Consider the following 49,859-nt stretch of genomic DNA (forward strand, 5'->3'; position numbering starts at 1 on the left):
AAGTATCGGACCTCACCCTTAATATATCTCGAATCCAAGTCTTCAAGATAATGGTGCTTATACGGAAGAACATAAAACTATTTTATTATCATATCAACAACAAACTTTAACAAAGCCAATAAATATAAAAGTGATTTCCAGATCCAGAGTAAGCTTTTCCGTAAATACGATATTTACAAACACTACACACTCACCTAACAGGAAAATGCGCTACACTAGCGAACTACCTATAAAGTGCATCATATCAGTTAATTTTTCATCCTAAGCTCAACCTGTTTACCCATAGGGGTATATGTGTTATAGTAATAAATGTAGTTAACAAAGCAACTCATTACACTTTCGTAATGGGTGCTAAGACATTATAGATTTGAACTATTTATCTAAAAAACGTAAAAGTGAGGGATACACATGTTACTAAAATACTTTTTTGATGAAAAACTAGCACAGGCATCCTACATGGTTGGTTGCCAGGCTACTGGTGAAGCTCTTGTTGTTGATCCATCTCGCGATATTCAAGCTTATCTTGATACAGCCAAGAAAGAAGGACTTTCTATTGCCTATGTAGCTGAAACGCATATCCATGCTGACTTCGTGTCAGGGGCAAAGGAACTGGCTACCCAAACAGGGGCAACAGCCATGCTTTCAGGTGAAGGCGGAGAAGATTGGACGTATCAATTCCTAGATCAAATCAACCATCAGCTTGTTAAAGATGGCGACCAATTTAAAGTTGGGAACATTACAATTGAAGTCATGCACACTCCAGGTCATACACCAGAATCTATTTCTTTCGTGCTATATGACAACGGACAGAGCACCCCTATGGGCATCTTCACAGGCGACTTTGTCTTTGTCGGTGACGTTGGTCGCCCTGACCTACTAGAAAAAGCAGCTGGAATGGAAAATACTTCAGAAGTGGGAGCTCGTCAGATGTTCGCTTCCCTAAAACGTTTCAAAGACCTACCTGATCATATGCAAGTATGGCCAGGACACGGTGCTGGAAGCGCATGTGGTAAAGCACTAGGAGCTATCCCATCTAGTTCCGTTGGCTATGAAAAACTTACAAACTGGGCTCTAAATCATGATGATGAAGAACAATTTGTGGCGGACTTAATCTCAGAACAGCCTGAACCACCAAAATATTTCGCAGTTATGAAGAAAGTAAACAAAGAAGGTCCGGCACTAATTAGTGAACTACCAAATCCAACTAAAATCGAGCCTAGCGTAGAAGAATTGAAAGCTAGTCTAAACGAAGGCATGCAAATGATTGATACTCGTCCTGCATCACAATTCGCTGAAGGCCATGTACCAGGAACAATTAATATTCCTAACAATAAATCTTTCGCAAACTGGGCTGGTTGGTTAGTAGATTATAACAAGCCAGTTTATTTGATCACCGAAGAAACTAGTGTGGATGACCTAACAAAAACACTACGTTCTATCGGAGCAGATCATGTAGAAGGCTACATGGAAACTACTCAACTAGCTGAACTAAAAGCGAATGGTATGGAAATGGAATCCTATGAAGTAAGTACTCCTGATAAACTTGCAGAACAAATTGCCAACAATGAAGTGAATCTGATTGATGTGCGTAACGAAGGCGAGTGGAATGATGGTCATATCCCACAAGCTAAGCACATTATGCTAGGTTATCTTCCAGAGCGCATTGAAGAAGTCCCAACTGATAAACCTGTTGTCCTTCAATGTCTATCTGGCGGCCGTTCCGCTATGGCAACAAGTATCCTACAAGCTAACGGCATTAAAAACGTAATCAATATGCAAGGTGGTTTCGGCTCTTGGTCTAAACAAGACCTGCCAACTACGAAGTAAGAGTATGAGAACATGGAATGGCATTGCCTTTCCATGTTCTTTTTTTGTTTATCTATTTAGATTGGGGGACTATTCGCATTCTACTTATGCTCGTTTCGAGATTAGATTTGCTCCCTTCCACTCCTTTTATGCTCTCAAAAATTCCCCCACTACCAACGTTCTCATTAAAATAGCTACAATTCTTCCAACTTTCCAATTTTTTATGAATCGACCCTTATACAAAACGTTGTACAACGCTTGTACAACAAGGTGTGTAAAAATCTCCTTTATTACTACTTATTTCCACAAACGCCTCAAACACTGGTATAACAGTACTTTACCTCCTTTATAAAATTCTTCAGCACATTTATACATAATAGTAGTTTGGATTCTAAATAATAATGGTATATAACTAACATGTACAAACTTTGTATATGTTTTGTACAAAATATATTAAAGGAGTGTTACGGAATGAAAAAAGTTTTCTCGATGCTTATGACAGCAATTCTTGTTTTTGGTGCACTAGGAAGTACCGTTTTTGCAGATAACCATAGTTCAAATGAAGCGATGGTTCGTGTCCTTCACGCTTCCCCAGATGCTCCGGCAGTTGATGTATATGTAGATGGAAATGCTGTAGTGGAAGGTGCGGAATTCAAAGCCTCTACCGATTACTTAAAACTACCTGCAGGAGATCATAACGTTGAAATTTATGCAGCAGGAACTAAAGGTGAACAAGATCCTGTTATCTCTAAATCTCTTACAGTTGAAGCTGGTATGGCATACACAGTTGCAGCTATCAACATGCTTGAAAACATTGAGCTTAAAGTTATTCAAGACTCTATGAGCGTTACAGAAGGAAAGACGAAGGTTCGCGTTGGTCACCTTTCCCCAAATGCTCCAACGGTTGATGTAGGTATGATTGATGGAGATGCAGTATTTAGTGGTGCTTCATTCCCAATGGTAACCGATTATAAAGAACTTGACCCAATGACATATGACCTTGAAATCCGCACTTCAGATGGCACACAAGTAAAAGATCTATCTGGTACAATGCTTGAAAAGAACACTGTATATAGTGTATTTGCTGTTGGTACTGCAGAAAACCTAGAAGTGCTTATGCTTAAAGATTACACATTAATGCCAGACTCCATGCCTCAAACTGGAATGGGTGGAACAGCTCAAGACTCTTCTTCTCTTCTACCAATTGCACTTAGTGTTGTGTTATTCGGTGCAGGAGCAATGATTTTCTATCGCCGTCGTACGCAAGAACAATAAGAACATGAAACAACTACTATTGGCATGCAGTCTGTTATTCCTAGCAGCTTGTCAGGAACAACCATTAGTATCAACACAAGCACAGGGGAGCTCAGAAAAGGTACTGTCTCAAAAAGAGCCTTCAGCTATCAAGGAAGAAACCACACCAACTTCCGGTGAAGAATCCTTTTCCATTCAGCAACAGGGCATAGTACCAAAACGCATCGAAATCCCTGCAATAAACGTTGATGCTAAGATTACTTCAGAACGTCTAACAGAGAAGAACGAAATGGAAGTCCCTTCAAACGCGGAACAAGTTGGCTGGTTTGAACCTGGTACCAAACCAGGTAATAGCGGAAATGCCATTCTGGCTGGACACGTAGATGATAAAAACGGCCCTGCTGTATTCTTTGATTTAAAAGATCTATCAGCGGGAGATCAAATTTACGTTACAGATGAAGATGGAAAGAAACTAACTTTTGAAGTAAATAAAGTTGTAGCATATCCAAAAGACGATGCACCTTTACGAGAAATATTTGGTCCTAGCAATAACCAAAACTTAAACTTACTCACTTGCACAGGAACATTCGACCATTCCATCCAAGATCATGAAGAACGTTTAGTTGTTTACACTTCACTCGTGAATAGTTAATGCAAAAAAGGTTGTATGGAGGTGAAATCCCTTCATGCAGCCTTTTTATGTACTTCGTAAAAATTTAATAAAAAATCAACAAAAAAACTATTCCCTTTTTATATGGAATCGAGTACTATAAGGATAGATGATATGATGCGAAATCATAAGGTTTTACAATACAATTTCCCAGGGAAGGCAAATGGTGCGTCACCAGCAGTACGCTGGTTCTAGTGGGTTCGATTCCCACCCCGGATTTTTGTGAGCAATTGATAAAAATTCGAGGGTGGAGTTAACCACTGGGAACTCCCTGGCATAATTCTGCCCTCTTGCAAACCAGGAGGGATTTTTAATGTTAAAAAAACGCGATCTACACGAGTCACCTGCACTATTCGAGCTTATGTCACACCCTGATGTTTTTCCTTATGTCCGTCACAAAGCACATTGCAGCGACGAATTTTACTTCCTAACAAAGCAAACGATGGAAGCTGAAGAAAATGGTGAACTGATTTCCCGTACTATTTTAGATGAGTGGCATCAACCAATTGGCACCATCAACCTGTTCGACATCAACCAAAATACGGGCTTCTTAGCTACATGGATCGGAAAAGAGTATCATGGGAAAGGTTATAATCGCATCGCAAAAGATGCATTCTTTGAGGAATTATTCTTCGAACTTGATATCAACGCTATTTTTATGAAAATCCGCAAAACCAACATCCGCTCCCAAAAAGCTGCTGAGAAATTACCTTACTGCAGCATTAGTGATGAAATCTACCCTGAAGTGTACAACTGGATTAACAAAGATGAGGATGTATTCCATCTATACGCAATCACGAAGGACCAATACATGTTCCACTACTACCGCACTCAAGAAAACGAAGAAGCACAAGAAGCTTGAAATAATCAAAGGGGATTGTTCCTGACTGCGTTCCACATGGCGCAATGAGGAACAATCCCCTTTTTCATGGAATGAAAGTCTTCCACACAAAGTCAAACGTTGTATATCTCTCCTTCATCAAGTCCATACTGGTATATAGGACAAAGATAAGGAGGCGTTATATATGAAGTCAAAAGCTAAAGTCGCTAAAGAAAGACGAAGCAAGTTAACTAAAGCACAAGAGGTCAATTATCTACAGGATTTTAAACGTGCCAATAAAATTGTTGCAAATACGAGACAAAAATAAGATTACTTTTAATGATTTCGGGTATTAAAGTAGTATGGATAGATAATATCCTATCTCCCCCTGTTGTTAACAAAGTTATCCACAACATTGTGCACAATGTTAGTAAGTCGGTACTTCCCCTGCCACTTACATACTTCCATCTGTGCATACAATTTTGTGGATAACTTTTTTGTTTGTTGTGGATATTGTGAATAAATGCCTCATATACTTATGTATAAAACCCTTCCAATGTGGATATCACTGTGAACAAGAGATTGTTTTTCTTCCCACATCATTTCGGTGTGCACTGATTCCTCCCCTTTTCGTGTAGAGAAGAAAACAATCCAGTCGTGCGGCTGCTGTTATAGCAGTCGTTTTTTTTATGTTTAGCTGTTGAAACAAATACTGTTGATAAAACTTTTCGTTCCTATATATCAACATCATCCTTTAACATATACTTATACAAAAAAACTCATATGCCCTGTTCTATTGTCCCTTTCCCTTTTTCTTTTTTTACATATATTACTACTAAGATCGATCTTGTTTTTCTAAAAATCTTCCTAAATAAAAAAATCTACCCCAAAGATAAAAGTGATCACTTTTTATAAACCTTCCTTTCTATAGGAGTAAAATAGACCTCCCCTTCTATTTTGCTCTCTTTTTGTTGTGTGCACCAGGTAATTAAAAATCATTTCTTATCTATATACATAAGTAACTTGTCCACATCTAGCTACAGCGACTAGAAAATTGTTACATTTGATATCAAAGAAACGAAAGGAACAAAAGCGCAAGCTAAAAACTGGAGCAGACATTATGCTATACTCCAGCTTTTAATTAAACAGTATTTTTCTTCCACTTTTTTACCCTCCTGAAAAAGAGTTGCTACTTCAAATTCATAACAATGGAAGGCTATTTAATAATTTATATTCATAATCTTTCCGAGTCTTTTCAAAACGGCTAACAATATCTTTACGGTTTTCATGGATATATTGTTCTAATCTTAAGATGTCTTGTTTAAGCATCTTAGACTCGGTATCTACTACTAAGTTTGGTAACCCGATAGAATGAGCAAAGTCATAAATTTTAAATCGATATCCAATAGCAATAAATGGTGTATTTGCAGCGTAAGATATAATATTTGCATGTAGTTTGAAATTAATGGTAAAGCTGAAGTTTTTGAGCACATCCATTAACTGATTTTGATTTAATATTCTAGTAGATAATGTGACATGTTGCTTATCATTTAGTTTGTTATACAGGCGTTTACATGGTTCTATATCTTCTGACCACATGGAGTAAATATAGATGCGATATCCTTTTTGAATAAAATCCCTTGCTACTTTCACCATTTCATCTTCAACATGAGCTTCATTGCTTCCATAAATGTTATTAAAAGTTGTTCCCCAATTAATTCCAATAGTTTTTTTAACATTCTTCTTATCTTTCTTCTGCTCACCTAAATTACGACTTAATAAGAAGCCTGGGTCGCCACTTATCTTCACTTTTGGTGTTAGTAGATCCATCTTCTTTAACAGGTTATAAGTTAATGGTCCTCTAACTCCTACATAACTAGCATGTTGAATAATCCTCTTTAACCTTCTCCTATCTTTCTCTGGAATATAATCGCTCTTCTTGTCATTCTTATCTAACAACGTTTTCAAACTATACTTTGGTAACCGATCTGTTCCCGTTCCCCAAATGATTACCTTCTTCTTCAACTGGACAGCTTGATATAAAATATTGATATAATAGGACTGAAGCAGTAAGGACCCCCCGCCTAATACAACCACATCATAATCTTTTACATTATACGTTTTTTTCATAGGGATATATGGGATGGTCACACTACCAGGATTAAAATATTGATCACAAACCTCCTTAAAAACATCATACATTAGTTCATCACCTAGATTATCAAATCCGAGCCAGCCTACATATAATATTTTTTTCATGCCCTCCCCCCTTCCAACAAAATTATTAGATACTACTCATTAGCCTAACCAATGTACGGGCACGATGCTCGTAGGTATGATGCTGTAAAAGATATTTCCTTCCTTCAGATGCAATTTTTTGCGCTTCATCCATATGAGTAAGATAATAGCCTACTTTATCTATTAATTCTTTTGATGAACGATAAATAATATAGTGTTTGCCATCTACCAGATTCAGCAAACGTTGATTCTCAACTTCATCTGTAATGAGCAGTGCCCCACATCCCATTCCTTCGAAAATTCGCATATTTATAGGGTGAACGTTGTGATGAGATTCATTAAATACAATCTTGGAGTTGGAATATAGACTAGAAAGTTGGCTCACATATACATTTGAATACAAAGATGTATTATAGTTAGAAAAATGGTTGTGCAATAATGTTAGTGTTTTATTTCTCTCGTTATAAAATTTTTCATGACGATTACCTACGAAAGATAAATCATAGCTTCGTTTTTGGAGAGGCTTATTGTTGTTAAAGATTCTGGTATCCATACCGAAAGGGAAGAATTTCACTTTAGCGGAAAAATGCTTGGAAAGGTGTAAGGAATGGGACATTAATATAAGATCTGGTTTATATCGTTTTTCCAAGTTAAGATTTCTCTCTAATCTATTCTCACCATGGTGTACCCAAAAGACTTTGGGCATCTTAGCCATATGAATATTCTTAACTTCAACCGTTTTGTTGGTTTCTACAAAAATAACTCCTGAATACTTCTTAGAATCAATTTTTGAAAAATCGATTACACTTGTGTGGGTTTCAACATGAGTTCCAATAGCCCGCAAAGCATCTTCTAAATATCTCCCAGGAGAATAATGAGTTTTCCCATAACACATAAGCAAACGCTTCTTTATATTATATTTCCTTATCATATTGTACACTCCTGTTTTCTTACAATATATCAGTCTTGCTTATATTATAGTTTCAGGGATAAAGGTTGTTGCGCCCTTATTTAAGGATAAAGTAAATTGTACTTTTTCATTATTATATGATATGAGAGAAATACTATTTTTGATTTCTATTTTTTATAGTCCACTACGATTAGGTGTACATCTCCCCTCTCGGAAGGGAGAGATTTTCATATAATAAACGTTATTCACACGCGTTACCGTATTGTATTGGATAAAGTAACATCATGTTTTTTCCTTATGTACGACATTAAAAAATCCTCATAAGCCCTCTACTCTTGTCCATATCAAACTCTTTAATCGTCACATAACTTATTAATGTACTAATCTTTTCAATTCTTCTCTCCCCTCCCTTCCTTTCATTTCCTACATTCGTTTAATCACCCCAGAGTTACAAATTCAACCTAAAAGTCATATTATACAATACCTCTAATTAGAACTATTTTTTACCTTTATACCATCCTTTTCTGTAAGAAAGAGGTGAAGATAGTGAAACAAAAGAAAATTATTGAGATTCTTAAGGATGTTACCCATAAAAGCAGCCTTCAAGATCATCTTACTACTCAAGAGGTAATTGATGAACTTGTAGAGCGACTCAAGCCACTGATGCAGAGGGAAAAAGATAATCAAAAGTAAATAGATGGATAAGAATCACACTCCTTACTTCCACTCATAAAATATGGAAGAAGTTGTTTATTTATATAACAGGAGTGAGATCTTATGGCGAACCTTGCTAATCCTACATTTTCAATTATTTTTCCTGTGAAAAATGAAGGAAAAAATGTTGTTTCTACTTTAGATTCTTTATACACTTCCAAAACCAAAGAAAAATTCGAAGTGATTATAATAGATGATGCTTCAAATGATGGGTGTTGTAATTTTTTAAAAAATCACAGACCTATGCAATCTATAAAACTAGTAAAGACTAAGGGACTTGGAGCTGCTAGTGCAAGAAACCTAGGTGCTCAGCATGCACAAGGGGATTATCTTATCTTTTGTGATGCTCACCTTAATTTTCAAGATTGGTGGATTGATCAGTTAGCTTCTCCTCTCCTTTCTAATAGAACGGATGTCATATGCCCAGCTATCTCTGCTATGAACCATGAGGAGTCTATTGGGTATGGACAAACGCTTAATAGACGACTAAAGGTTAAATGGAACCCTAATCCTAAGCGATTAAGTGAAACTGCAATTATTCCAGGTGGTTGTTTTATGATATCTAAGAAGGTATTTAATGATGTGGGTGGCTTCGATCATGGTTTTGTTAGATGGGGTCATGAGGATGTAGAGCTGTCCATTAAATTATGGTTATTTGGCTATCGTTGTCACGTTCTTCCTACAGTAACGATTTCTCACCTTTTCCGAAAGAAGCAACCATATGAGGTAGAACCAGAGCACGTTCATTATAACTTCTTGCGTATGGCTTATTCTCACTTTTCTGTTCCAAGGATTGTATCCTGCAAAAAACTAATTAAAAATGTAGATATAAAAAAGCTTGAGCGCAACGTGTTAAAAGAAGGTGCTCAACAGCAAAGAAAATTATACTTACAGAAGAGAAAATATAATGATGATTGGTTTTTTCATAAATTTAGTATCCCTTTTTAGATTGAACACTTTATTTAATGGAGGAGCTTATGAGCAAAACATCTATTCTCATCCCGTTCCAGTCTTCTGATCCAAATCGAAAAAAAGCATTTAAATGGTTACTTACGTATTATAAAAAGATGTTACCTGAAGCAGAAATTTGTATAGGGACTCTCCATCAATCAACCCCTTGCAAAGCGAAAGCAGTCAATCAAGCAGCCAAAAAAGCCTCTGGTGATATTTTTGTTATTATAGATGCAGATATACTATGTAGCCCTACTCATATTCAGCAATCTATACAGTTGCTTAAACATTACCCATGGGTTATCCCCTATAAAAAGGTATTAGATATTAACAAGCAAAGCACCTCCTCTCTTCTAGAGACCAAACCTACCTGGCCTCTTTCTCTTTCAGTCAAAACTTCTCCACGATTCTCTTCTTCTATCCTTCCAGCTGGCGGTATAAATATATTATCCAAAAAGTGTTTTTATAAGGTGGGAGGATTTGATGAAAGATTCATAGGATGGGGTGGCGAGGACGATGCTTTTGCATGCGCTATGGATACGCTTTGCGGGAAGCATAAACGATTAAATAATAGTATCTATCATTTATGGCATCCTACTCAACGAGCAACAGGGAATTCTCATTACAACGAAAACGTCCTTCTTGCCCGCAAATATTGTAAAGCTTCAGGAGATATCCAAGAAATGAAAAAAATCATTAAACATTCAACCAACTCTTACTAAGGAACAAAAGCGCAAGCGCCCTGGTAGCGACGTATATGCTGGACTGAGCCGTAGGAGATAAAGGCAACACGAAGAACGTAGTGATTCGATGTTAACTTATCGTACGGAGGCGAGGGAAGCATACTAGTCGCTGGGCGCTGGAGCTGGACGTGGCCGCACCACTTTTTCAGTTATACACAAGCATTGAATTTTATAATTTCCTAGACGAGAACAAAAGCGCAAGCGCCCTGCTAGCGACGTATATGCTGCGGCCCACACGACGTGGGTTGGTTCGATGTTGCTACATGACGTGGGCCTACAGGATGTAGGTCAGTTCGATGTTGCTGCACGATGCAGCGATCTTAATCGAACCTCATTTAATCGAACTTCCTCAAAATCCTTTTAAGATAAGGCTGTGTTAAAGTTTGTTGTTGATATTATAATGAAATAGTATTATGTTCTTCCATATAAACACCATTATGTTGAATAACTGGTGAAGCTGGGTCCGTTACTTTTATGAGGAAGGGGCTGTGGTGAAATGGTTCGCTTTCCGCGGAGGAACATGCGAGCCTCCTCGTTCGGCATACGCCTCTCTGTGGGGTCTCGCATTGTCCCTTCTTCCGCAGGAGTCTCACCATTTCCCTCCGCCCATTGGTATATGGGATAACGGGTCCATCGTAGTTAGTGCTTGGTTGAGTATTATGATATTAACAGATTAGTCAATCTGTTTAATCTTTGATCCCTTGATATCAAAGGGATTTAATCATGTTTTACCACCTTGAATATGAATCAATATCGTTAAAACGTTCCCCCCTTAATCCAAATAAAAAAGAAATACCTTCCTTGATAAGGACTCCAAAACATGGCGTTGATTCGATGGGAATTTACGAGACTCCTGCGGAAAAACGATCGAGTGAAGACCCCGCAGAGAGGCGAAGCCGAACGAGGAGGCTTCACCGATTGTCCGCGGAAAGTGAGTAAATTCCCACCGAATCAACTACTCAGCACCATAACCCCTTTTTCCAGATGATACTTCTTATCTTGAATGAGGCTATTTTGATTAGTTGATTCCAAAATCAACAACAAACTTTAACACAGCCTAAGATAAAGGAAACACGAAGAGCGTTAGCGATTCGATGTTCACTTATCGCAAGGAGGTGCAGGAAGTTTGCTAGTCGCTGGCCGCTGGAGCTGGACGTGGCCATTTCACATCACCCAATTGATCCACTATCCCCCCCCTTTTTTATAATACGTTAGATAATAAAAAATCCTGCCCGAAACGAGCAGGATTTTCTTCATATAGATTTTTAATAATAATAGAAAGATAATTCATTCTGAAGAAGTCGTTTAATGAATAGATGATTTATAAACTGTTTGTATAAGTTCCACATGTAAAGCTCTGTCTACACTTATTCCCGTTAGTAATCTTACTATACAGTTATGATCTTTAGAGGATAAACTTTATACTCTTTAATTTGAAAACATCTAACTAAGGGAGTTCGCCTTCTTAATGAAACAATAAAATATACGACTTCAGGATAAATATGGTGAGTGATATCTTCCTTAGAAGGAAAAGGGGCTGCTGTTGGATGGGAATGATATATTCCTGTGAAGGCTTCCTTTTGCAATGTAATGCTTTTAAATGCTTGCTGTAAATCTTTATTTGATATAGCAAAAGAATTAGGGCTTCTTTCTATATTCTCCATCGGCCACGCCGTATCACAACGTCCATTTTTTCCTGAAAGTATTCCACAAGCTTCTAAAGGGAGTTCCTTTTTTGAGTGATCAATTATATCATTATAGACTGATTTCTTAATATACGTGTAGCGATTATGACGTTGCGCGATGTTGGCCGCAACAGCCTTTTCTCTTTGCTTTGGAATTGGGTGTTTTTAACTTCTTTCGTTCCTTTTTCTTCTTTGGTTGAGTGTTTTTCTTTATTTTCTTTTGTTGAAATAGTTTATTTAATTCTTCTGAATTCATTTTTTATTCTCTCCTCTACTCATTAACTGAGAATATTTATATGGGTTGAATACTGTAGAATTGGAATCTTCTTGCATTGGTTGGTAGTGAAACTGTTTAAGGTCATCGTAATTAATTTCTCTAACACTAGAATTGCCAGTGACAGAGTCGGTTGTTAGAATTTCAGAATTAGTACTATTTGATCCATGTGCCTTAAATTCTTTTAGTTTCCTAGTTAATGAGTTGATTTTTTTGTGGTAATCATTTTTCTGTTTTTCTAAATTTTTGATTTGCTGCTTATAATGGTTTACATTCTTATCATATTGAGACTGTTGATCTTTAAATGACTTTAATTCCTCTTCGAGTCTAGTTGTTTCTTGCTGTTTCTGTTCTTCAACACTTTTGAATTCCTCTATTTGTTTCGTTAATTGCTCTATTTCCAATTGATAGTGCTCTTGTTTTTGTTGGTATATGCTAATTGTATCTTGTAATTCTTGAACGAAGTCTTGCAATGAGGTATTCTTTTCTTCATTCGATTGTATCGTTTCATTTAATTGTTTAAATAACTCTTTATACTCTTCTAAATTCTTCTCAACCTCTTCAATGACTTCAGTGATGTGGGCAAGCTTCTGCTGGTTCTCTTCTTCGGTGTCGTTTTTCCATAAATTCCACATATTATTTATTCCCCTCCAATAAACTTCAATATTGAATTGTTCAAGATCTTTCTTTGCACATTTTAAGTGACTGTAATCCTGTTCCATTCTATTAAGATGTAAGGATATAGTTTCTTCAAGACTTGAATCTTGATAGTGATTTGTCTTATTACCTAATTGAGCAAGCAACGTATTCACTTTAAGTTGCAATGTAGCAAGTAATTCATTTTTTTCTTTTCTACTTTTAAAAGCTACTTTTTCATTTAGCTTGAACCTCTTAATAAGCTCTTCCTTTTGTTGAACTTGATTGGCAATTCTATTATAGTCATTATTTAATCCTGTTAATTTTTTGTTATGATAGGAAATCATTTCTTGTGAACTATTATAGATTGATTGGAGTAAAGTAATTTTTTGATTTCGTTTCTCTATGTCAAAAAGAAGTGAGTTTATTTTTTCCCCGTATAAATGGTTCACATATCTGTGGTGATTTAAATAGTTGGTCAAGTCATTGTTCTTTGAGGTAGAAAAGTATAGTTCTTTATCTTTTTCAATCAATGTATCCTGCATTTCTTTTTCCATTTGAAGGCTTTGATGGATACTCTCATCTAATTCCCTTACAACTTGATCGACGGATTTAGGATTAGTATTCTTCTCTGACGAGTTATGTTCTTTTATTTCATCCAACCTAGTAGATTGCTCATTAAGTATCGTTATTAGATGGGAATGCTGCGGATGTAACCTTGAACGTATTTCCTTTTGTTTATTTAATTTCTTACGGAATTTGTTAAGCTTCCGTTCAAATGTACTTACATGTTGGAGGAGAAAATAGGATTGTTCGTGATTGTTAATCTTGAGATTGTTGTTTGTCTTCACTTTTTTTCCTCCCTTCCAGACATAAAGTTTTCTTATATTTATATGTTATTTCAGCTTTGTTGTGATTTTGTTCTATGTAAGAAAGAGGAGTAGAACCTCCTCTTTTTTACTTAGTCATTATTATTTAATAAATCTGCGAATGTTTCACATTCTTCGTAACGTACTAGCGCATCAACAACTCCACTATCGAAGATTACTTCTCCAGCAGTGTTTCTTAGGATTAATTGGAATCCAGCTGGGTCGTTAAAGATACGAAGTTCATAGTTAGCAAATTGAGTTGACGTGTCAAATGTTTGAGTACCTTCACCAAAAGCAGCAAGTGATTCATCATCTGTATCACACACTACTCGGTCGATTGTAGATGGATCATAAGTGAAGCTTAAGTCAAATGGTGATGCTGTTGGTGTTGGTGTAGTATCCCCATCTTCATCTGAAGTAAATGAGAATGTAAACTGACTATCACCTAACGAGCATTCTTGACAGATTTCACCATCAAGTGTTGAAGTACCAGGAACTAAGGTTCCATTTTCACCAAAGGTTGCAAGAGTTTCTTCATTTCTAGCCAACACTGTAGCCTGGCATTCGCAGTTGTCAACTGGGAAGATATCTGGGCACTGTCTTGGGAATTCTAATAGGTTAAGGTCACATTTAATTACATCATTAGGAACTGGGATGTTGTTAGCACGTGGGAAACAGAATTTAGCAAGAACTTCAAGCTTAACTGGGAATTCAACCTGAACATCTTTACATAATACAACTCTTACAGGAATCATTGGTCCAAACATATCTGGGCCCATAAGAACACCATCAGTACGACAAATTACCTGAGTAGCACGGCAATTAATATTGTCATTTGTGATACCTTCTGGAACACAAAGCATGATCGTATCATCAAACTGAGTTCTTACTGGGAACGTACATGCTAGATTACCATTAATAAAGACACTTACATTAACAGTAACTGTCCAAATGATTTGGACACGACCCGGATTTCCATTTTCTAGGATTGTCGCATTGCAAATGACATCCTCTGGATTTGTAGAATTACATTCTGTTGTAACTCTATCCCCATTTGCTAATGCATTGCTAACTGCCTCACGACAAGCCTCATCAGGAATGAAGTTTTTATTTTGATAATCGTTGGCAAAGAATACCCAGTCATAAACTTTGTCAACACGGATACATTCTGGTGCTAAGTTGTTTGGATCGATTGGAGTTGGTGTCGGAGTTGGTGTTTGGGATCCCCTTATTGAACTACGCTTTTTCACGTATATCCTTCCTCTCTTTTACATGGGTGTATTTGAAATTACACTATATCCTATGGATGGTTTGCCTTTTTGGTATAATCGAACAGCCCAAATTCTGTAAATTTTTTATCTTTCTTCTTCCTACATTTTTTTATTGCGTTACACATATGAATGAATCATATACAGACACCTTATAGGAGGAGTAAATGTGACCATCTTGGTGAAGTATCAAAATAAACCTATCAGTGACCTTCCATATGACTATTTTGTTCTTTTTCGCCGTTATTGTTTAGCAAAGGGATATCAATTTATATGGGATGCGAAGGAGCAAACAATACATGTTCATCCTCCTTTACATCAAAAAGTGGTGAATTTTATATATGAGGATGCAGATAATAGTGACGGCTTTTTATCTAAAGTAATAGAACAAGTAAAAACGTTCCTTCAAGAAACCAATCTAACATTCTCCCACACTACACCAGACTCCACAGGAATCGATTTTCATTTCTCCTTTAATCCCATAAGCCCTAATCATTATATGAGTACCCCCAACCTATTTGTGATGCATAATGGATCTGATCAAACGTTAGAGATGGTAAATTTATTAAGGAAACAATTCAACCTGTTCCACTTATCACATAGTTTTGTTAAGCAAGGGCCATCCACCTCCTCAACCCCATTGCTTACGTTGCAATGTGAAATACCGAAAGATAAATCCAATCAGCATCTGGCATCCTATATTGAGGAATTATCAATCAGTCTTTCTGATGCAATTATTAGCTATTTCTCGAATCAACTAAATGTAGACGTTTCCTCCTGTACAAAACAAACACTCACTAGTTTTTTTGAACAGTTCAAGTCACCAGCAAAAAAAGAAAAAAAGAAGCCACAACAAAAAACAGCCGAAAAACAGAGTTCACAAACTAACTCAATCCAAGAAGAAATAGTACAGTCAGAGGTGTTTTTTGATTATATTTTTTATCCTTCTAAAGAGGATAAAAAATTAATAATCACAGGAGATTTTCATATCAAGAATACTGGCAATACAACATTAATCCAGCCAATTATTTGCTTGAAAATAGATCCTATTGATCAAGTAAGTTTAGGTGGGCAGATTCTTCCACCAGGTATGGCAGACACATTCGGGGTTCATTCTGGGGAGAGTTTAAAAGGTTGGAAATATATGTCGGATGATTGGTTTGATCAAGCTCAAGAAAGAGGAGAATACTGGATTGAACCTATTCAATCTTTAAGTCTTGCTCCCGGTGAAGCTACATCACTATCAAGTTTTCAAGTTACGATTACCGAAAATGAAGAACAACATAATCAAGTAACCATTCAAGGTATTGTTTACTTTCGCGAACAGGATCTTTCATTTCCTTCAAATAACAGCATAGTCGTTTCATGATCATAGTATTTAAGGAGGGCTTACCATGGTTCGTAGAAGAACATTTTCGTCTGAAGTTTTTCATGCTAATGAAAATCAAATTCAACAAAAAGTCATCCACCTTAAATCTGAGCTAGATAAATATAAAGAACTGGTCATGTCATATGAGCAAGAGGGGTATTATGACCAGATTAATCAATTAACTAAAGAGAATGAAGAGCTACAAGCTAAACTGCAAGAAGCTCTTGAAAAAGAGCAACATCTTTTGAGTAGTGTGCAAGAGAAATATAATGAAATGCATGCAATACAAGAAGAACAACAGACTAAAATAGAGAAACAAAATAACCTTATCGATAAACTAGAAGACCAAAACACTACGCTCAAAGAAGAAAGAGAAGAGTTCTATAACCAAATCCAACAAACAAGAGAACAAGAAGATTTCTACACTAAACTAGAAGAAAACATTAAACATATAGAAAAAGAGAAAAAAGAGCTCGAAGGTTTCCTTATTCAAAAAGACACAGAAACAAATCACTTAACTAACCAATTGAAAAAAAATGAGGAATTATACGATTCATTATTATTGGACTTTGCATACCAAGAAAACCAATTTAGAACATTAAAGAAAAGGTATCATCAAGAACAAGAGGAATGGCAACGTCAATATGGAGATCTCGAGAAAGAAAACAACCATTTAAAGAAAGATATTGCTCACTTTGAAGCAAACCAAATCGAATTATATAGAAAGCTGAGTGTATTAAACCAGCAATTACGTGGGGAACATTCAGATGAGGAAATTCCCAAAGAAGTAGAATTGGATACTGACTTTCAAACTAAAGGAATACAGCAACTTGAAGATCAAATTTATGAAACGATACAACAAGTGAATGAATTTGGGGATAACCTTTCGAAAAGCGAATCGATTATTCACTATTTAGAAGAACAAATTGATACCTTTACGAAGGAAGTAGAAACATTAAAAGGGTTAATTGAGGATACTCACGAGAGCTAGAGATCCTACTAATACATTATTAGGATAGAAAAAGCTGCCTTGTTTAAGGCAGCTTTTTTTGACCTATAATCATTACTTCACTAATTTCAACTCAACTGGAATAAACTCTTTGACGCTTTCTCCGTTATGCACTTTAACTGCTGTTTGTACAGCTTTTTCGCCGATTAGAGTTGGCTGTTGAGCGATGGTTGCATCCATGCGACCTTCGTCAATTGCCTTTCGAGCGTCATCTGTTGCATCGAAACCAACTACAATCGTGTCTTCAGCCATGTTGGCAGATTCTAACGCTTGTACAGCGCCTAGAGCCATTTCATCGTTATGAGCAAATACAGCGTCAAAATCATCTGTACTCTGAATGATATTCTCCATTACTGTTAAACCTTTGGAACGATCGAAGTCTGCTGCTTGCTTTGCTGCTACTTCGATTTTGTCGTTTTCATCTACAACGTTGTGGAAGCCTTTCCCGCGTTCACGAGCTGCAGAAGAACCTGGAATACCTTCTAGCTCTACTACTTTTCCACCATCGCTCAGTTGCTCGACAATGTAATTAGCAGCCATCTCGCCACCTTTTACGTTGTCAGATGCGATGTGAGAAACCACTTCTCCTCCGTCAGCACTACGGTCAACGGTAATCACCGGAATATCCGCTTCATTCGCTGACTCAATTGCTGTTGCAATTGCTGCAGAGTCTGTTGGGTTTACGAGTAATACATCAACATCTTGCGTTATTAAATCTTCAATACCACTAACTTGCTTACCTGGATCGTTTTGCGCATCTACTGTAGTAATTTCTACCCCTTCTTCTTCCGCTGCTTTTTCAGCACCTTCTTTAAGTGTTACGAAGAATGGGTTGTTTTGTGTGGAAATGGAAAGACCAATCTTCAACGTTCCATCTTCTTTCTCGGAGTCTCCTCCACTTCCATTCCCTTCATCTGAAGAAGAATTTGGGGCTTCCGTCGAACACCCAGCAATAAATACAAGAGCGATAAGAGCTACACCTAAGCTTTTCCAAATGTGTTTCATTATGAAACCCTCCCAAGGTTAGTAAAAATATTTATCTCAACAGTGCTTTTACACTGTTCAGAACGACTTAAGCTGTTTTCTTTCGATCCATAAGCACGGCTAACAGAATGACAGTACCTTTTACAACTTGTTGGAAGAAGGAAGATACGTCTAACAAGTTCAATCCATTATTTAAAACACCTATAATAAGTGCACCTACTAATGTTCCGAATATCCAACCGCGTCCCCCGGATAAGCTTGTACCACCGAGAACAACAGCAGCGATTGCATCCAGTTCAAATGCCACTCCTACGTTTGGTTGAGCTGAGTTTAAACGGCTAGTTAAAATAATTCCTGCAAGAGCAGATAATAGACCTGTTAAGGAATAAACCCAAATCTTCACACGATCTGCTCGAATACCTGAAAGAATAGAAGCTTCCTCGTTCCCTCCAATGGAGTACACTTGGCGACCAAAAACGGTTTTCTTCAATATGAAAAATAGAATAGCGAATGCAACAGTCATTAGTACTGCTGGTACTGGAATACCGAATAAATACCCTTGTCCAATCATCTTGAATGACATACTATCGGATAACCCTGTGATTGGACGACCATCGGTGTAAACAAGCGTCAATCCTCTAAATATAGTCATGGTTGCCAGTGTGGCAATAAAAGGAGCAACTTTTCCTTTCGTAATAACAATTCCATTGAATGCGCCCATTGCAGCACCGGCTAGCATTCCCAAAATCACGGCTAACATCGGATCCATGCCACTCGATAACATTCCAGCGGTCAACGCTCCAGAAAGGGCTAGCGTGGACCCAACCGATAAATCAATTCCACCAGTTAAAATAACAAAGGTCATTCCAAATGCTATCAGTGCATTAATCGACACTTGGCGTAACACAACTAAGATATTGTCTAGCGTAAGAAAGTTGTCACTCATAAACGTTAGAATGATAACGATTACAAAAAAACCTAGCAATGGACCTAACTTTTGTAACATTCCCGTCATCGACTTGTTCATCCTCTATTCCCTCCCATTGCCGCTTGTCCAGTAGCAGCTTGCATAATTTTCTCTTGGTCTGCCTCTTCTCGTGATAATGTCGTTGCCACTTTACCTTCGTGGATGACTAATATTCGGTCACTCATCCCGAGTACCTCAGGTAACTCAGAGGATACCATGATGATGGAGACTCCTCGTTCTGTTAGTTCATTCATAATATGATAGATTTCCTTCTTCGCCCCAATATCAACACCACGAGTTGGTTCATCTAATATGAGCACCTTTGGTTCAATCCCTAGCCATTTACCAATGACGACTTTTTGCTGATTACCACCACTCAAGGATTTCACTTCTTGGTCGGGGCCTGTTGCTTTCACCTGAAGTCGTGACATTAGGGATTCTACAAGCTCTTGTTCACTTTTGTTTGATAAGACTCCATAGTTCGATAGATTGGAAAGCATTGGCAAGGCCATGTTTTCTCGAATAGATAAATTGAGTACGAGCCCTTCTGATTTCCGGTCCTCTGTAATAAACCCAATACCTGCTTCAATGGAATCCTTCGGGTGCTTAATCTTAAGATGTTGACCATCTAAGAACACTTGACCATTAGATGTTTTTCTAGAACCAAACAAAGCTTCCATTATTTCCGTTCTTCCTGCTCCCATCAGACCTGCTACACCAAGAATTTCTCCTTTTCGGACTGAAAAGGATACGTCTTCAAACCAGCCATCTCTTGATAGAGACTTCACTTCAAGCTTTGTATCTCCTATTTCAGATGTACGGTCAGGGAATCGTTGACCAAGCTCACGACCCACCATCATTTTTACGATTTCTTCAAAGGATGTTTCGTTGCTGTATTTTGTTCCAATATATTCTCCATCTCGAAGAACGGAGATACGATTACATAAGGAAAAAATCTCTTCCATTCTGTGCGAAATATATACAATGCCTACACCCTGGTCTCTTAACTGGCGAATCACCTTAAACAATGCTTCAATCTCACGGTCTGTTAGAGCAGCTGTAGGTTCATCCATAACCAATACTTCCGCATTCGTTGAAATGGCTCTGGCTATTTCAACCATCTGCTGCTTCCCCACTGACAACTGTCCGGCTTCTTCATCTGGATCCATATCAATGCCTAGTCGCTGGAGTCTTTCCCTCGTCTTTTGCTGCATTTCCTTTGTTTTTAATACGCCTGTTTTTCCGTATTTCAGTTCTTTCCCTAAGAACATATTCTGGGCAACAGTCAAATAAGGAATAATATTTAATTCTTGATGAATGACGGCTATGCCAGCCTTCTCCGCTTCTTTCGGATTTGAAAATGCCACTTCTTTTCCATTAACACTTACCGTTCCTTGATCTCGTTTGTGTATCCCAGTGAGAATTTTCATCATCGTTGATTTTCCAGCACCGTTTTCTCCCATAAGAGCGTGGATTTCCCCTGGCTTCACATCAAAGTGGACATCTTTTAACACCTTATTACCAACGAATGATTTATGAATATGGTTCATTTCTACAATCGGCTGTACTGTCATGGTCTCCCCCCTTTAGAACAATGCTGAATACTAAAAGATCACTCCAGAAGTTAGGATTACATTGGCAAATGGACTGGCTTCCCCAGTTCGAATCACAACTTTGGCATCGTTCGTTGCTTCTTTTAATACATCATGTGATAGAAAATCCATCGTGTATTGATTACAACGCTTGAGAAGATTCTGGTGCAGGGAAGGGTTATGCATTTCCATCTCATAGGCTAACGTCATCTTCTCCACCTCCATATCATCCAGAACAGCTTCGAGCACTTCTATAAAGCTCGGAGTCCCTTTCGTAATCGATAGATCAATACGAGGCACATGTTCTGGGATTGGTAAACCACAATCTGCAATAACGATGGTATCGGTATGTCCCAACCTTGCTAGAACGCTAGCAATATCACTGTTAATCATCCCATTCTTCTTCATGTTTGTTCCCCCTGATGTTCCAAAAATACTTGAACCTCTGCTTGGGTAGGTAGTCCTGTTTGCGCCCCAGACTTGAGAACGGAGAGCGCAGCTACTGCATTCGCATAGCTAATCGCCTCTTGTTTCGTACAGCCTTCAGACAATTTGAAAGCCAAAGCTCCATTGAACGCATCCCCTGCCCCCGTTGTATCAACTGGTTCAACGTGATATGCAGGGATGTGTCTTTCCTTACCATTTTCATAGAAAAGAACACCTTCGCTACCCTTAGTAATCATAAGCTTGTCTTCTAAGATTGGTTGAGGAGAATGGTTAAGTAGCGTCTTAGCTTCTGACTCATTGGGTGTTACGATATCAACCCATTGAAGCAAGGATTTAGGGAGTGCTTGTATAGGAGCTGGGTTCAAGATGACTGTCGCTCCACCTTCTTTTGCTAGTTTTGCGGCTTTCTCTACTGTCTCGAGCGGAATTTCCAACTGCATTAACACGACATTACTAGAGCGCAGAACCTCTGCACACGATTCAATATAGTCAGGAGTGACGCTATGATTCGCTCCTGGATTTACAATAATTCGATTATCCCCATCTGATAGAATGATCGTAGCTGTGCCTGACGGAATATCTGTAACCGGTTTCACATTTTCTGTGACAACTCCATTTTCACGAAGTGTTTCAGTTAATTCTTGGCCAAAAGCATCACTTCCAACAGCGCCAATCATGTTCGTTTTTGCCCCTAAGCGGGAGGCAGATACAGCTTGGTTAGCTCCTTTACCACCTGGGTACGTTGCAAAATCATAACCTAACACGGTTTCCCCTTGATTGGGAACTCGTTCTGTACTCGTTACTAAATCCATATTAATACTTCCTACCACTGTAAGGCTTGGTGTCATCTATACCCCTCCTTTTTTAACTGTTTCTCGTTCTATGATTTGAACTCCAAAGGAATGATTCGAATGTACCGAAGGGATTCCTTCTATATAATTAATTAATAACTCTGCTGCTTTCGAACCTACATCATAAATAGGTTGTCCCATTGTAGTTAAAGCAGGTGTGGTCGTCTCCCCTAGAGCAATGCCATCAAACCCAATAATTGATAAGTCTTCAGGCACTTTAATTCCGAGAGCCTCCGCTGCTTTCAAAACACCAACTGCCATTAGATCGTTTCCTACAAATATTCCATCCACATCTGGATGTTGCTCCAATAATTGAGTGGCAGCTTTTTTCGCAGGGTCCAACTCATATTTACCATCCACCACTAAACCATCCTCGTACCAATCCTTATCTCTTACCATATCTAAGTAACCTTGCTTTCTAGCATGTGCGTTATCTACATAATCTGGTCCTGATATATGAGCGATTTTTTGGCACCCATTTTCTATTAAGTACTGAACAGCCTCTTGAGCCCCTTCATAGTTCTGAACAGAAACCGAAGGCATATGAGGAGAAATGATTCGGTCTAGTGCCACGACCGGTACATTCAGTTCGTGAACCTGTTCCGTCGTGAGCGTACTACTAACGACGATAAATCCATCTATATATTTTTGTTTCAATGCAGTTAAATATTGCTGTTCTTTCTCCATTTGATTGTCTGAATTACATAATACAAACGTGTACTCTGTTTCATTCGCCACATCTTCCACCGCTCTAGCTAATTCCGGGAAGAAGGGGTTGGTAATGTCAGGTAAGATGAGCCCTATCATTTTAGATCGTCGCTTAAATAAACTTCTCGCCACATCATTTGGCAAATAGTTGAGTTCTTTGATTGCTTCTGTTACTTTCACCCGAGTATCCTCATTCACATACCCATTGCTATTGAGTACTCTTGAAACAGTAGCAACAGAAACACCAGCTTGCTTTGCAACATCACGAATCGTAGCCATCATCATACCTGCTTTCTCTTACTGTTTATTGTGTGTAACGGGTTACATATTGTATTAAAAAGAAAAGATTAAGGATTTGCTAGACATGTAAGTGCTAGAAACCTATTTTCTTTTTACTTTAAAATGAAGAGTTACTATGTAACCCGTTACAGCCATGGTAAAGCGCTTTCATATACTATGTCAACCTATGCTTACTAATTTATAGAAAATTCTTTAAATAAAACTGAAAACATACGAGAAAAAGGATGTAGAAATTCTCTTTTCATTCCCAAACATAAGAAAACTTACACGCCAAAAAGTACGTGTAAGTTTATGTCTAATGCGGATATAGTAATACTTTAGAGAAAAAGTCTTGATTTTCAATAATAGCCTCAAATGTTGAAGGACCTTCTTCTAATGATAAACGATGGGAGATGATTGATTTCGCATCTAATTCCCCAGTGCTCAATTTCGTTAATGTTGCAGTCCATTCTTTCCCTGGAAATGGAGCTGATATAGCATTCCAAGCTCCGTAAACTCCTAATTCATTACGTACAATCTTCTCAAAGTAAAACCTTTCAATCTCTATATCTGCATAAGGAATCCCCATAAAAACAACTTCTCCACCCTTTTTAGCGAGAGAAAAAATATGAGCTGATGTCAGAGGAGTTCCCGCTGCCTCTATGGCAATATCGACACCTTTGTTATCTGTTACCTCCATAAGTTGCTCATAAATAGAGGACTGAGCAGGGTTCACAAGCACATCCGCACCTACTGCTTTTGCCAATTCCAGCTTTTGCTCATCGATATCAATGGCATATACAGTATCTGCACCAAATAATTTAGCCCATTGAATCGTTAACAAACCTATATTTCCACAGCCTAACACAGCCACAGCGTCACCAGGCTTCATACTTGTTTTATATACACCATGGAGAGCAACAGCTGATGGTTCAACTAGCGCAGCTGAATCAAAATCAACGTTATCAGGGATTGGAATTACATTCTCTTCCGGGAGTTTTGTGTAGGACGCAAATGCACCAGGTTGTTTCGCACCCATAACTTCTAATGTTTTACACCTAGCCGGCTCACCGCTTTGACAACTTTCACAAACCCCACAATAAAGGGCTGGACACCCTACTACGTTATCTCCTATGGATACATGTGTGACATCTGAACCTATTTCAGCTACAACACCTGAGAATTCATGTCCCCAAATCATCCCAGGTACATATGGACCAAGCTTTTTATACCTGGAGATGTCTGAACCACATATACCTGCAGCTTTCACTTCAATGATGACATCATTCGGTTTTATAATGCTCGGAGGAGGAGCCTTTTCAAATCGAAGGTCTCTCTTATCGTATAACTTTAAGGATTTCACACAGATCCTCCTTTCGAAAGCAATCATTTAAGATTGTTCATTTAGTACTGTTTTCGATTCTGAATTAGTTTGATTATCGCGCTTTATATACAACTGAATGAGTGTTGCTCCTACCACAAGAGAATTGATAACCGTTTGATGATCTAAATAGAAAGCACTTATTTTATTACCAATCGGACCTAACATGTAATCAACCATCATCTCAATCATGTACATGTACCCCTTTCTCGAATGTGTTCCATTTCAACTCATTTATGAAATAGGTGATAATACGACCTTTATTGCTTCTCCATTCTTCAGCATATTGTAGGCTTCATCCCATTCTGAAATATCGTATTGATGAGTAATTAAATCATTTATGTTGACTTGATTGGAGTTGATCATCTGTAAAGAAGGATCCCAATCAGATGGTTTTTGACTTCTACTACCGGATAGTTGAATCTCTTTTTGAATGATTTTCTTAAAGTCAATTTCGACACTTGGATTAGGGAAAATTCCAACCTGTACATACTGACCTTTTTTCATGACTAGATCTAACCCTAGATTAGCAGCAGCTACTGCTCCTGAACACTCAAATATAATGTCCGCCCCATATCCATTTGTCATATCATTCACGACTTGCTTCACGTCGCTCTCTTCAATATTCACTATGGCATCGATACCAAGTTCATTGGCTTTATCCAGTCGTTTCTTATCTTGGGTTAGACCCGTTATAATAACCTTAGCTCCGTATGACATAGCTACTTGCGCAGTAAGCAAGCCAATTGGTCCTGGGCCTAATACTACCACTACATCCCCTTTTTGAATGGATGCTTTTTGCACTGCATGATACGAACATGCAAGTGGTTCCGTTAATGATGCAGACCTACTCTTCACTTGATCTGGTAAAGTATGAACACTTTCTGCTCTGGCAATGACATATTTAGCAAAGCCACCATCTTTTTGTGTACCAATCCCTTTACGATAATTACAAAGGTTGTAGTCCCCTTGTTTACAATACTTACATTCACCACATATATAAAACGTTGTTTCTGTCGTTACCCGATCCCCTACATTTAGTTGATCAACGTTTTTTCCAACTTCTACAATTTCGCCTGCAACTTCATGCCCTAAAATTACTGGAACATTTACTTGATAATGTCCTTCAAATGTGTGAAGATCTGACCCACATATCCCTGCATATTTTATTTCGATTTTAACTTGATCCTCATGTACAACTGGTTCTTCAACATCTCTCAAATTCAAATGACCATATCCAAGCTTTTCTTTCACCAATGCCTTCAAATTCATCTCTCCTTATCTATGAAATTAGTAAGTTAAACCAATGAAAGACTTTATAAATCACGTAGTTAATCATATTGCCGCCCTGGTCAATACTAGAGATTAAGCTGGTGTCTTCAGGCATATTGAATTCTGCGTCTTTAGCCATTTCGGTGTGTAGTACTGCAAGATCCGTAGCTATATATAAAGATATAGCGATGAGCACCGTTCCTACTATTACCGAATGAATAATATTTCCACGTGCCGCTCCAACGATAAATGCAACAATAAATGGTATCGTCGCTAAGTCCCCAAATGGCAGTAAGCTATTTCCTGGTAAGATGATAGCTAACACAACTGTAATAGGAACTAAAATTAATGCAGTTGCAATAACAGCTGGATGACCAATCGCTACTGCGGCATCTAATCCAATATAAATATCCTTATTACCAAATCGTTTTTGTAGAAATTCTCTTGCTGATTCCGATACAGGCATTAACCCTTCCATTAGGATTTTTACCATACGAGGCATTAGAACCATAACTGCTGCCATCGAGATACCAATATCGATCACATCACCTACGGAATAGCCTGCCAAAATCCCTAATGCTAGTCCTAATACTAGTCCAATGAAGATAGATTCCCCGAATACTCCGAAACGCTTTTGAATCGTTTCTGGATCCGCATGAAGTTTATTGATGCCAGGTATCTTTTGGACTAACTTCACAAGCGGAATTCCTAAAGGCGCATAAGATACTGTACTTCCTGTTGCAACGGACACTCCTGGTAGGTCAAAGTAATTTTCGAGCATTGGGGCAGTCCAATCTGCGATTTTCAAGCACACGATTTGGAATAAAACAGCCGCAATCAACCCTTGAATGATACTGTCTGATAGCGCATACACAGTGGCTCCCATAAAGGAATAGTGCCAAAAATTCCATATGTCAACGTTCATTGTCTTCGTCGTCTTCGTGACAAGCATTAAGACGTTGACGACAAGACCTAACGGGATAACAAACGCTGCAACCGGAGTCGCCCACGATATTGTAGCGGCTGCTGGCCACCCTACATCAATGACATTCAGCTCTACTCCTAAACGATCCACCATTGCCTTAGCTGCTGGACCTAAGTTATTAACTAGAACGTCGACAACTAAGAAGATACCTACGAAAGCTACTCCAATCGTAAGACCAGATCGTAACGCTTTCCCTACTTTCTGTCTAAAGAATAAACCTAAAAGAAAAATAGCTACTGGCAAAATAACCGTCGGGCCTAAATCTAGAAATGCTTGTAGCCCATCTATGAATCCTTGCATTGTAATTCCCCTTCCCAAAGTTTATTGTCTGTTCTGCTTGAATGGTTGTGGTAGGAGGTCTCCCCCCCTACCTATTCAGCTCTCTATCTATTTTTTTGCAGTTCATCTAGTATTTCTTGCTTTGTATCTTCTAACCCAATACCTGTTAAAAATGCTCTGGCATTGACAATTGGAAATGGATAGTCCTCTTTTACAATAGTTGTGGTTACCAACAAGTCTGTCGTATCTTTATAAGAGGGAATGTCCGAGATTTTACACTGAATGACTTCTGCATTGATATTGTTTTCCTTACACATACTTTCAATGGCATCATTTACCACGGTTGACGTTGCAATACCTGTTCCACAAGCTACTAGAATACGTTTTTTCATATTACTCATCTCCTTTTAATAATTCTTTCATTCTATTCATCAATTTCGTATTGTCTTTTTCATTTAAAAAATAATAGAGTTCCTGTTCATTCTGGAAAATCCCCATTAGCTTTTGAAGAATCGATAGCTGTGAATGTTCTGAGTCCATCGCTAGCATAAAAACAATCTCAACGGATGTAGTTAATTCAGCATCCCCCATAACACCAAACTCGACAGGTTGATTTAGAATGGCTAAGCTTAGTGCTTTTTGGTTCACATGCTCTTTATCTGTGTGAGGGATCGCCACGGATGGACCATTGGTAGGTAGGCCAGTAGCGTACTGCTCCTCCCTTTCCGCCACAGCGTCTATGAAACTAGATTTCACATAACCTTTTTCATGCAGATTTTGAGCCATGGAACGAAGCACTTCTTCTTTATTCCCTGGTGTGAGGTTATGGAGGATTAATGATTCATCTATATAGATTGAGCTCACTGCACACACCTCTTTTTTTATTATTCTGACTTTTCGGTTTCTATTGAATACTTTTGAATAACCGACTGTACATCTTGTACTTTATTTGATGTCATAATCGATTCGATATCTTCATTGTTGTTCGACAACTTCATTAACTGACGGAGTGCTTTTAGATGTTGATATTTATCTAATGCAGCAATGACAACAATGACATGGATTGTATTGTTTGCATAAGATACACCTTTTGGCAGCTGCAATAAGCTCATTGAAACATCATTTACTCCCTCTTCAGGACTTGCATGGGGAATGGCAATCCCCGGACCAATAACGATATAAGGGTCTTCGGTATGCTGCTGTAACAATGCCTCTACATAACTCCATTCAATACTTCCATTCTCCAACAAGGGCTTTGCACTCTCTTTGACAGCTTCCTCCCATGTTTCCGCATGAGAGTGGAGTTGAATCGTACGCTTATGAAGGAATTCATGTAAATGAGGAGTTGCTTCACTCGACATTTCTTTATCTGGAAACTCGGGATTCATATAGGCTTGTAAATCCTTCTTTAATGCTTGCTTTGAGCCAATTTTCGCGTGTTTTTCAATAATTTCCATCATTTGCTCCATATCCAGACCTTGGATGTGGTATCCGTGAACTTCAGCTAGTACATGCTTTCGAAGTCGATTTTTCTCTTCTTTTGATAATACATCCGCAACAATAAATAAATTTTTCTCAGTCTCTAGATATACTGGTGAGAACACAATATCAAAATCTAACGAATAATCTTGAAAATCTCTCACTGATAGAGAATCTAAAAAAATGAACTCTGGGAATAAGTCTTTTAGCTCTGTTAATAAGAGTCGTGAGAACGAGACTCCCTTAGGACAAACAATGAGAGCTTTAACCTTTTGTTGGATGCTATCTCCTTGCTTCGTTAACCATCCACCAATCAACATGGTTAAATAGGTGATCTCACTTTCAGGTATTAATTCCCCTACCAATTTCTCTAATGGATTAGTAGATTGTTTTACGATATGATGAAGCTCTTTAAATTCTTCGCTCACCGTTTGTTGAATGTCATAGAAACCCGTTAATTTATATTTAATTCGATAATAAGCAGGTTTCATGTGAAGCAATAACTTATTTAGTAGCTGTTCTTTATCCTTTAAGTAAATACAAGATCTTTTCTCGAATTGGAGTAGCATATCCCTTAATGACTGTTGTAAGTCAGGGATTGTTTTCTCCGTTAAATCTTCTGACCAATACACATTTGATGTTAGAAGATGAAGGGTAATAAATAATCTTTCCTGCATTGGAATATCATGATAATCAAATAAGATTTCTTCAGTGGCCTTACATTCTTTGGTATCCTGAAGTTCTTCAAGCTGAATATAAAACGGATCAATATGATTTCCCTGCTGAATTCTTCTAAGAGTAAAATAGAGAATATAAGGCATCGAAGTGATCTTTTCGTCTGTAAATTGTAAGTTCAGATTATATTCGATCCTCTTGATACGTTCGTTTATGGCCTCCATCTCTTGGATATCTACTTCCGAAAACTGTTCAATCTTTTGCTTCCCAAGATGTAGGTCCAACATTTTATAAATCGTATTTAGTAGTAATTTCCGTATGAAAAACTCCTTACCTTCTACTCGATAACCAGATTGACGAGTATAATTTATTTCCAGTTCATACTCCGCTACAATCGATTGAGCTTTTTTTAAGTCATTTAAGACCGTGTTTTTACTGACATCTAATTCATCTGTGAAATGAAAGAGAGACAATTCGCCCTCCTTCGTGAGCAGCATGAGGATAATAATATTGGTCCTCTCTTTCTCAGAAGGAATCGTCATGTCTTGAGGTTGATGCTCTTTTTTGTAAAGAGTAGATACGAGTACAGGATCAATCACGAACATCCCCTGGGTGGTTCTCTCGATTTTTGGTAAATTTCGAAATTCCAACCAATCATTTATTTGATTAAAACTATATTTTAGTTGACGTCTATTAAGGTTATATTTGTTCTCCAAGTCTTCACTTTTCAGATGAGGATTCATTGTGATTTCCCATAACAAGTGATTACTTCTTTCGTTAAGCTGCATGTCTTATCCCTCCTTCCACAATTACATTCTAACACCCTCAAAAGGCCTGTTGAATGCGCTTTCATCCCATTCTTTTGGAGTCCGTATTGTCTCGCGTTGTGATTGAATATTCTGAAATTATGTAATGATAAAGTCTATCATACAGAAAACTTATTTAGTGGAAAACCATGTGGAATAACCATATACAACGGAATTTAATACTTATTTGTCAAAAGCGATAGATAGATGATGTAATAGCGAGTTTTGACAAATATATGAGCGACCGCTCATGAATCCATAAACTTACTCTAAAAAAAAAGACTTACACGCACTCACGTGTAAGCCTCTGTAATCAGGAGCTCAATGCCTTCATTCCCTCTAATTCACTTGTGTTGTGTTCAATTAATTTAACAATGTTCTGATTCCCGTCTAATAATTGATCAGAACTCATCGTCATTTCTTGGATACTTGCTTGAGATTGTTCCATGACCGTTGCCAGACGGTTAATGGCTTCATTAATGTTAGCCATGGAATCTTTTAAAGTGTGGACCGTTTGTTTGTAGTGCATCGTTTTTCCGCTCACATTATCTAGTGCGTGTTTCATGCCGTCAAAGACTTCACTTGCCTCTGTCGTCGTTTGAACGCTTTCTTTCATCTGTGCCATATTGTGGTTCATTTTTTCTTTCGTTGATTGAGATTTATCGGCTACTGTTTTCAGGTTTTGAGAGATCTTCTCAGCTGATTCATTAGAGGTTTCTGCTAATTTACGAATCTCATCGGCAACAACTGCAAAACCTTTTCCATATTCACCAGCACGAGCTGCTTCAATAGAGGCGTTTAGTGCTAGTAAGTTCGTTTGCTCTGCAATATCTTGTATATTTTTCGTGAACGTTCCTGCTTCTTGAATTTGTTCTGTTAATTCTTCAATCTCTTTGGCCATTACCTCAATATCACGATTGAATTGGTTCATAACCTTTCCTAGTGCTTCAATGGTTGTTTTTCCTTTGGCAGATACTTCGTTCGTACCTTCAATTTCTTCATGTAAAGAATCCAATTGCGAAAGCATGGCTTCATAGGATGCTCCTGATTCTTGAACCTCTTCGGTAATATCATTAATATCTTGGACTTGCTGATCAAAGGCTTGGGATAATTGAACGTTTGAACTCGCTATTTCATGGAAAGTTTGATGGTGGACATTACTTTTTTCTTGGATGCTTTCCATATTACTGAAGGACTGATGGATGGACTGTTGAAGTTGGCTTTGTAGCTGTTCTCGATCCTTCAACAGTTGCTCTACTTCTTCATGACGACTGTGCACTTCCTTCATATACATTTGAGAAAATCGCACCGCACCAAACACAATAATAGACATGACTATGTAATAGTATAAAATCGTGATGGTATTGGATGAGGTCGCCTCAACTCCTGTACCATTATAAAATAGTGCGTATAAAGTAAGCCCTAAACCGACGATAAAGGATGTGGTGAAAACCTTATACGTTTGATAAATAGCTGATATTCCTAAAATTAAATACGTTAAGAAATAATTCGCAAAAGTGGGTGTGGAGAAGTAAAGTAATAGTGTAATAACTGCAAGCGCACTTATTAATATATAAGGGATTGCTCCGGTAGCTTTTTTAGTGAAATGAAGAGCTAACAGTAATCCTAGTGCAACAGCATCGACCCCTAATATAAGATTACCAAAAAAAACGGACATACCGCTTGTGTAAACAGACAAAACACTCATTGCAATAGCAACTGCAAAAATCGACAACATTAACCTGTTCTTACGACGCATGACATCGTTCACATTATTCCCCCTAAAAAAATAATATCCTTGATCCATTTCTAATTTTTCTATATTCAAATAGGACCTTTGGATTACTTTAACACTCTACTAACTTATCAATAGAGGGAATATAATGCAATGATTGAAAATTTACATAAATAATGTTTATTCCTTAAATTCTTATCTGATATAGGATTGTTATTACGTGTCAATTTAGCCACATATCAACAAAAGCTCAGGGCGCACTGCTAGCGACGTATATGCTGCGGCCCACACGACGTGGGTTAGTTCGATGTTGACTTATCGTAAGGAGGAGCAGAAAGTTTGCTAGTCGCTGGGCGCTGGAGCTGGACGTGGCAACATCACTTTATCAAAGTTGTCTATAAACTTACCCCATTTATACGCTAGACAAAAAAATAGCACCTCTACAAAAAGTAGAGATGCTATTTCTCCTCAAACAAATCCATAAACTCCCCATAACCCTTTTCTTCCATTTCCTCTTTCGGAATAAAATTCATGGCTGCGGAGTTCATGCAATAACGTAATCCAGTTGGTTCAGGTCCATCTTTAAATACATGCCCTAAATGAGAGTCAGCTTGTTTGCTTCGCACCTCTGTTCTAGAGCCAAATAAGCCTTTATCTTTTTTCGTTACGATATTCTCTGGTACTAGTGGCTTCGTAAAACTAGGCCAGCCTGTGCCAGATTTGTATTTATCCGTTGAGCTAAACAGTGGTTCGCCTGAAACGATGTCTACATAAATTCCTTCTTTTTCATTGTCCCAGTACTTATTATCAAATGCAGGTTCTGTTCCATCTTCTTGCGTCACCTTATATTGCATAGGAGTTAGCTTCTCTTTCAATTCTTCCTTTGTGTACGATGACGTATTTTCTACCTTCACTTCCCGATCATCGCCCCATACTTCGTTCAAAAATTGGTCACGCCCAGAGTTTTTACGATAAATTTTGTATCGTACTGGATTTTTCTCGTAATAATCTTGATGATAGTCTTCTGCCTTATAAAATGTAGAAGCCTCTACTATAGGAGTGACAATCTCCTCTTCAAAACGTCCAGATTGTTTCAGCTCCTCCAACGAGTTCATTGCAGCTTGTTTCTGTTCCTCATTATGATAGAAGATACCAGTTGTATATTGGTGGCCACGATCTACGAATTGTCCTTTTGCATCAGTTGGATCAATCTGACGCCAGAAAATCTGGAGTAGGGTCTCATAACTTACTTGTTCAGGATCATAATGCACTTGTACTGCTTCAACGTGTTCAGTCCTACCAGATGACACATCTTTGTAGGACGGGTTTTCCATATTTCCACCTGTATATCCTGAAATCACGTCACTCACGCCATCTAGCTTTTCAAATGGAGGTTCCATGCACCAAAAACAACCTCCCGCAAATGTCGCAACTCCTTTGTAATTTTCTGCATTAACAGGGGTGCTTCCCGTTGATCGCTCGAAGAAATATCGATACGTCATCGGTCCAAATATCACAGCAATAATCAGTACACCAATAATCAATAGAATGGGTTTCATTTTCACGCCTGTTCTCCCTCCTTATTTGGAAATGGAATCGTAAACCAAATTGTTGTTCCTTTGCCTGGCTCACTCTCCACTCCAATGTGACCTTGATGGTGTTCAACGATTTCCTTACAAATCGCTAACCCTAGTCCAGAGCCACCGTAATATTTATTTCTCGACTTTTCTACTCGGTAAAAACGTTCGAAAATGTCTTGATGATGTTCTTCTTCGATTCCAGGTCCTGTATCTTTTATATTAAAAGTTGTCTGGACATCGTTTTGCTCTATATTTATATCCATATTTCCACCTTGCTCGGAATATCGTATCGCATTATCAATTAAATTGCTTAGTACACGCTTTAATTGATTAGGACTCCCCGTAATAGGACGAATTTCCTCAGCTATAGAAACGTTCGGTTCGATATCTCTTTCCTGCATCAATAGTTCAAATTCCTGTAACGTCTCCAGCACCAACTGATCGATGTGGACGGTCTCCGACTCGTATGGAATATCTTTTTTCTCATACTGCGATAGGTCTAATAATTCTTGAATAAGGAGCGATAGCCGGTTCGTTTCTGATTTAATGGTCTTCAGATATGCTTCTTTTGTTTCTTCATCTTGTATAATATCGTCCTGGAGCGCCTCCACATAAGAGTGAATGGAGGCAATTGGTGTTTTTAAGTCGTGGGAGATATTTGCAATCATCTCTTGTTTAAATGCTTCCGACTCTCTCACCTTACGAAACATCTCATCCAGGTTTGTAGACATATCATTAAATCTTGAAGCTAACTCTTTCAGCTCTTTTGGTCCCTCTTCTTTTAACTTCACATCAAACTGTCCTTCTGCCACTTGCTTCGATTTATCAGAGAGCTGCCGTACCCCTTTTAGCAACGGATGCGTGACAATCATATGAGAAAAAACAGAAACAACTCCAGCTAATAATGTAATACAAGTAAGCAAAATGACAACTTCTGTCGGTAAATACATACGAAGATAACTAATGATAAGAAAAACCATAATAATGGAAATGGATAATAGATTGGAGGCGATTAAAATTGTCCTAAGCTTCATGGTGTCGCTTTTCCTTCAAATTTGTACCCTATCCCCCATACTGTTTTTATCAATGTTGGATGAGCAGGGTCCTGTTCTAGCTTTTCTCTTAACTTTCGTATGTGAACATTGATGGTATTCGTATCGCCTTCAAACTCATACCCCCAAAGCTTTTCCAACAGTTGTGATCGAGAGAATACCTGGGACTCATGCTGCACTAAGAACCATAGCAAGTCAAATTCCTTCACAGTCATCTCAATTGGAACGCCATTTTTTGTAAGACTTCGCATATTATAATCAATGCGATATTGACCGAATGAAAATGCTGTATCACGATGCTTGCCTGATTTCTCATATCTCCTTAGTACATTTTTCACCCGCAGGACCATTTCTCTTGGACTAAATGGTTTGGTAATATAATCATCCACACCAATTGATAATCCGAATAGGCGGTCTTTTTCCTGCCCTAATGCCGTTAACAGCATAACGGGGATATCATCATCAAAGCGTATTTCCTCCGCAATATCTAAACCATTTTTTAGAGGCATCATGATGTCCAATATTACCAGGTCTGGCTTGTCGTTCTTCCAGCGATTGATGGCTTCATGCCCATCCCTAGCAATGAGTACCTCGTAGCCTTCTTTTTCAAGATACCTTCTACAAACGTCTACAATATTTTCATCATCTTCTGCCACTAAAATTGTTTGCTTCATTCCTATCACCCTGTTTCGTTAGCTTTTCTGAAGCATCGCTGATCCAAACTTCACGCTAAATGCTTTACACCAGATAACAATCTGATCCCCTTCTTCAACCGTAATGTCGTCTGGAATCATGTAATTTTGATTCCCTTTATTACCTTTTAACTTTCCTAATGACATTCCATCAGCAGGGTCCTGCCCTTTTTTTACCATATACACATATAAATCGGGACCATTGGTTGCACTAAAATCCGTCATTCGTACAATACCTTCTTCTTCAAAGTATTCAGCTTTCCCTTCAGCATTATGCTGTTGGTCCGCTCCTTTAAACTGACCAGAGAGCATAGCCATTGGTTGGGAATCCTCTTCTTGCATATCGTCTTCTTCGTCTTGACCCTTCATCTCATCGGATTCATGGCCCATGTCTGCATCCATATTATCTGTGGTATTTTCGTTTTTCATGTTGTCCTCCATGGATTCCTCTTCATTAGATTCAGCTGAAGTAGTTGACTCTGATTCGGTTGGAAAAGCTTCATTAACCGTCTTGTCAATAAACAGAGGCGACAATAACCACCAACCGACAAATAACAACAGCACTACTCCAAATCCAGATCCAATGTATAGTATCTTCTTCATGTAAATGCCCCCTTGTATGGAATGTACTTATACTGTAAAAAGAAGACATTATAGATTGGTAATGAAATCATAAAAATTCTATAAACTTTTTAATGTTTGGCTGTGTTAAAGTTCTTTGTTGATACACTAATGAAATAGTTTTAGGTTCTTCCATTAAGCACCATAACCTTTCATAACTACTGATTCTGGACCCGTTACGTTTGTGAGGAAGGGGCTGCGGTGAAATGGTTCGCTTTCCGCGGAGGAACATGCGAGCCTCCTCGTTCGGCTACGCCTCTCTGTGGGGTCTCGCATTGTCCCTTCTTCCGCAGGAGTCTCACCATTACCCTCCGCCCATCGGTATAAGGGATAACGGATCCATCGTAGTTAGTACTTGGTTGAGTATTATGATGTTTTAGCACCTTCAATATTTGAATCAATAGTGTTGAAGCTTTCTCCTTAATCCAAATATAAGGCAACTACTTTCCTTGATATGGACTCCAAAACATGATGTTGATTCGGTGGGAATTTGCGAGACTCCTGCGGAAATACGATCGAGTGAAGACCCCACAGAGAGGCGAAGCCGAACGAGGAGGCTTCACCGATTGTCCGCGGAAAGCGAGTGAATTCCCACCGAATCAACCACTCAGCACAAAAAAACTCCTTATTCAAAACTACGCTTCTTATCGTGAATAAGGCAATTTGATTAGTTGATTCCAAAATCATCACCAAGCTTTAACAGATTCTAATGTTCAAACTCGAAGAATTACATCTAACTGTGGCAAGTTGCTCCTATTTTGAAAATCTCGTTCCTGATTTTTAAAAGTCGCTCCTTTCCTTAACTTATAAGTCAATATCTCTTACTCCTTCTGTTCCTATCCCAATAAAAAAAGACCAATCTACAGAGTAATCGGTCTTTAATCCTGGTTAGATCACTTTTTATTCACCCAATCTTGATAACTAGATGCATCCATCTCTTTCACATGCTCCAAAAACGCATCCAACACATCGTATTTTTTCAACCCTTTAAACAATTTTGTTGGTATATGCGTGTTGGTGGAAAACGCTCGCTTATGATCGATGACTTTTAATTGTTGATCTTGGTCTATTAAGATATGACGGATTTCCGTATCCCATCTTGTAAACCCGACTCGCTGTAATTCCTGAAGCATCGCAACTACCTTAGCTGTTAACTCTCTAGTAATTTGTTTTTCTCTTTTTAAATGACGCGCTAGCGAAACACCTTCTACGTATTCCATTACAATGTAATTGTCTCCGTATTCATATAACCTTGGAAAGACCGGAGAGATTTGCCCCACTTTTAATGCTTCTAGTTCCTTTTGTTGTGTTTCTTCTTTAAAGAAGTACTTTACGCATTTCTCTTCAGTAATTTGATATATTTCTCCATCTTTGCCATCTCCAATCAGCTTGTACCCAACTAAATCCTGTTTGTTTATGTGATTCTTCTTTTTAAAATCAATCATATCATCGCTCCTTAGTATAAGGCTGTTCTATAGTATTCTATGAAGCGATAATCATTAAGTAACCCCGTCATACGCTTGTTTCTGACATGTCTGGTCCAATTCACACTAGTTTACCTTACACATCCATTTCCATATATTGTTTGAGAGTCCTAATGTCATCCCTTATACTTAATGATATAACCATTTCCAGTATATAAAGTAGGAGGTTACATACATGGAAACAATGGAAAGACTATTTCAGTCCAATTTCAAAGTGGGAGCTTATCCCTTCTATGAATACTTACGCCAACATGACCCTATCTTCCTCATGTCACAACAACACAACCAATCATCTTGGATTGTTACTAAGTATGACCATGTAAAAGAATTACTAAAAACACAAAGCTTTTTAAAAGATCAGTCCAAACTATTTTCCACCTCTCCCCACGACACACCTCAAGATGAAATGACGACGATTTTTCAAAACATGATGCTAGATGTTGATCCACCTGACCACACAAGACTTCGCAAATTAGTCCAACCCTATTTCAATCCAAAAACGATAAAAAATCTACAACCAAGAATTGAAGATATTGCTGACCAATTAATTATGGAAATGAACAACAAGAAAGGTCCAATTGACTTAATCAACGATTTTGCCTTTCCACTTCCGATTATTGTCATTAGCGAATTGCTAGGTGTCCCCGCTGAAGACCGAAATAAATTCAGGAGATGGTCTAACACGATCCTTGCAGCGGCAGATGACATGGAAACGGATTTCGTAGAGGATGTTCAAGCCTTTACTCAATACTTGACCCGCTTGTTTGAAGAGAGACGCGAAGAACCACAAGACGACCTTATCTCTAACCTTTTACAAGCAGAGGAAGAAGGAGAACAATTAAGCCGTACCGAGTTGTATTCGATGATTGTGCTCTTGATTATTGCCGGACATGAGACAACTGTGAACCTAATCGCCAATACGATGTACGCTCTGTTTGAACATCCTAGGCAAATGGAACGGTTACGAGAGGACTTCTCATGGACGGAGAATGCTATTGAAGAGGGGCTACGCTATTATAGCCCAGTTGATTTCTCTACAGCTCGTTGGGCGGAGAAAGATATGGAGTTTCATGGTAAACACATTCAACGTGGCGATTTAGTACTCGCTTCTCTCAGCTCCGCTAATCGTGATGAAAGCAAGTTCGAACGAGCAGATGAATTTGATATAACACGAAAAGAGGTCCAACATGTTGCCTTCGGATTTGGGATACACTTTTGTCTTGGGGCACCACTAGCACGTCTTGAAGGGAAAATCGCACTCGAAAAGCTTCTTAACGCTTTTCCGGATATTCGATTAGCTGAACAAAAACCAAATTGGCGTCCTGTCTTTTTGCTTAGAGGGTTAGATAATCTTTACGTAAATATAAAGTAAAAATTAAGAAAAGCTTACGGCGCCCGGTTAGCCGGCCTACACAACGTAGGTTGGTTCGATGTTGCTACGTGATGTAGCTGTTTTAATCGAACTTCCATGTAAGTGGTTCCATGTTTCTGCTCCCTAAAGTTCTATACATGCGGATTTATGAAACAGAACCTAATGGTATCTTCAATGATAGTCAAGAAAAAAAGCGCAAGCGCCCGTTAAGCGACGTACAAACTGCGGCCCACAGGATGTGGGTTGGTTCGATGTTGCTGCACGATGCAGCGAACTTAATCGAACTTCCTCTTAATCCTTTTGAGATAAAGGAAACACGAAGAGCGGAAGCGATTCGATGTTGACTTATCGTAAGGAGGGGCAGGAAGTTTGCTAGTCGCTGGGCGCTGGAGCTGGACGTGGCCATATCACTTTTTTAGTTATACACAAGCATTGAATTTTATAATTTCCTAAGCAACTAAAAAGCTCCTAGCACCAATGATGCGTGCTAGGAGTTTTTCATTCCTTCATAAATTTTTCCGCAAATGTACAAGCAGGTTGTTTGTCATACGTGTGGTAAATAGTCTGGGATAACCGGACCGGGTCACCAAAGAAAAACCGTTCATATAAGGTTTGCCTGGCACCAAAGGCACTCATGGAGATATCCCAGGCCAACCGAAACAAACGAACACGTTCTTTGCCGTTTTTGTCAGTCGCCTGTAAATAATTCTTTAGATCCGCTCCAATCGATGATTCAAAATCGCTTTCGGTCGGTATGGTCATCATCCCACTTGCTCCTAATTGCTGAAGAATTTCTGTGAAACGAGGATATAGCTCCTGAAATTGATTGATTGCTATATATAGAGGCTGGCGTGCAGGGATGTAAACACCTGTCGATTCTTCTATCAACCCTTGTTCTTCCGAGTAAATAAGTAAGGCTTGCATTGTTTCTAGCCCTTTAATTATTTCGGTAACTTTGCTTTGTACGTGTTGATATTCACTAATATTAATTGTTTCTACAATAATTTGCGCTATTCCAAGTAATAACTCTATTTTGATTACTTGCCTAGAAACAATTTGATGAAGCGTAAACGGCGTGAATTTTCCCTTTTTATATAAATCATCCATTGCTTTAATGTTTTTATAAATGAATACCCTTTCCCAAGGGACGAGCACGTCATCAAAAAGAACAATCGTATCCATTTCCTCAAATCGGGAGGATAACGGTGCATTAAATCGGGATTTTCCAGTCACAAATGATTCCCTGGCAACAAATTTTAATCCAGGTGTATTACTTGGTATGGAAAAAGCATATGCCTCTGCTTCTTCTATTCCTCCTGGAGCAGACAGCACGATGATTTCATCGGTAATCCCACCTTGGGTAGCCAGTAACTTTGCCCCTTTGATGATGATCCCCTCGTCTGTACTTTTTACTATTTTTGCATTGGTCACATCCTCATCCAAAACGCTTAGAGTAGAGCGATTCGACTGAGGCTTTAAAAAAGTATGAGTGAACGATAGGTCATGTTCTCGGGCGTATTCATAGAACGACCGTAACCGCTCGGGAAAGCAATTTTCTTCGCCTTCTAAAATATTTGCTGAAGCCGCATAAGATGCTAATACAGTGTTCATATAATCAGGACTTCTCCCCATTAACCCACCTGTATGTCGTGCCCACCGTTGGATCATCTTTCTTCTTGCTTGGAGATCTTGTTTTGTTTTCGGAATTAAGTAAGATGTACCGATTTGATGACCTGTTGTATCAGAGGAAAAGGTCATCATTTCTTCCGCTTGGCTATGCTGTATGTCATACAACTCTGCCTGACTCTGAATCACACCTTGAAATGCAGAATGTTGAGAAATGTTCCCCTGAATACGCTCCCCATCAATCCAAACCTCACTCTCTAGCGCGTCAATTCGTCGGATATATTCTTCCCCTGTTATCGCAGGCATCCAATCACTCCCGTTAGATAAGCCACAAATAGTTATTATCTATTTTATTAAGCTCTCTAAAGAATGTGAGTAATCAGCCCAATTGTTCATATGTATTTATAGCAACAGAAAAACAAGGAACGGGCTGATTAAGGAAATGATAATAGCACAAAGGATCATCGCAACCGTACTGACTGCCCCTTCTCTTTCACTATTCTCCATAGCCTTAGATGTCCCAATCGCATGAGATGCAGTCCCCATTCCAATCCCTTTACCGAGGAAATGCGTAATGCGCATCCATTTGAATACACTGGGGACTAACACCGCTCCTACTATCCCAGCAAAAATAACAAACACAGCAGCTAAGGAAGGTACACCACCGAGACTTTGTGCTACAGGCATGGCTACAGGTGTTGTGGCATTTTTAGGAACAAGAGAATAGATAATCGATGGTTCAAAATCAGCCCATTTCAGAAGAAGGATACCGGATGACACACCTATTACAGCACCAACCGTAACACTTGAAACAATCAAGAACATAAATCTTTTTAAAATAGCTCGTTGCTTATATAAAGGATAGGCTAGAGCAACTACCGCTGGGCCCAAGAACCAGTCAATCCAGGCCCCTCCCTTCATATAGGTATCATATGGAATATCACTAACCAGCAACAAGAGGCTAACCGTAATCGTAGAAACGAGTACAGGCAAGGTAATGGGAGAACGTAATCGTCGATATACGTTAAGGGAACCTATATATATTAGAAGCGTTCCAATTATCGCCGCCATCCCAATCATAATATTACTCATAGTGCTTCTCCTTTTGGTGAACTATAAACTGACTGAAAGCCCCTGATGTTACCGCCACAAGTATTGTACTAACTAAAACAATGACTAGAAGCAGCATACCTTTTCCCGCTAGCACGTCCAGGTATTGAATAACACCTACGGTCACAGGGATGAAAAGGAGTGGCAGATGAGTAACTAATAAATCAGATCCTTTATCAATCCACGTTACCTCCATAAGGTTGGTTAGCAACGCAACAAACAGCAACATCATCCCTATAATACTTCCCGGAATAAACAAATCGCCTACTCGTTGAATCCACATCCCTATATAGTAAAACATCGTTACAATCGCAATATGTAATCCTATTGTCAACATCTTCATAGATAAACTCCTTTAGTCTTCGTAACCTTTCCGTTTACTTCTTGATGGAATGTCATACATCCTGTTTGTTTGCAAATTTTTAACTCTCTATTTCCTCACATGAATCTACGTATTTCTACTCATACTATCATCAGGAGGTTTCTACTTATGAAAATGGCCATGATATCAATATTTCTTTTATTCATTAACCCAGCTGTACAAAATGAAGATTTAACAATTGTTCATGAAGGAAAAGAAATCATGAATATTTATCGGGACGATTATATGGAAGAGTTTATTGGTAAGCCGTTCATCAGTTCATCCAAAACAAATGAGCTTATGAACCAGGTGTCAGAGGTGGTACATAAAGAGGCTATCAACGCCAAGATAGGGAATTCAGGAGAAATCATTCCTGGAGAAAACGGATACCACCTTTATCAGGAAAAATTCCAAGGGATGTTTTACAGCTATCTCTTAGGTAAGGGTCCCATGACAATGGAAGCCCCAAAGCTTCCCATTCACCCGAAAGTGGACAGTGAGATACTCGCAAATATACGTACAAAACAAATTGGGCAGTATGTCACCTATTTCAACTCAAACAATAAAGAAAGAACCCATAACATTAAACTCGCAACAGACGCAGTAGACAGTCATGTTGTCTTCCCAGGAGAAACCTTTTCATTCAATCAGGTCGTAGGTAAACGAACAAAAGAAAAAGGGTACTTACCAGCCCCTGTCATCGTAAAAGGAGAGGTTACAGAAGGAATCGGAGGCGGAATTTGCCAAGTTTCCTCTACCATCTTCAACGCTGTAGATAATGCTGGCGCTAACATCCTACAGCGCTTCTCCCATAGTAAAAGCGTTCCATATGTACCACCAGGAAGGGATGCTACCGTTAGCTGGTATGGACCAGATTTCACATTTAAGAATCCGTATAATCAGCCCTTATTAATCCGTGCTAAAGTGTATGGCGGACAACTTAGTATCACGATATTTTCCTCTAATGAAGCTGAAGTGAAGAATCGAGATATTCCTGATGCTTCTGAGGAGTTGCCAGATGAAGTGAAGTTGGAGGAAGATGAGTAGCACGAAGATCTATATTAGTAAAACTCAAAAGTTTCAGCTATCTACCCAACATCCCCCATGCCAACAAATATGGGGGATTACTTTAGATTTCGATAACATAAGATGTCAATTCCTTAATTTTAGCGTTCTTACCAGCACCAGTGAATTGGAACATATCACAAAAAGCATAACGCTTTTGATTTTTCATGTTGAACATCCCCTCCACTGCTCCTGATTTACCGTGAGTGATAATTGTTTTCATATGAACTTCAGACAGGATGTCGCTTTTCATATGTTTGCAACATTCAATGAATTGATCCTTCCCTTCGATGACTTCATTGCCGAGTATATTCCAATAAATATCATTGGAAATCGCCTCTTCCAAAAAAGACAGGTCACCTTTGGAAAACGCTATAGTAAACTGTTTAAGGAACTCTTTCTTTGGGGAATTTCCACAATCCTCAGCACAAATGATTTTTAGACCTTCCTGATTACCTTCCACTATATAAGCACTCCTTTTAGTTTCCTATTGTAAATCCATTATACTATGTACTCTTAACCGTAAATTTACTAATAAGCAAAAGGAACAATACATTATTCATCCCGCCTTGATATGTAATCACTTATTATCAACTAACTCATTTACCAACAGGTTCAAAAGATACACGCCTCTAAACAAACAACCAGCAATAATACCAAACGCAACAACAGCTCCAAAGTAAGGTCCACCTATCACTAATAATAACCAACCAAGAAAAGTAGCCAGTACTATCAATAGAAATGTAAACAATCCAACTTCCTCCTTAAGAGATCTATATTGCATTTATTTTATCATTACTTTATATCAGAATAAGATTTATAAAAAAGACTCTGTTAAAGTTTGGTGTTGATTTTGGAATCAACTAATCAAAATAGCCTTATTCACGATAAGAAGCGAAATTTTGAATAAGGAGTTTTGGTGCCTGAGTGGTTGATTCGGTGGGAATTCACTCGCTTTCCGCGGACAATCGGTGAAGCCTCCTCGTTCGGCTTTGCCTCTCTGCGGGGTCTTCACTCGATCGTATTTCCGCAGGAGTCTCGCAAATTCCCACCGAATCAACGCCATGTTTTTGGAATCCATATCAAGGAAGGTATTTGCCTTTTATTTGGATTAACGGGAAAGTTTCAACACTATTGATTCAAATATTCAAGGTGGTAAAACATCATAATACTCAACCTAGCACTAACTACGATGGATCCGTTATCCCTTATACCGATGGGCGGAGGGTAATGGTGAGACTCCTGCGGAAGAAGGGACAATGCGAGACCCCACAGAGAGGCGTAGCCGAACGAGGAGGCTCGCATGTTCCTCCGCGGAAAGCGAACCATTTCACCGCAGCCCCTTCCTCACAAAAGTAACGGGGCCAGACTCATTAGTTATTAAAGGTTATGGTGCTTAATGGAAAAACCTAATACTATTTCATTATTTTATCAACAACGAACTTTAACACATCCATAAAAAAAAGACTAAACCACTATGATTTAGCCCTACTCTCGTACTTTCTTTAATAACTCTACAACCCTAAATTCTTCGCAATAATTGTTTTCATAATCTCATTAGTCCCTGCATAAATCGAAGCTACGGGAACATCTCTATACCGTCTGGCAATTTCGTATTCTTCCATGTATCCATAGCCGCCATGGAGCTGCATGCATTCTCCTGCTACTTTTTTGGATAAGTCTGTAGTCCACCATTTCGCCATGGACACTTCATTTACGATATCCTCGCCAGCCATATGCTTTGTAATTAGGTTATCAACGAACGTTCTACCTATTTGTATTTCCGTTGCCATTTCGGCAATTTTAAATTGGGTGTTTTGGAACTTACTAATTGGTCTTCCAAAGGCTTCCCGTTGTTTCACATAATCCATTGTCAGTTGTAACATTCGTTCGCAGGAGGTCATAGCCGTTATCGCTACCGTTAAGCGTTCCTGTTGTAGCTTATCCATTAAGTAATAAAAGCCTTTCCCTTCCTCACCGAGCAAATTGCTAGCAGGTACACGACAATCGTCAAAAATTAATTCTGATGTGTCACTTGTATGCTGGCCTACTTTGTTTAACTTTTTCCCTTTTTTAAATCCTGGGACTTCCTGGTCAACCGCATCTACGACAATGAGGCTGATTCCATTATGAGCCGGCTTAGCTTTAGGATCTGTTTTGCAAACAACAACGGCAAAGTTGCATGAGTAACCATTCGTAATGAATGTTTTCTCTCCATTCAGTATATAGTCATCCCCATCCCGTTTGGCAGCGGTCTTAATCGATGCCAAATCAGAGCCAGTACCGGGTTCTGTCATCGCGATGGCTGAAATTATTTGTCCGGTCGTACTTTTAGGTAGCCACTTTTTCTTTTGCGCTTCCGTACCAAACGCATCGATATAAGGCATAACAATATCATTGTGAAGGCCTGGTCCCACTAGTCCCGCTCCTACTTTCTCCATTTCCTCTGAAAAAACAACGGAGTATCCGAAATCTGCATTCATACCACCGTATTGCTCATCCACCCATGGACATAGAAAACCTAGCTCACCAAGCTGCGTCCAAAAGGAGCGTGGTACGTGACGCTCCTCTTCCCATTTTTCAAAATTAGGGATTACTTCTTTTTCCAAATATCGTCTCAACGACTGTCTAAAGATTTCATGACTCTCTGTTAAAATGGGCCTTTTCATAGCCTTCACCTTCCTAATATATGAATGTGCTTTATGGCCATCATGCAGATGTTACTATGCCTCTATTCGTTCTATAATCGTTGCATTGGCCATACCGCCACCTTCGCAAATGGCTTGCAGACCATATCGTCCTCCTGTTCTTTCAAGCTCATGAATCATCGATGTCATAAGACGTGCACCGGTAGCACCTAGCGGGTGACCTAGAGCGATAGCTCCTCCATTTGGATTTAGCTTTTGTGGGTCAGCATTAATTTCTTTAAGCCAACATAATGGGACGGGTGAAAATGCTTCGTTTACTTCATACGTATCCATGTCATTAATGGTTAATCCTGCTTTATCCAATACTTTTCTCGTTGCATCAATTGGACCTGTTAGCATCAGGGTTGGATCTGAGCCAACTACCGTACGAGCGACAACTCGAAATCTAGGCTTAAGACCAAGCGCTTCCGCTTTATCCCTAGACATTAACAACAATGCTGCAGCTCCATCACTCATCTGACTAGAGTTTCCAGCATGTATCACTCCATCTTCAGTGAAGGCAGGATTTAGTGCACTTAGCTTTTCAAGAGTCGTATCTCTCCTCGGTCCTTCATCGTGCTTAATGACGGTTGTCGAACCATCATCGAGTGTAACTTCAAGCGGCATGATTTCCTGATCAAATCGACCTTCATCTGTCGCTTCAATTGCACGACGATGACTTTCTAGTGAATATTTATCCAGTAGTTCACGGGAGAAGCCCCACTTTTCCGCAATACGTTCTGCAGATAACCCTTGATGAATCATTTCATAGCGTGAACTTAACTGCTCACTCCAATCGGACTGGCGCCTTGAAGCACCTAGCGGAACACGCGTCATGCTTTCTACTCCTCCAGCGATGACGATATCCATATCCCCGCTCAAAATAGCTTGGTTGGCAAAGTGAATCGCCTGTTGACCAGAACCACATTGGCGATCGATCGTTGTTCCCGGCACATGGATTGGAAAGTCAGCCATTAATGCCGCTGAACGAGCAATGTTCAACCCTTGTTCTTCGACTTGGGACACACAACCCAAAATGACATCTTCAATGGATTCTGATGAAACGCCAGCTCGCTTAACCAATTCCTTTAGAACCGATGCAGCCATATCGTCTGGGCGAGTATTGCGTAATACTCCCTTTCGCCTTCCAACCGGTGTTCGGACTGCCTCCACAATTACTACTTCACGCATGATACATTCCTCCATATGTGCGCAAGAAGCGCTATTTTTTGATAATCTAGCAGTCTATTCTTATTTAGGTGCCATCCTCAATGCGCCGTCTAAACGAATCGTCTCTCCATTAAGCATGGCATTCTCTAAGATGGATTGCGTTAGTTTGGCATACTCCTCAGGACGGCCTAACCTTGATGGGAATGGAATTTGTGATTCTAGTGCCGCGCGTGCTTTGTCTGATAACGAACCGAATAATGGTGTTTCGATTAAACCAGGGGCAATTGTCACGACGCGAATACCACTCTTGGCTAAATCTCTTGCAATCGGCAAGGTCATGCCAACGACGCCGCCTTTTGATGCACTATAAGCAGCCTGCCCGATTTGCCCTTCATAAGCCGCTACGGAGGCTGTATTGATAATAACGCCGCGCTCTCCTTCCTCATTTGCCTCTCCCTCTACTAATTTCTCCGCTGCTAGACGAATCACATTAAACGTGCCCATTAAGTTTATCTGGATAACCTTCTGGAAGGTTGCGTAATCATGTGCCTTCCCTTTACTTACGGTCTTTTCTGCGGCACCAATTCCTGCACAGTTTACAACCGTGTTGAAGCCTCCAAATTGAGCAATCGTCTTTTCAATAGCTACTTGCACATCGCCCTCACTAGTTACATCTGTTTTTATAAAAATGGCTTGCTCGCCTAACTCTTCTGCTAAACTAGTTCCTTTTTCTTCAGATAAATCTAGAATAGCTACTTTACCACCATGCTTTACGATATTGCGGGTTGTTCCTTCCCCTAGACCAGAAGAGCCGCCTGTTACAATAGCAATCGAATCTTGAATATTCATATCATTTTCTCTCCCCTTCCCTTTTTGACTAGTAAACTAAGTATCACTCGCTTGATTTTTCAAGTAACCAAGTTCTTGAAACACCTCATCATTGTGCTCTCCTAATCCAGGTGCATTCTTTCGTATGTGTATGTTTTTCCCCTCTAACTTAATAGGGTTATTGATTTGCTTTATACGTTCAGCGTTAGGGTGCTCGACTTCTGTGATGAGTGAACGATCTTTAAAATGCTGATGATCGGACATTTCTTGTGGTGTTAGTACAGGAGAGATACATGCTTCTTTCCCATCAAAAAGCACTAACCATTCTTGTAGCGTCTTTTGTTCGATTACTTCTTGAATCGCTTTTTTCAAAAGTTGTTGCTGTTCCACAGGAGCATTCAGCTGAACAATGAACGCTTTTTTTCCAATCACTTCGCAAAAATTTTTCCAAAACTTAAACTCGAGAGCCGCTACTGCTAGGTATCGATCGTCTTTTGTTCGATACACTTCATAACAAGCTTTACCCCCACTCAATACAAGTTCCCCTCTATCAGGCTCCTCGTCTGGATTGGCCCAATAATCAGGTAGTATCGTCTGCATCCAAGAAACAGTTCCATCCAGCATGGAAATATCAATAAACTGGCCTTCCCCTGTTTTTTGAGCATCTATAATCGATACCAGTATTCCGATGGTAGCCATTTGTGCTCCTCCGCCAATATCTCCAATTTGAACAGATGGGATTAGAGGTTTCTCTCCAGGCTGTCCTTGTAGATGGAGTAAGCCTGAGTAGCTAAGGAAGTTTAGGTCATGTCCCGCCTCTTTTGCATAAGGACCTGTTTGACCATATCCCGTCAAGGCGCAATATATGAGTTGAGGATTATGTTGTTTCAAATGTTCGTAAGACAAGCCCAACCTTTCCATTACACCTGGTCGAAAGGATTCAATCACAACATCAGCGGTTTTAACTAACTCAATAAATAACTGTTTATCTTCTTCATCTTTAAGGTTCAAGGTGACACTCCTTTTGTTCCGATTAAGCGAACAAAATAGAGCGCTTTGATCACCAACTTTTGGCTCATTCCAACGAGCATAGTCTCCACCTTTAGGATCCTCAACCTTAATAACATCCGCACCAAAATCAGCCAGCATCATCGTGCAATATGGACCCGGAAGTAATCTCGTTAAATCAAGAACGCGTACACCATCGAGTGGTAAGGACACGCAGCATATCCCCTTTCCGATATAAAAGCAAATCTAGTCACCCATAAAAGATAACGTTTTCATAAACAAATAATAACAATTTTCTAAAATTTATACAACTATTTATTTTTTGACTAATTGTTTAAAAATATATACACTAAACCTAGCGTTATATTGAGCTGAGGTAAAGGCTTGCTTACCTTCATCCTTTGTATGATAATGCTTTTGTCTCATTGGATGTAGGGTTTGCGAGGGACGCGGGGGTTGCGAGCAACTTTTGGATTTTTGGAGCGAGATTTAGAATTTAGGAGCGACTATTTGAATATTGGAGCGAGATTTTCAAAATAGGAGCGACTTTCCGAATATAGGAGCGACCCACAAATAGAAGGTATACACGGAGGGAACATCATTGTCATTACGAGAGAAAAAAATTGCGAAAAAAAAGCAAGATATACTAAGGTCCGCCGCTACTGTTCTAGCGGAAAAAGGCTTTCACGGTACTACAATGGAAGAGGTGGCAGCAAATCTTCTGATGACAAAAGGGTCTATGTACTATTATTTCAAGAATAAAGACGACCTTATGTTTCAATGTCATCAGATGGTCATGGATTTAAGTCTTGATAAGATACAACAAGTCGTAAATAGTGATAAAAATCCAACCGAAAAGCTAGAACAAGCTGTTAAGTCCCACATCTTACTGGCAACTAGTGAAAAGTCGATGTTTTTGATGATGGACCAACCAAATCAAAATTTCACCGGCGAGCACTTAGAAGAAGCATTACAACAACGAAAAGATTATGCACATCATTTTGATGATATATTAAAAGAAGGAATAGATACAGGCGTTTTTGACGAAACGATCGATATTCGTATGGTTCGATTTATCATTTTAGGAGCGTTAAACTGGACCCTGCAATGGTATAGCGAAGACGGCCCTCAGACGGCTGAAGAAATTGCAGATTCCTATGCTAAACATTTGTTGAAAATGGTCGTAAAAAGATAAAAGCTATTAAAAAAGAGGCTGGGACAAAACTAGTCTCAGATAATTAAAAAGGTTCCAATCATCGTTTTTGGATGATTGGAACCTTTTTTCTTAGGGTCATTTCTATAATCTATGGGTTTATTTCCGTTCATGGCATTGTACTTTCTTAAGTTCACTGCCATGAACGCAAATCCTAATTCATTATGAACATTCTCGTTGCCCCTAACGGACATTCGAGTGAAATGCAAATTAGCCTTCAAGAATCCAAAAACTGGTTCTACGTCTGTTTTACGTTTCCCGTAGATTTCACCCGTTTTCTCGTCTGAAAGCTTCTCTTTAACCATATTCTTTTGTTGTTCCCATTTTTCATTAT

The 49,859-nt window shown here is 38.8% G+C and carries 48 protein-coding genes; 13 read left to right on the top strand and 35 right to left on the bottom strand.

Features of this window, described 5'->3' with window-relative positions; translation table 11 throughout:
• Window positions 1–408: 408 nt before the first annotated feature.
• The 5 genes from N782_RS11840 (at window position 409) to N782_RS21295 (ending at window position 4,878) form a co-directional block, all read left to right on the top strand.
• Window positions 409–1,827 carry an MBL fold metallo-hydrolase gene (locus N782_RS11840; protein WP_036820080.1) on the top strand — a complete coding sequence of 473 codons (1,419 nt, stop codon included), beginning with the start codon at window positions 409–411 and terminating at the stop codon, window positions 1,825–1,827.
• A 450-nt stretch (window positions 1,828–2,277) separates the two neighbouring features.
• Entirely contained in the window at window positions 2,278–3,081 is an 804-nt protein-coding gene (locus N782_RS11845) for a DUF4397 domain-containing protein (protein ID WP_036820083.1), read from the top strand.
• A gap of 4 nt (window positions 3,082–3,085) precedes the next feature.
• The gene (locus N782_RS11850) at window positions 3,086–3,712 is read left to right on the top strand and encodes a class F sortase (RefSeq protein ID WP_036820086.1); all 627 of its coding nucleotides are present in this window, start codon (window positions 3,086–3,088) and stop codon (window positions 3,710–3,712) included.
• Between the two features lie 331 nt (window positions 3,713–4,043).
• Window positions 4,044–4,592, top strand: a complete 549-nt coding sequence (locus tag N782_RS11855; RefSeq protein WP_036820089.1) for a GNAT family N-acetyltransferase — start codon at window positions 4,044–4,046, stop codon at window positions 4,590–4,592.
• 163 nt (window positions 4,593–4,755) lie between these two features.
• Window positions 4,756–4,878 (top strand): YfhE family protein, encoded by a 123-nt coding sequence (locus N782_RS21295; protein WP_152600767.1) that lies wholly within the window; start codon window positions 4,756–4,758, stop codon window positions 4,876–4,878.
• Between the two features lie 872 nt (window positions 4,879–5,750).
• On the opposite strand, the gene N782_RS11860 is transcribed toward N782_RS21295, so the two are convergent.
• Window positions 5,751–6,809, bottom strand: coding sequence for a polysaccharide pyruvyl transferase family protein (locus N782_RS11860; protein ID WP_036820091.1), 1,059 nt, complete (start codon window positions 6,807–6,809; stop codon window positions 5,751–5,753).
• Window positions 6,810–6,834: 25 nt separating this feature from the next.
• A complete protein-coding gene (locus N782_RS11865) occupies window positions 6,835–7,719 on the bottom strand; it encodes a CgeB family protein (RefSeq protein WP_036820094.1) in 885 nt (294 codons plus the stop codon).
• 525 nt (window positions 7,720–8,244) lie between these two features.
• On the opposite strand from N782_RS11865, the gene N782_RS21535 reads away from it, so the two are divergent.
• The 3 genes from N782_RS21535 to N782_RS11875 all read left to right on the top strand — a co-directional run bounded on the left by N782_RS21535 (window position 8,245) and on the right by N782_RS11875 (window position 10,085).
• The gene (locus tag N782_RS21535) at window positions 8,245–8,391 is read left to right on the top strand and encodes a hypothetical protein (protein WP_161783103.1); all 147 of its coding nucleotides are present in this window, start codon (window positions 8,245–8,247) and stop codon (window positions 8,389–8,391) included.
• Window positions 8,392–8,475: 84 nt separating this feature from the next.
• The gene (locus N782_RS11870; protein WP_036820097.1) at window positions 8,476–9,360 is read left to right on the top strand and encodes a glycosyltransferase; all 885 of its coding nucleotides are present in this window, start codon (window positions 8,476–8,478) and stop codon (window positions 9,358–9,360) included.
• Window positions 9,361–9,389: 29 nt separating this feature from the next.
• The gene (locus N782_RS11875) at window positions 9,390–10,085 is read left to right on the top strand and encodes a galactosyltransferase-related protein (RefSeq protein WP_036820100.1); all 696 of its coding nucleotides are present in this window, start codon (window positions 9,390–9,392) and stop codon (window positions 10,083–10,085) included.
• 1,409 nt (window positions 10,086–11,494) lie between these two features.
• On the opposite strand, the gene N782_RS21055 is transcribed toward N782_RS11875, so the two are convergent.
• The 4 genes from N782_RS21055 to N782_RS20745 form a co-directional block, all read right to left on the bottom strand.
• Window positions 11,495–11,947, bottom strand: coding sequence for a Mov34/MPN/PAD-1 family protein (locus N782_RS21055; RefSeq protein WP_084103072.1), 453 nt, complete (start codon window positions 11,945–11,947; stop codon window positions 11,495–11,497).
• Window positions 11,895–12,047, bottom strand: coding sequence for a hypothetical protein (locus N782_RS21540; protein ID WP_161783104.1), 153 nt, complete (start codon window positions 12,045–12,047; stop codon window positions 11,895–11,897). The genes N782_RS21055 and N782_RS21540 overlap by 53 nt, the downstream gene beginning before the upstream one ends.
• On the bottom strand, window positions 12,044–13,552 hold the full coding sequence (locus N782_RS11885) for a coiled-coil domain-containing protein (RefSeq protein WP_036820105.1): 1,509 nt from the start codon (window positions 13,550–13,552) through the stop codon (window positions 12,044–12,046). The genes N782_RS21540 and N782_RS11885 overlap by 4 nt, the downstream gene beginning before the upstream one ends.
• Window positions 13,553–13,662: 110 nt before the next feature.
• Window positions 13,663–14,820: a BMQ_0737 family morphogenetic spore coat protein gene (locus N782_RS20745; protein WP_052111311.1), complete on the bottom strand. Its 1,158-nt coding sequence runs from the start codon at window positions 14,818–14,820 to the stop codon at window positions 13,663–13,665.
• A 187-nt stretch (window positions 14,821–15,007) separates the two neighbouring features.
• Here N782_RS20745 and N782_RS11895 point away from each other — a divergent pair, with 187 nt between their 5' ends.
• Window positions 15,008–16,207 carry a hypothetical protein gene (locus tag N782_RS11895; protein WP_036820108.1) on the top strand — a complete coding sequence of 400 codons (1,200 nt, stop codon included), beginning with the start codon at window positions 15,008–15,010 and terminating at the stop codon, window positions 16,205–16,207.
• A 25-nt stretch (window positions 16,208–16,232) separates the two neighbouring features.
• Complete coding sequence (locus tag N782_RS11900) at window positions 16,233–17,198, top strand: coiled-coil domain-containing protein (protein ID WP_036820111.1); 966 nt, start codon at window positions 16,233–16,235, stop codon at window positions 17,196–17,198.
• A 72-nt stretch (window positions 17,199–17,270) separates the two neighbouring features.
• Here N782_RS11900 and rbsB read toward each other — a convergent pair whose 3' ends face one another.
• The 19 genes from rbsB to N782_RS12000 all read right to left on the bottom strand — a co-directional run bounded on the left by rbsB (window position 17,271) and on the right by N782_RS12000 (window position 37,046).
• Window positions 17,271–18,221: a ribose ABC transporter substrate-binding protein RbsB gene (gene rbsB, locus N782_RS11905; RefSeq protein ID WP_036820114.1), complete on the bottom strand. Its 951-nt coding sequence runs from the start codon at window positions 18,219–18,221 to the stop codon at window positions 17,271–17,273.
• Window positions 18,222–18,288: 67 nt separating this feature from the next.
• A complete protein-coding gene (locus N782_RS11910) occupies window positions 18,289–19,227 on the bottom strand; it encodes an ABC transporter permease subunit (RefSeq protein ID WP_036820116.1) in 939 nt (312 codons plus the stop codon).
• The gene (locus N782_RS11915) at window positions 19,224–20,741 is read right to left on the bottom strand and encodes a sugar ABC transporter ATP-binding protein (protein ID WP_036820118.1); all 1,518 of its coding nucleotides are present in this window, start codon (window positions 20,739–20,741) and stop codon (window positions 19,224–19,226) included. Before N782_RS11915 ends, N782_RS11910 begins: the two co-directional genes overlap by 4 nt.
• A 30-nt stretch (window positions 20,742–20,771) precedes the next feature.
• On the bottom strand, window positions 20,772–21,167 hold the full coding sequence (gene rbsD, locus N782_RS11920) for a D-ribose pyranase (protein WP_036820120.1): 396 nt from the start codon (window positions 21,165–21,167) through the stop codon (window positions 20,772–20,774).
• The gene (gene rbsK / locus N782_RS11925; protein ID WP_036820122.1) at window positions 21,164–22,054 is read right to left on the bottom strand and encodes a ribokinase; all 891 of its coding nucleotides are present in this window, start codon (window positions 22,052–22,054) and stop codon (window positions 21,164–21,166) included. Before rbsK ends, rbsD begins: the two co-directional genes overlap by 4 nt.
• Window positions 22,055–23,044 (bottom strand): LacI family DNA-binding transcriptional regulator, encoded by a 990-nt coding sequence (locus N782_RS11930; RefSeq protein ID WP_036820193.1) that lies wholly within the window; start codon window positions 23,042–23,044, stop codon window positions 22,055–22,057.
• Window positions 23,045–23,360: 316 nt separating this feature from the next.
• On the bottom strand, window positions 23,361–24,407 hold the full coding sequence (locus N782_RS11935) for a galactitol-1-phosphate 5-dehydrogenase (RefSeq protein WP_036820125.1): 1,047 nt from the start codon (window positions 24,405–24,407) through the stop codon (window positions 23,361–23,363).
• 27 nt (window positions 24,408–24,434) lie between these two features.
• Window positions 24,435–24,617, bottom strand: a complete 183-nt coding sequence (locus N782_RS11940; RefSeq protein WP_036820128.1) for a hypothetical protein — start codon at window positions 24,615–24,617, stop codon at window positions 24,435–24,437.
• Between the two features lie 42 nt (window positions 24,618–24,659).
• Entirely contained in the window at window positions 24,660–25,691 is a 1,032-nt protein-coding gene (locus N782_RS11945) for a zinc-binding dehydrogenase (RefSeq protein WP_036820130.1), read from the bottom strand.
• A 16-nt stretch (window positions 25,692–25,707) separates the two neighbouring features.
• A complete protein-coding gene (locus tag N782_RS11950) occupies window positions 25,708–26,982 on the bottom strand; it encodes a PTS galactitol transporter subunit IIC (protein ID WP_036820133.1) in 1,275 nt (424 codons plus the stop codon).
• 83 nt (window positions 26,983–27,065) lie between these two features.
• Entirely contained in the window at window positions 27,066–27,353 is a 288-nt protein-coding gene (locus N782_RS11955; RefSeq protein WP_084103073.1) for a PTS sugar transporter subunit IIB, read from the bottom strand.
• A 1-nt stretch (window position 27,354) separates the two neighbouring features.
• The gene (locus N782_RS11960) at window positions 27,355–27,825 is read right to left on the bottom strand and encodes a PTS sugar transporter subunit IIA (RefSeq protein WP_036820138.1); all 471 of its coding nucleotides are present in this window, start codon (window positions 27,823–27,825) and stop codon (window positions 27,355–27,357) included.
• A 20-nt stretch (window positions 27,826–27,845) separates the two neighbouring features.
• A complete protein-coding gene (locus tag N782_RS11965; RefSeq protein WP_036820141.1) occupies window positions 27,846–29,903 on the bottom strand; it encodes a BglG family transcription antiterminator in 2,058 nt (685 codons plus the stop codon).
• A 331-nt stretch (window positions 29,904–30,234) separates the two neighbouring features.
• Window positions 30,235–31,692: a methyl-accepting chemotaxis protein gene (locus tag N782_RS11970; RefSeq protein WP_036820143.1), complete on the bottom strand. Its 1,458-nt coding sequence runs from the start codon at window positions 31,690–31,692 to the stop codon at window positions 30,235–30,237.
• A gap of 422 nt (window positions 31,693–32,114) precedes the next feature.
• Window positions 32,115–33,215, bottom strand: coding sequence for a peptide-methionine (S)-S-oxide reductase MsrA (msrA, locus tag N782_RS11975; protein WP_036820196.1), 1,101 nt, complete (start codon window positions 33,213–33,215; stop codon window positions 32,115–32,117).
• A gap of 2 nt (window positions 33,216–33,217) precedes the next feature.
• Complete coding sequence (locus N782_RS11980; protein WP_036820146.1) at window positions 33,218–34,270, bottom strand: sensor histidine kinase; 1,053 nt, start codon at window positions 34,268–34,270, stop codon at window positions 33,218–33,220.
• Window positions 34,267–34,962, bottom strand: a complete 696-nt coding sequence (locus N782_RS11985; RefSeq protein WP_036820149.1) for a response regulator transcription factor — start codon at window positions 34,960–34,962, stop codon at window positions 34,267–34,269. Before N782_RS11985 ends, N782_RS11980 begins: the two co-directional genes overlap by 4 nt.
• Window positions 34,963–34,980: 18 nt before the next feature.
• Window positions 34,981–35,583 (bottom strand): DM13 domain-containing protein, encoded by a 603-nt coding sequence (locus N782_RS20750; protein ID WP_052111312.1) that lies wholly within the window; start codon window positions 35,581–35,583, stop codon window positions 34,981–34,983.
• 911 nt (window positions 35,584–36,494) lie between these two features.
• The gene (locus N782_RS12000; protein ID WP_036820154.1) at window positions 36,495–37,046 is read right to left on the bottom strand and encodes a serine/threonine-protein kinase; all 552 of its coding nucleotides are present in this window, start codon (window positions 37,044–37,046) and stop codon (window positions 36,495–36,497) included.
• A 214-nt stretch (window positions 37,047–37,260) separates the two neighbouring features.
• Between N782_RS12000 and N782_RS12005 the strand changes: the two genes are divergently transcribed.
• Window positions 37,261–38,457: a cytochrome P450 family protein gene (locus N782_RS12005; RefSeq protein WP_036820158.1), complete on the top strand. Its 1,197-nt coding sequence runs from the start codon at window positions 37,261–37,263 to the stop codon at window positions 38,455–38,457.
• 498 nt (window positions 38,458–38,955) lie between these two features.
• On the opposite strand, the gene hpaB is transcribed toward N782_RS12005, so the two are convergent.
• The 3 genes from hpaB to N782_RS12025 all read right to left on the bottom strand — a co-directional run bounded on the left by hpaB (window position 38,956) and on the right by N782_RS12025 (window position 41,536).
• A complete protein-coding gene (gene hpaB, locus N782_RS12015) occupies window positions 38,956–40,389 on the bottom strand; it encodes a 4-hydroxyphenylacetate 3-monooxygenase, oxygenase component (protein WP_036820165.1) in 1,434 nt (477 codons plus the stop codon).
• Window positions 40,390–40,485: 96 nt separating this feature from the next.
• Entirely contained in the window at window positions 40,486–41,175 is a 690-nt protein-coding gene (locus N782_RS12020) for an LrgB family protein (RefSeq protein ID WP_036820167.1), read from the bottom strand.
• Window positions 41,168–41,536, bottom strand: a complete 369-nt coding sequence (locus N782_RS12025) for a CidA/LrgA family protein (RefSeq protein WP_036820169.1) — start codon at window positions 41,534–41,536, stop codon at window positions 41,168–41,170. The genes N782_RS12020 and N782_RS12025 overlap by 8 nt, the downstream gene beginning before the upstream one ends.
• Window positions 41,537–41,683: 147 nt before the next feature.
• On the opposite strand from N782_RS12025, the gene N782_RS12030 reads away from it, so the two are divergent.
• Entirely contained in the window at window positions 41,684–42,601 is a 918-nt protein-coding gene (locus tag N782_RS12030) for a VanW family protein (protein ID WP_036820172.1), read from the top strand.
• A gap of 82 nt (window positions 42,602–42,683) precedes the next feature.
• Here the strand turns inward: N782_RS12030 and N782_RS12035 are convergent, their stop codons facing one another.
• From N782_RS12035 to N782_RS12055, 6 genes are all read right to left on the bottom strand, one after another.
• Window positions 42,684–43,082: a nuclear transport factor 2 family protein gene (locus N782_RS12035; protein ID WP_052111313.1), complete on the bottom strand. Its 399-nt coding sequence runs from the start codon at window positions 43,080–43,082 to the stop codon at window positions 42,684–42,686.
• Window positions 43,083–43,199: 117 nt separating this feature from the next.
• Complete coding sequence (locus tag N782_RS21545; protein WP_161783105.1) at window positions 43,200–43,370, bottom strand: hypothetical protein; 171 nt, start codon at window positions 43,368–43,370, stop codon at window positions 43,200–43,202.
• Window positions 43,371–44,133: 763 nt separating this feature from the next.
• A complete protein-coding gene (locus tag N782_RS12040) occupies window positions 44,134–45,288 on the bottom strand; it encodes an acyl-CoA dehydrogenase family protein (RefSeq protein ID WP_036820175.1) in 1,155 nt (384 codons plus the stop codon).
• A gap of 54 nt (window positions 45,289–45,342) precedes the next feature.
• The gene (locus tag N782_RS12045; protein ID WP_036820179.1) at window positions 45,343–46,497 is read right to left on the bottom strand and encodes a thiolase family protein; all 1,155 of its coding nucleotides are present in this window, start codon (window positions 46,495–46,497) and stop codon (window positions 45,343–45,345) included.
• Window positions 46,498–46,557: 60 nt separating this feature from the next.
• The gene (locus N782_RS12050; protein WP_036820182.1) at window positions 46,558–47,325 is read right to left on the bottom strand and encodes a 3-hydroxyacyl-CoA dehydrogenase; all 768 of its coding nucleotides are present in this window, start codon (window positions 47,323–47,325) and stop codon (window positions 46,558–46,560) included.
• Window positions 47,326–47,361: 36 nt separating this feature from the next.
• Complete coding sequence (locus N782_RS12055; protein ID WP_036820185.1) at window positions 47,362–48,525, bottom strand: CaiB/BaiF CoA transferase family protein; 1,164 nt, start codon at window positions 48,523–48,525, stop codon at window positions 47,362–47,364.
• A gap of 388 nt (window positions 48,526–48,913) precedes the next feature.
• Between N782_RS12055 and N782_RS12060 the strand changes: the two genes are divergently transcribed.
• On the top strand, window positions 48,914–49,507 hold the full coding sequence (locus tag N782_RS12060) for a TetR/AcrR family transcriptional regulator (RefSeq protein ID WP_036820187.1): 594 nt from the start codon (window positions 48,914–48,916) through the stop codon (window positions 49,505–49,507).
• Window positions 49,508–49,542: 35 nt separating this feature from the next.
• Here N782_RS12060 and N782_RS12065 read toward each other — a convergent pair.
• Window positions 49,543–49,859: transposase (locus N782_RS12065; RefSeq protein ID WP_237582649.1), on the bottom strand; the 317-nt coding region annotated here is incomplete at its 5' end.

The sequence above is a fragment of the Pontibacillus yanchengensis Y32 genome (assembly GCF_000770635.1).
Taxonomy (GTDB): Bacteria; Bacillota; Bacilli; order Bacillales; family BH030062; genus Pontibacillus; species Pontibacillus yanchengensis.

What these genes read in the sequence shown, in the direction of transcription:
- N782_RS11840 (WP_036820080.1), top strand. Translation starts at nt 409, where the DNA reads ATGTTACTAAAATACTTTTTTGATGAAAAACTAGCACAGGCATCCTAC.
- N782_RS11845 (WP_036820083.1), top strand. Translation starts at nt 2,278, where the DNA reads ATGAAAAAAGTTTTCTCGATGCTTATGACAGCAATTCTTGTTTTTGGT.
- N782_RS11850 (WP_036820086.1), top strand. Translation starts at nt 3,086, where the DNA reads ATGAAACAACTACTATTGGCATGCAGTCTGTTATTCCTAGCAGCTTGT.
- N782_RS11855 (WP_036820089.1), top strand. Translation starts at nt 4,044, where the DNA reads ATGTTAAAAAAACGCGATCTACACGAGTCACCTGCACTATTCGAGCTT.
- N782_RS21295 (WP_152600767.1), top strand. Translation starts at nt 4,756, where the DNA reads ATGAAGTCAAAAGCTAAAGTCGCTAAAGAAAGACGAAGCAAGTTAACT.
- N782_RS11860 (WP_036820091.1), bottom strand. Translation starts at nt 6,809, where the DNA reads ATGAAAAAAATATTATATGTAGGCTGGCTCGGATTTGATAATCTAGGT.
- N782_RS11865 (WP_036820094.1), bottom strand. Translation starts at nt 7,719, where the DNA reads ATGATAAGGAAATATAATATAAAGAAGCGTTTGCTTATGTGTTATGGG.
- N782_RS11870 (WP_036820097.1), top strand. Translation starts at nt 8,476, where the DNA reads ATGGCGAACCTTGCTAATCCTACATTTTCAATTATTTTTCCTGTGAAA.
- N782_RS11875 (WP_036820100.1), top strand. Translation starts at nt 9,390, where the DNA reads ATGAGCAAAACATCTATTCTCATCCCGTTCCAGTCTTCTGATCCAAAT.
- N782_RS21540 (WP_161783104.1), bottom strand. Translation starts at nt 12,047, where the DNA reads ATGAATTCAGAAGAATTAAATAAACTATTTCAACAAAAGAAAATAAAG.
- N782_RS11900 (WP_036820111.1), top strand. Translation starts at nt 16,233, where the DNA reads ATGGTTCGTAGAAGAACATTTTCGTCTGAAGTTTTTCATGCTAATGAA.
- rbsB (WP_036820114.1), bottom strand. Translation starts at nt 18,221, where the DNA reads ATGAAACACATTTGGAAAAGCTTAGGTGTAGCTCTTATCGCTCTTGTA.
- N782_RS11910 (WP_036820116.1), bottom strand. Translation starts at nt 19,227, where the DNA reads ATGAACAAGTCGATGACGGGAATGTTACAAAAGTTAGGTCCATTGCTA.
- N782_RS11915 (WP_036820118.1), bottom strand. Translation starts at nt 20,741, where the DNA reads ATGACAGTACAGCCGATTGTAGAAATGAACCATATTCATAAATCATTC.
- rbsD (WP_036820120.1), bottom strand. Translation starts at nt 21,167, where the DNA reads ATGAAGAAGAATGGGATGATTAACAGTGATATTGCTAGCGTTCTAGCA.
- rbsK (WP_036820122.1), bottom strand. Translation starts at nt 22,054, where the DNA reads ATGACACCAAGCCTTACAGTGGTAGGAAGTATTAATATGGATTTAGTA.
- N782_RS11930 (WP_036820193.1), bottom strand. Translation starts at nt 23,044, where the DNA reads ATGGCTACGATTCGTGATGTTGCAAAGCAAGCTGGTGTTTCTGTTGCT.
- N782_RS11940 (WP_036820128.1), bottom strand. Translation starts at nt 24,617, where the DNA reads ATGATTGAGATGATGGTTGATTACATGTTAGGTCCGATTGGTAATAAA.
- N782_RS11950 (WP_036820133.1), bottom strand. Translation starts at nt 26,982, where the DNA reads ATGCAAGGATTCATAGATGGGCTACAAGCATTTCTAGATTTAGGCCCG.
- N782_RS11955 (WP_084103073.1), bottom strand. Translation starts at nt 27,353, where the DNA reads ATGAAAAAACGTATTCTAGTAGCTTGTGGAACAGGTATTGCAACGTCA.
- N782_RS11965 (WP_036820141.1), bottom strand. Translation starts at nt 29,903, where the DNA reads ATGCAGCTTAACGAAAGAAGTAATCACTTGTTATGGGAAATCACAATG.
- msrA (WP_036820196.1), bottom strand. Translation starts at nt 33,215, where the DNA reads ATGAAACCCATTCTATTGATTATTGGTGTACTGATTATTGCTGTGATA.
- N782_RS11980 (WP_036820146.1), bottom strand. Translation starts at nt 34,270, where the DNA reads ATGAAGCTTAGGACAATTTTAATCGCCTCCAATCTATTATCCATTTCC.
- N782_RS11985 (WP_036820149.1), bottom strand. Translation starts at nt 34,962, where the DNA reads ATGAAGCAAACAATTTTAGTGGCAGAAGATGATGAAAATATTGTAGAC.
- N782_RS20750 (WP_052111312.1), bottom strand. Translation starts at nt 35,583, where the DNA reads ATGAAGAAGATACTATACATTGGATCTGGATTTGGAGTAGTGCTGTTG.
- N782_RS12000 (WP_036820154.1), bottom strand. Translation starts at nt 37,046, where the DNA reads ATGATTGATTTTAAAAAGAAGAATCACATAAACAAACAGGATTTAGTT.
- N782_RS12005 (WP_036820158.1), top strand. Translation starts at nt 37,261, where the DNA reads ATGGAAACAATGGAAAGACTATTTCAGTCCAATTTCAAAGTGGGAGCT.
- hpaB (WP_036820165.1), bottom strand. Translation starts at nt 40,389, where the DNA reads ATGCCTGCGATAACAGGGGAAGAATATATCCGACGAATTGACGCGCTA.
- N782_RS12020 (WP_036820167.1), bottom strand. Translation starts at nt 41,175, where the DNA reads ATGAGTAATATTATGATTGGGATGGCGGCGATAATTGGAACGCTTCTA.
- N782_RS12025 (WP_036820169.1), bottom strand. Translation starts at nt 41,536, where the DNA reads ATGAAGATGTTGACAATAGGATTACATATTGCGATTGTAACGATGTTT.
- N782_RS12030 (WP_036820172.1), top strand. Translation starts at nt 41,684, where the DNA reads ATGAAAATGGCCATGATATCAATATTTCTTTTATTCATTAACCCAGCT.
- N782_RS12040 (WP_036820175.1), bottom strand. Translation starts at nt 45,288, where the DNA reads ATGAAAAGGCCCATTTTAACAGAGAGTCATGAAATCTTTAGACAGTCG.
- N782_RS12045 (WP_036820179.1), bottom strand. Translation starts at nt 46,497, where the DNA reads ATGCGTGAAGTAGTAATTGTGGAGGCAGTCCGAACACCGGTTGGAAGG.
- N782_RS12050 (WP_036820182.1), bottom strand. Translation starts at nt 47,325, where the DNA reads ATGAATATTCAAGATTCGATTGCTATTGTAACAGGCGGCTCTTCTGGT.